The 54,971-nt window shown below is 52.6% G+C and carries 56 protein-coding genes and 9 tRNA genes (1 of these 65 only partly in view); 2 read left to right on the plus strand and 63 right to left on the minus strand.

Features of this window, described 5'->3' with window-relative positions:
- The 25 genes from N2315_01610 to N2315_01730 form a co-directional block, all read right to left on the minus strand.
- Positions 1–2,160: the 5' portion of a heavy metal translocating P-type ATPase gene (locus tag N2315_01610; protein MCX7827890.1), read on the minus strand. 438 nt of this gene lie to the left of the window's left edge; 2,160 of the gene's 2,598 nt are visible here — the first part of the coding sequence; its start codon is at positions 2,158–2,160; its stop codon lies off the left edge, out of view.
- A 13-nt stretch (positions 2,161–2,173) separates the two neighbouring features.
- Positions 2,174–2,548: a metalloregulator ArsR/SmtB family transcription factor gene (locus tag N2315_01615; GenBank protein ID MCX7827891.1), complete on the minus strand. Its 375-nt coding sequence runs from the start codon at positions 2,546–2,548 to the stop codon at positions 2,174–2,176.
- A 616-nt stretch (positions 2,549–3,164) separates the two neighbouring features.
- A complete protein-coding gene (locus tag N2315_01620; protein MCX7827892.1) occupies positions 3,165–3,650 on the minus strand; it encodes a DNA recombinase in 486 nt (161 codons plus the stop codon).
- Between the two features lie 67 nt (positions 3,651–3,717).
- Complete coding sequence (rlmD, locus tag N2315_01625; GenBank protein MCX7827893.1) at positions 3,718–4,740, minus strand: 23S rRNA (uracil(1939)-C(5))-methyltransferase RlmD; 1,023 nt, start codon at positions 4,738–4,740, stop codon at positions 3,718–3,720.
- Between the two features lie 213 nt (positions 4,741–4,953).
- Positions 4,954–5,511 carry a 2-oxoacid:acceptor oxidoreductase family protein gene (locus N2315_01630; GenBank protein ID MCX7827894.1) on the minus strand — a complete coding sequence of 186 codons (558 nt, stop codon included), beginning with the start codon at positions 5,509–5,511 and terminating at the stop codon, positions 4,954–4,956.
- 6 nt (positions 5,512–5,517) lie between these two features.
- Entirely contained in the window at positions 5,518–6,333 is an 816-nt protein-coding gene (locus tag N2315_01635; GenBank protein MCX7827895.1) for a 2-oxoacid:ferredoxin oxidoreductase subunit beta, read from the minus strand.
- A gap of 1 nt (position 6,334) precedes the next feature.
- Positions 6,335–7,459, minus strand: a complete 1,125-nt coding sequence (locus N2315_01640) for a 2-oxoacid:acceptor oxidoreductase subunit alpha (protein ID MCX7827896.1) — start codon at positions 7,457–7,459, stop codon at positions 6,335–6,337.
- Positions 7,452–7,739 (minus strand): 4Fe-4S binding protein, encoded by a 288-nt coding sequence (locus tag N2315_01645; protein MCX7827897.1) that lies wholly within the window; start codon positions 7,737–7,739, stop codon positions 7,452–7,454. Before N2315_01645 ends, N2315_01640 begins: the two co-directional genes overlap by 8 nt.
- A 134-nt stretch (positions 7,740–7,873) precedes the next feature.
- Positions 7,874–9,022: an FAD-binding oxidoreductase gene (locus N2315_01650; protein MCX7827898.1), complete on the minus strand. Its 1,149-nt coding sequence runs from the start codon at positions 9,020–9,022 to the stop codon at positions 7,874–7,876.
- Positions 9,022–9,348, minus strand: a complete 327-nt coding sequence (locus tag N2315_01655) for a (2Fe-2S)-binding protein (GenBank protein ID MCX7827899.1) — start codon at positions 9,346–9,348, stop codon at positions 9,022–9,024. The genes N2315_01650 and N2315_01655 overlap by 1 nt, the downstream gene beginning before the upstream one ends.
- A gap of 1 nt (position 9,349) precedes the next feature.
- On the minus strand, positions 9,350–9,859 hold the full coding sequence (locus tag N2315_01660) for a 4Fe-4S dicluster domain-containing protein (protein ID MCX7827900.1): 510 nt from the start codon (positions 9,857–9,859) through the stop codon (positions 9,350–9,352).
- 3 nt (positions 9,860–9,862) lie between these two features.
- Positions 9,863–10,954, minus strand: a complete 1,092-nt coding sequence (locus tag N2315_01665) for an NAD(P)/FAD-dependent oxidoreductase (GenBank protein MCX7827901.1) — start codon at positions 10,952–10,954, stop codon at positions 9,863–9,865.
- A gap of 15 nt (positions 10,955–10,969) precedes the next feature.
- Positions 10,970–11,281, minus strand: a complete 312-nt coding sequence (locus N2315_01670) for a (2Fe-2S)-binding protein (protein MCX7827902.1) — start codon at positions 11,279–11,281, stop codon at positions 10,970–10,972.
- Between the two features lie 133 nt (positions 11,282–11,414).
- A complete protein-coding gene (gene tsaB, locus N2315_01675) occupies positions 11,415–12,095 on the minus strand; it encodes a tRNA (adenosine(37)-N6)-threonylcarbamoyltransferase complex dimerization subunit type 1 TsaB (protein ID MCX7827903.1) in 681 nt (226 codons plus the stop codon).
- A 7-nt stretch (positions 12,096–12,102) separates the two neighbouring features.
- Positions 12,103–12,615, minus strand: coding sequence for a tRNA (adenosine(37)-N6)-threonylcarbamoyltransferase complex ATPase subunit type 1 TsaE (tsaE, locus tag N2315_01680; protein MCX7827904.1), 513 nt, complete (start codon positions 12,613–12,615; stop codon positions 12,103–12,105).
- 23 nt (positions 12,616–12,638) lie between these two features.
- Complete coding sequence (locus N2315_01685; protein MCX7827905.1) at positions 12,639–12,875, minus strand: hypothetical protein; 237 nt, start codon at positions 12,873–12,875, stop codon at positions 12,639–12,641.
- Positions 12,872–14,419, minus strand: a complete 1,548-nt coding sequence (locus tag N2315_01690) for an NAD(P)H-hydrate dehydratase (protein ID MCX7827906.1) — start codon at positions 14,417–14,419, stop codon at positions 12,872–12,874. The genes N2315_01685 and N2315_01690 overlap by 4 nt, the downstream gene beginning before the upstream one ends.
- Before the next feature lies 1 nt (position 14,420).
- The gene (acpS, locus tag N2315_01695; protein ID MCX7827907.1) at positions 14,421–14,792 is read right to left on the minus strand and encodes a holo-ACP synthase; all 372 of its coding nucleotides are present in this window, start codon (positions 14,790–14,792) and stop codon (positions 14,421–14,423) included.
- A gap of 123 nt (positions 14,793–14,915) precedes the next feature.
- A tRNA-Lys gene (locus N2315_01700) sits at positions 14,916–14,991 on the minus strand.
- Between the two features lie 17 nt (positions 14,992–15,008).
- Positions 15,009–15,084, minus strand: a tRNA-Arg gene (locus tag N2315_01705).
- Positions 15,085–15,100: 16 nt separating this feature from the next.
- Positions 15,101–15,177 (minus strand) — tRNA-His (locus tag N2315_01710).
- Between the two features lie 14 nt (positions 15,178–15,191).
- Positions 15,192–15,268 (minus strand) — tRNA-Arg (locus N2315_01715).
- A 21-nt stretch (positions 15,269–15,289) separates the two neighbouring features.
- A tRNA-Gly gene (locus N2315_01720) sits at positions 15,290–15,366 on the minus strand.
- 13 nt (positions 15,367–15,379) lie between these two features.
- Positions 15,380–15,457, minus strand: a tRNA-Pro gene (locus tag N2315_01725).
- A gap of 9 nt (positions 15,458–15,466) precedes the next feature.
- Positions 15,467–15,541 (minus strand) — tRNA-Ala (locus N2315_01730).
- A gap of 90 nt (positions 15,542–15,631) precedes the next feature.
- Between N2315_01730 and N2315_01735 the strand changes: the two genes are divergently transcribed.
- Entirely contained in the window at positions 15,632–17,230 is a 1,599-nt protein-coding gene (locus N2315_01735; protein MCX7827908.1) for an NFACT family protein, read from the plus strand.
- Here the strand turns inward: N2315_01735 and N2315_01740 are convergent.
- The 29 genes from N2315_01740 to N2315_01880 all read right to left on the minus strand — a co-directional run bounded on the left by N2315_01740 (position 17,202) and on the right by N2315_01880 (position 45,799).
- On the minus strand, positions 17,202–18,203 hold the full coding sequence (locus tag N2315_01740; protein MCX7827909.1) for an RluA family pseudouridine synthase: 1,002 nt from the start codon (positions 18,201–18,203) through the stop codon (positions 17,202–17,204). The two genes, N2315_01735 and N2315_01740, sit on opposite strands and share 29 nt — an antisense overlap.
- Positions 18,196–20,979, minus strand: a complete 2,784-nt coding sequence (gene ileS / locus N2315_01745; protein ID MCX7827910.1) for an isoleucine--tRNA ligase — start codon at positions 20,977–20,979, stop codon at positions 18,196–18,198. Before ileS ends, N2315_01740 begins: the two co-directional genes overlap by 8 nt.
- 120 nt (positions 20,980–21,099) lie before the next feature.
- Positions 21,100–23,061 carry a TRAP transporter permease gene (locus N2315_01750; protein MCX7827911.1) on the minus strand — a complete coding sequence of 654 codons (1,962 nt, stop codon included), beginning with the start codon at positions 23,059–23,061 and terminating at the stop codon, positions 21,100–21,102.
- A gap of 98 nt (positions 23,062–23,159) precedes the next feature.
- Entirely contained in the window at positions 23,160–23,552 is a 393-nt protein-coding gene (locus tag N2315_01755; GenBank protein MCX7827912.1) for a DUF1850 domain-containing protein, read from the minus strand.
- 172 nt (positions 23,553–23,724) lie between these two features.
- Positions 23,725–23,801 (minus strand) — tRNA-Arg (locus tag N2315_01760).
- A 58-nt stretch (positions 23,802–23,859) separates the two neighbouring features.
- Complete coding sequence (gene ribF, locus N2315_01765; protein MCX7827913.1) at positions 23,860–24,816, minus strand: riboflavin biosynthesis protein RibF; 957 nt, start codon at positions 24,814–24,816, stop codon at positions 23,860–23,862.
- A 22-nt stretch (positions 24,817–24,838) separates the two neighbouring features.
- Positions 24,839–25,750, minus strand: coding sequence for a tRNA pseudouridine(55) synthase TruB (gene truB, locus N2315_01770; GenBank protein MCX7827914.1), 912 nt, complete (start codon positions 25,748–25,750; stop codon positions 24,839–24,841).
- Positions 25,719–26,690 carry a bifunctional oligoribonuclease/PAP phosphatase NrnA gene (locus N2315_01775; protein ID MCX7827915.1) on the minus strand — a complete coding sequence of 324 codons (972 nt, stop codon included), beginning with the start codon at positions 26,688–26,690 and terminating at the stop codon, positions 25,719–25,721. The genes truB and N2315_01775 overlap by 32 nt, the downstream gene beginning before the upstream one ends.
- A gap of 23 nt (positions 26,691–26,713) precedes the next feature.
- Positions 26,714–27,133, minus strand: a complete 420-nt coding sequence (rbfA, locus tag N2315_01780; protein ID MCX7827916.1) for a 30S ribosome-binding factor RbfA — start codon at positions 27,131–27,133, stop codon at positions 26,714–26,716.
- Entirely contained in the window at positions 27,114–27,440 is a 327-nt protein-coding gene (locus N2315_01785) for a DUF503 domain-containing protein (protein ID MCX7827917.1), read from the minus strand. The genes rbfA and N2315_01785 overlap by 20 nt, the downstream gene beginning before the upstream one ends.
- Before the next feature lie 21 nt (positions 27,441–27,461).
- Entirely contained in the window at positions 27,462–29,474 is a 2,013-nt protein-coding gene (gene infB, locus N2315_01790; protein ID MCX7827918.1) for a translation initiation factor IF-2, read from the minus strand.
- Positions 29,452–29,793 (minus strand): hypothetical protein, encoded by a 342-nt coding sequence (locus N2315_01795; GenBank protein MCX7827919.1) that lies wholly within the window; start codon positions 29,791–29,793, stop codon positions 29,452–29,454. Before N2315_01795 ends, infB begins: the two co-directional genes overlap by 23 nt.
- On the minus strand, positions 29,786–30,076 hold the full coding sequence (locus tag N2315_01800) for a YlxR family protein (GenBank protein MCX7827920.1): 291 nt from the start codon (positions 30,074–30,076) through the stop codon (positions 29,786–29,788). Before N2315_01800 ends, N2315_01795 begins: the two co-directional genes overlap by 8 nt.
- A 2-nt stretch (positions 30,077–30,078) precedes the next feature.
- Positions 30,079–31,188 carry a transcription termination factor NusA gene (gene nusA / locus N2315_01805; protein ID MCX7827921.1) on the minus strand — a complete coding sequence of 370 codons (1,110 nt, stop codon included), beginning with the start codon at positions 31,186–31,188 and terminating at the stop codon, positions 30,079–30,081.
- Positions 31,189–31,234: 46 nt separating this feature from the next.
- The gene (locus N2315_01810; GenBank protein ID MCX7827922.1) at positions 31,235–31,642 is read right to left on the minus strand and encodes a hypothetical protein; all 408 of its coding nucleotides are present in this window, start codon (positions 31,640–31,642) and stop codon (positions 31,235–31,237) included.
- 200 nt (positions 31,643–31,842) lie between these two features.
- Entirely contained in the window at positions 31,843–32,022 is a 180-nt protein-coding gene (locus N2315_01815; GenBank protein MCX7827923.1) for a hypothetical protein, read from the minus strand.
- A gap of 15 nt (positions 32,023–32,037) precedes the next feature.
- Complete coding sequence (gene guaB, locus N2315_01820; protein MCX7827924.1) at positions 32,038–33,513, minus strand: IMP dehydrogenase; 1,476 nt, start codon at positions 33,511–33,513, stop codon at positions 32,038–32,040.
- 37 nt (positions 33,514–33,550) lie between these two features.
- The gene (locus N2315_01825; protein MCX7827925.1) at positions 33,551–34,318 is read right to left on the minus strand and encodes a septal ring lytic transglycosylase RlpA family protein; all 768 of its coding nucleotides are present in this window, start codon (positions 34,316–34,318) and stop codon (positions 33,551–33,553) included.
- Complete coding sequence (ispF, locus tag N2315_01830; GenBank protein MCX7827926.1) at positions 34,279–35,448, minus strand: 2-C-methyl-D-erythritol 2,4-cyclodiphosphate synthase; 1,170 nt, start codon at positions 35,446–35,448, stop codon at positions 34,279–34,281. Before ispF ends, N2315_01825 begins: the two co-directional genes overlap by 40 nt.
- Entirely contained in the window at positions 35,448–36,584 is a 1,137-nt protein-coding gene (locus tag N2315_01835) for a PIN domain nuclease (protein MCX7827927.1), read from the minus strand. The genes ispF and N2315_01835 overlap by 1 nt, the downstream gene beginning before the upstream one ends.
- A gap of 42 nt (positions 36,585–36,626) precedes the next feature.
- Positions 36,627–37,229, minus strand: coding sequence for a recombination mediator RecR (gene recR, locus N2315_01840; protein ID MCX7827928.1), 603 nt, complete (start codon positions 37,227–37,229; stop codon positions 36,627–36,629).
- Positions 37,230–37,535, minus strand: a complete 306-nt coding sequence (locus N2315_01845) for a YbaB/EbfC family nucleoid-associated protein (protein ID MCX7827929.1) — start codon at positions 37,533–37,535, stop codon at positions 37,230–37,232.
- 104 nt (positions 37,536–37,639) lie between these two features.
- Positions 37,640–39,346 (minus strand): WecB/TagA/CpsF family glycosyltransferase, encoded by a 1,707-nt coding sequence (locus N2315_01850; GenBank protein MCX7827930.1) that lies wholly within the window; start codon positions 39,344–39,346, stop codon positions 37,640–37,642.
- A gap of 53 nt (positions 39,347–39,399) precedes the next feature.
- Positions 39,400–40,686 (minus strand): serine--tRNA ligase, encoded by a 1,287-nt coding sequence (gene serS, locus N2315_01855; protein MCX7827931.1) that lies wholly within the window; start codon positions 40,684–40,686, stop codon positions 39,400–39,402.
- Between the two features lie 6 nt (positions 40,687–40,692).
- On the minus strand, positions 40,693–41,181 hold the full coding sequence (ribE, locus tag N2315_01860) for a 6,7-dimethyl-8-ribityllumazine synthase (GenBank protein ID MCX7827932.1): 489 nt from the start codon (positions 41,179–41,181) through the stop codon (positions 40,693–40,695).
- 111 nt (positions 41,182–41,292) lie between these two features.
- Positions 41,293–42,507 carry a bifunctional 3,4-dihydroxy-2-butanone-4-phosphate synthase/GTP cyclohydrolase II gene (locus N2315_01865; protein ID MCX7827933.1) on the minus strand — a complete coding sequence of 405 codons (1,215 nt, stop codon included), beginning with the start codon at positions 42,505–42,507 and terminating at the stop codon, positions 41,293–41,295.
- Between the two features lie 18 nt (positions 42,508–42,525).
- Complete coding sequence (locus N2315_01870) at positions 42,526–43,227, minus strand: riboflavin synthase (GenBank protein ID MCX7827934.1); 702 nt, start codon at positions 43,225–43,227, stop codon at positions 42,526–42,528.
- Positions 43,209–44,342: a bifunctional diaminohydroxyphosphoribosylaminopyrimidine deaminase/5-amino-6-(5-phosphoribosylamino)uracil reductase RibD gene (gene ribD, locus N2315_01875; protein MCX7827935.1), complete on the minus strand. Its 1,134-nt coding sequence runs from the start codon at positions 44,340–44,342 to the stop codon at positions 43,209–43,211. The genes N2315_01870 and ribD overlap by 19 nt, the downstream gene beginning before the upstream one ends.
- A complete protein-coding gene (locus tag N2315_01880; GenBank protein MCX7827936.1) occupies positions 44,339–45,799 on the minus strand; it encodes an excinuclease ABC subunit UvrC in 1,461 nt (486 codons plus the stop codon). Before N2315_01880 ends, ribD begins: the two co-directional genes overlap by 4 nt.
- 101 nt (positions 45,800–45,900) lie before the next feature.
- Here N2315_01880 and cysS point away from each other — a divergent pair, with 101 nt between their 5' ends.
- The gene (gene cysS / locus N2315_01885) at positions 45,901–47,301 is read left to right on the plus strand and encodes a cysteine--tRNA ligase (protein MCX7827937.1); all 1,401 of its coding nucleotides are present in this window, start codon (positions 45,901–45,903) and stop codon (positions 47,299–47,301) included.
- A 152-nt stretch (positions 47,302–47,453) separates the two neighbouring features.
- On the opposite strand, the gene glpX is transcribed toward cysS, so the two are convergent.
- From glpX to N2315_01930, 9 genes are all read right to left on the minus strand, one after another.
- Positions 47,454–48,446 (minus strand): class II fructose-bisphosphatase, encoded by a 993-nt coding sequence (gene glpX, locus N2315_01890; GenBank protein MCX7827938.1) that lies wholly within the window; start codon positions 48,444–48,446, stop codon positions 47,454–47,456.
- Positions 48,447–48,527: 81 nt separating this feature from the next.
- A complete protein-coding gene (purB, locus tag N2315_01895) occupies positions 48,528–49,826 on the minus strand; it encodes an adenylosuccinate lyase (GenBank protein ID MCX7827939.1) in 1,299 nt (432 codons plus the stop codon).
- 73 nt (positions 49,827–49,899) lie between these two features.
- Positions 49,900–50,652 (minus strand): hypothetical protein, encoded by a 753-nt coding sequence (locus N2315_01900; protein MCX7827940.1) that lies wholly within the window; start codon positions 50,650–50,652, stop codon positions 49,900–49,902.
- The gene (ftsY, locus tag N2315_01905; protein MCX7827941.1) at positions 50,649–51,578 is read right to left on the minus strand and encodes a signal recognition particle-docking protein FtsY; all 930 of its coding nucleotides are present in this window, start codon (positions 51,576–51,578) and stop codon (positions 50,649–50,651) included. Before ftsY ends, N2315_01900 begins: the two co-directional genes overlap by 4 nt.
- Positions 51,575–52,849 (minus strand): hypothetical protein, encoded by a 1,275-nt coding sequence (locus N2315_01910; protein MCX7827942.1) that lies wholly within the window; start codon positions 52,847–52,849, stop codon positions 51,575–51,577. The genes ftsY and N2315_01910 overlap by 4 nt, the downstream gene beginning before the upstream one ends.
- Positions 52,842–53,501, minus strand: coding sequence for a hypothetical protein (locus N2315_01915; GenBank protein ID MCX7827943.1), 660 nt, complete (start codon positions 53,499–53,501; stop codon positions 52,842–52,844). The genes N2315_01910 and N2315_01915 overlap by 8 nt, the downstream gene beginning before the upstream one ends.
- 32 nt (positions 53,502–53,533) lie before the next feature.
- On the minus strand, positions 53,534–53,971 hold the full coding sequence (locus N2315_01920) for a DUF327 family protein (protein MCX7827944.1): 438 nt from the start codon (positions 53,969–53,971) through the stop codon (positions 53,534–53,536).
- Positions 53,968–54,585 (minus strand): dTMP kinase, encoded by a 618-nt coding sequence (gene tmk / locus N2315_01925; GenBank protein MCX7827945.1) that lies wholly within the window; start codon positions 54,583–54,585, stop codon positions 53,968–53,970. Before tmk ends, N2315_01920 begins: the two co-directional genes overlap by 4 nt.
- Positions 54,586–54,671: 86 nt before the next feature.
- Positions 54,672–54,767 (minus strand) — tRNA-Sec (locus N2315_01930).
- Positions 54,768–54,971 lie beyond the last annotated feature (204 nt).

A 54,971-nucleotide genomic window follows, 5' to 3' on the forward strand; every position in this document is an offset into this window, starting at 1 on the left:
GGTTGCTATTTTTTCCCCAACTGCCTTCGAATCACCAGTAAGCATAACAATATTTCTAACACCTAATGCCTTCAATCCTTTAATCGCATCAGCTGAATCTTCCTTCACTGCGTCAGAGATTACAATATTGCCTGCATATTTCTTGTCTACTGCAACATGTACTATTGTACCCAGAGTCTCAACTTCCTGATATTTAATGTTTTCTTTATTCATCAGTTTGCTATTTCCGACAAGAATCTCTTTACCACCAACTTTAGCTAAAATCCCATGACCTGCAATTTCCTCATAGTCTTCAATTTTAGTGGTATCGACATCTTTGTTATAGACTTTCAAAATGGATAGTGCAATTGGATGACTTGAGTGACTTTCAGCAAATGCTGCATATTCAATCAATTCCTCATCAGTAAAATCGGCTTGGGGGTTAACATCCACAACCTCAAATATACCTTTAGTTAAAGTACCTGTCTTATCGAAAACAACTGTTTCCACATTGTTCAACGCGTCAAGATAGTTACTGCCTTTTACTAATATACCTCTCTTCGATGCTCCACCAATCCCTCCGAAGAAGCCCAATGGTATTGAAATTACTAACGCACATGGACAAGATATAACTAAGAACACTAAGGCTCGATATATCCATGTAGAGAAAGTTGCACCGGGGATCACCAATGGAGGTATGATTGCTAAGGCTAATGCTCCAAAGACTACAATCGGAGTATAGAAACGGGCAAATTTTGTTATAAATTTTTCTGTAGGAGCCTTCTTACTGCTGGCATTCTGAACCAGATCCAAAATTTTAGATACAGTTGAATCACCAAAATCCTTTGTTACCTCTATTGTCAAAACGCCATTTTTATTAATGAATCCGCTCAATGCATCGTCTCCTGGCCCGAGTTCACGAGGAACAGATTCCCCTGTTAACGCTGCAGTGTCAACCATTGAGTTTCCTTCTATAACCTTGCCATCGAGGGGAACTTTTTCTCCTGGTTTAACAATAATGATGTCACCTATGTTTACCTCTTCAGGAGATACTTTCCTGATCTCATCGCCAACTTTAAGATTTGCATAGTCAGGACGAATATCCATCAAAGCACGTATTGATTTTCTGGAGTGACCTACAGCTATATCCTGAAACAATTCACCTACCAGATAGAACAGCATAACTGCTACACCTTCTGGATACTCTCCAATGAAGAAAGCACCAATGGTAGCAATACTCATCAAAAAATGCTCACTGAATACCTGACCGCGGGCAATACCTTTTATTGCTCTTAAGACAACCTCTCCACCAACTATGATATAACTAATAATAAACAAGGTAAGCTCAAGCCAATTTTGGAAATTAAAGATGATTCCCACGGCAAATATTGCTCCACCGACCACAAGTCTTATGATTTCTTTTTTGTTGACACCTTCTTCTTCCTTTTCGTTATTTTCGTTTATTTTGGTCTTGGAGTTATTCTCCTCAAAAATGACCTTTACATCTGGCTCTATTTTCTTTACTATGCCTTCAATCTTCTCATTTAACTCAGAGCGGTTGACTTTCGGACTTATTTCCAGTGTTAGTTTCTTCGAAACAAAATCTACTGCAGCAAATTCAACTCCTTCTAGACCGCTTATTTCTTTTTCCATTTTAGCTGCACAATTCGCGCAGCCAAGTCCTTCAAGCATTACTATGCTTTTGTTCACCTTTTTCTTCTCTGCATCAACTATTTTAACATCCGGCTCAAGTTTATTTACAATGGATGTTACTTCTCCAAGAATTTTACCAAATTCCTTTTTATCGACCGCTTCAATTGTCAGCTTCTTAGATACAAAATCAACGGTCGCACTATTTACTCCTTCAAGGCTTTGTGTTTGAGCTTCAATCTTTGCAGCACAATTCGCACAGTCAAGTCCTTCAAGTATTAATACTTTTTTATTGCTCTTGTTAACGGATTTTTCTTTCACTACCACATCCGGTTCGTGCTTGTGCACTATGGTTTTAACTTGCTGTAATATATTCTTATACTCTTGCTCTGATTCAATTTCTAAAGTCAATGTCTTGTTCATGAAGTTCATATAGGCTTTGACTCCATTTAATTTATTAACCTCATCTTCAATTTTAGCTGCACAATTTGCGCAATCTAAACCTTCTAAAATTACTTCCTTCTTTAACATTACTGACCCTCCTTTACTTACTTTCTTCTGAAATATGAATTAATCCCTGGTCAAATATTTGCTTTACATGTTCATCTTCAAGAGAGTAGAATACAATCTTTCCTTCTCTTCTGCTCTTTACTAGTCCAGCCTGCTTTAAGACTCTTAGCTGATGTGAAATTGCTGATTGGGTCATATTTAATAAGAATGCAATATCGCAAACGCACATCTCTGATTCATCTAATGCCCAGAGTATCTTAATTCTTGTTGAATCTCCAAAAACTTTAAATAGTTCTGCTAGATCATATAGAGTTTCTTCTTGAGGCATTTTTTCTCGCACTTTATTTACAATTTCCTCATGTATTACATCAGAGTCGCATCTTTCAATTGGTTGAATTTTTTTTGCCATATTTATATCACCTCCTTATCATTCAATTGAACACTTGAATAAGCTTTCATATGTATTATAAACCTCAATTCTCCGTTTGTCAATAAAAACATATGAGTAATTGTTCAAGTGTGTTTATCTTTTAGCTTTACGGTCAAGACCGCCACCTCTAAGCGCAGCGTAGGTGGGTTTTAATCAGGTGGAGTAGACTCTCCATCTGATTCCCCGATGTTTCAGCTTGCTGAAACGAGTTCACTTATTAGATTATCCCTAAGTATAAATAGAAAAGAACCGCCCATCAAGAAGTATTTCTCCTCAATCGGCGGTCAAGTTCATTTTAAATTAATACATCAATCTCTACTCCAAACTTAAACTCAACGGTCAGCTTATTATCAAATACCGTAACTTTTTCAATAAGCCGCCTTACCAGTTGCTCATCATATTCCTCCAGCTCATAGGACTGTTCATTCAAGAAGTCTGTCATTTCAGCTATTCGCTGCTTCTTCCTTCACGCTCTGCATTTTTAACCAGCGCATTTTGCTTCTGCTCCCGCAATCGGTAATCCAATTATGTCTCCTGTAGTTATTTATAATAGTATAAGTACTCTTCCCCTACTGGCGGCTATCTTAATACGAGCTTATAGGTTTACTTCTATTTCTAACCCCGACTTAAACTCTACCACTAACCTGTCATCATATACAATTGCTTTTTCAACTAGTTTTCTAACCAGTTTATCATCAAATTCCGTAATACCACCGGTTTGCATATTAAGAAAGTCCGTCATCTCAGCGATCCGATCCCGCTTATCTTGACGGAGAGCGTTTCTTGAAAGGGTTTCTTGCCTTAAGTCCCGTAAGCGGTAAATCTCATTGACAATATTATCATATGCTTCCTTTGAATTTGCCAATTGGATCAACTCGGCTTGAAGCTCTTCCAGCCTTTTATCAATATCTGCCGTACTCTCGTCCAAATCCTCGTTTAATACGGTTTCAATATTCTTTTTCAGTATGGCCAGGAAAGAGTTTTTCCCGCTGACGGCTATATTGATAGCTTCTACAATCTTCTCTTTGAGAGTATCTTCAAGTATAGTGGAAGCGGTACAAAACAAACCGGTGTTTTCCAATCTGCTGACGCATCTCCAAACGATGGATTTTTTCCCTCGGTTATTCCAATGAACCCTGCGGAATATCTCATGACACAGTTACCCGGTGCCCACTTTGGGCTAACAGACATGTAAGAGATCCAACCCCACAATACAGCTCCAACACATGATCCGCACCAATTGAAGCCACTAAATCCCTTACGTAGTGGAACATGGCTTCCGCCTGAGATGTGTTAACCTGGAAAAAGGATGTGACATCATATTGAAGGGTCAAATCTCCCAAAACATCCCTGACCTTGCTCTGGCCCTGCCCCCACACAAAAGAACCGTCCCATACAAAGTTTACATCCGATCGATTCCTGAAGACCGATAGACCGGCCACACCTATACCCTTCATTAAACCCCACAAGCGCTCCACTTCAGCCCTAGCAGATCCACGGGGTTTATCCCGCATCACCAAGCTCAAAAGCACATCCTCGGTCCTCTCCCCGGACCTAATTACCAACTCCCTAAGAAGCCCAGAAGGATTCATCCCTTCCCCGTAAGGGGGCAATATACCTTTGGAAATGCGAGGCATCAAAAAATCCATAGCTCCCCTTAAAACGGTGTTCACCGTATCGGACATTACCGGGCAATCCATCTTGAGGGGAACCACCCTATGGGAAAGGGGTTCATAAAAACCTATTACGCCACCGGCACCCTGACGTCTAACCGGGACAATGGCCTTGTTGCGATAGCCAAACTGCTTAGGGCTTCCCTGGCAATCCATCAGCATTTCGCTTGAAAGGCCACCTATGCGCCTTAACGCATCACTTACGATCCCAGTCTTTACCTCAAGCTGCGCCTTATATGAGACGTGTTGAAGCTGGCAACCTCCGCAACGGCCAAAAATGGGGCACAATGGTTCCACTCTTGAACCAGAAGGGGTCAATACCTCCAACAGCCTAGCCCTTGCATAGGTCTTTTTTACGACGCTTATCGCCACCTTCACCGTCTCGCCGGGCAAGCTTCGAGGCACGAAAACAACAAAATCACCCAGCCTCGCCACCCCGTCTCCGGCGCTGCTAACAGAAGAAACCGATAAATCCAAAACATCACCAGGTTTTACCAACACACCATCTCCCGCCACAAAAATAAATATCGTGCTCCATTACAACAAAACACCATATCACAGCTTGGATAACTTGAGAGCACATCAAAAAATCCGGGAATCCACACAAATAGGATCCCCGGACAAAGACGCCACAGATTGCACAAGCGAAGCAAACCCAGAGGCGTTAACAGAGGAACGATAGATTCCCCCTCCCCCTAGGGATATGCCAAGCTACTTTTTGATCTTCATCATCTCATATCCCGCATCAAAGGCCTTGGCGTTTAGCTCCTCCGTACCCTTAGGAACCCTGTTTAGTATGGCCTTCTTTATGGACTCCGGGTTCATGATACCCTTCAACTCTAAGGCCCTAGCCAAAGCCCCAAGGGCCACCATGTTAGTGACAATCTCCCTTCCCAGCTCTTCCCTGGCGGTCCTGACTATTGGAAGTGGGTATATCTCCGCATCCAGATTGGGGAGATCAGTAACGAAGAAGTCATCAACTATTACCAACCCACCGGGTTTCGTATCCCCGCTGTACTCGTCACAGGCCTTCTGAGTAAGGATAACCTGAAGATCCGGCACACTGGCCTTGGGGTAGTCTATCTCGCTCCTAGATATTACCACCTCTGACTTGGAGGCCCCGCCTCTGGCCTCGGGCCCATAGGACTGGGTCTGAACCGAGTAAAGCCCCTCCTCCATAAGGGCAGCAGCCTCACCCACTATCACCGCCGCCAAGATAATCCCCTGGCCGCCGGACCCAGCCAAGCGAATCTCAAAACGATCGCTCATATCCGACTACCCCCTTACCCGCTCTATGAGCTTCTGGTACTTCTTGGTGTACTCCTCCCCTTCGGCGCTGAAGAGCTCGCCTATAACTATCTTGCCCTCCAACTCCTCCGGAGACATGGAATCTGCTTTTGCCTTCATAACGCTGTGATCCTTGAAGAAATTGAAGTTGTCGATGGGGCGGCTCCTCTTATTCTTGCGGCCGAACTGGGTATGGCAGTGGGTGACCACCTCAACCACGGAAAAGCCGTCGTTCTGTATGGCCTTCTTTATGAGGGTCTCGCAAAGTTGCGGCTGGGCTATGGTAGCCCTGGCTACAAACGTGGCGCCAGCCCCTATGGCCAACTTGCAAAGATCAAAGGAAGGATCCACTGCCCCATAAGGGGTGGTGGATGCAAAGGCACCTTCCGGAGTGGTTGGGGAAGCCTGACCTCCAGTCATTCCGTAAATGTTATTGTTCATGACAATGGCAGTTATGCCTATATTCCTGCGGCAGGCGTGGATAAAGTGATTTCCCCCTATGGCCGAACAGTCGCCATCCCCCATCACGTTAACCACCGTCAACTCCGGGTTAGCCAGCTTGACACCGGTGGCAAAGCTCAAAGAGCGCCCATGGGTGGTATGAAGGGTACAGGCGTTGACATAGCCGGGAAGCCGGCTGGAACAACCTATACCAGAAGAAATAACCGTCTTAGTTGGATCCTTGTCCAAATCAGAAAGGGCCCGCAACAGGGCATGCATAACTATCCCGTGGCCACAGCCGGGGCACCAGATGTGGGGCATGAATTGACTGCGGATCCACTTCATAACATCTTCCCGCGGCATACTACGCCACCTCCTCAACGGCGGCCATTATCTGGGCCGGCTTAAAGAGCTCACCATTTATGAGGGTCTTTGATATTACCTCCGCATACCTACCCATTACCCTCTCGACCTCAAGGACCATCTGTCCTGCGTTAAGCTCAGGAACGATAACCTTCTTCACATGGGAAGCAAGTTCCCTCAGCTCCTTATCGGGAAAGGGCCATATGGTTATGGGCCTAAAATGTCCAACCTTTATCCCCCTGGACCTAAGTTCCCTTACGGCCCTCAATGCCGAGCGACTGACGCAGCCGTAAGAAAGGACCAAGACCTCGGCATCATCAAGCCCCTCATGGGAGTAAGAAACTATCTGGTCCCTAAAACGATCAACCTTACGGATTATCCTGGTGGCCTTCCTGTCTATATCACTCGCGTTATTAGTGGGAAACCCCCAATCGTTGCTGGTAAGGCCAGTAACGTGCCAGCGATAACCATCTCCAAAGGCCGCCATGGGAGGCACGTCGTCATCGTCGGGCCTGTAGGGGACGAACTGGTCGGGAGATACGCTAGGGCGCTTCCTTTCGATGGTATCAACCTTATCAGGGACCACTATCTTCTCCCTCATGTGCCCCACAACCTCATCGGTCATTATAAGAACCGGCTGACGGAACCGCTCCGCCATGTTAAAAGCGGTCACGGTAAGGTCAAAGCTCTCCTGAACAGAAGATGGTGCATAGGCTATGGTACCGTGATCCCCATGGGTCCCCCAGCGGGCCTGCATCACGTCCGCCTGGGACACCTTGGTAGGAAGGCCGGTGGAGGGACCTCCGCGCATAACATCAACCACCACAAGCGGAACCTCCGCCATATAGGCATAACCCAAGTTCTCCTGTTTAAGCGAGAAACCAGGGCCAGATGTGGCCGTCATGGCCTTAACACCGGTCAGAGCAGCTCCTATGGAAGCCGCTATCCCGGCTATCTCGTCCTCCATCTGGATGAACTTGCCACCCCTCAAGGGCAACTCCTCCGCCATCACCTCCGCTATTTCCGTGGAGGGGGTTATGGGATATCCACCAAAGAAGCGGCACCCTGCGGCTATACCGCCCATGGCTATAGCCTTGTTACCCTGCCAAAACTCGACCCTAGGCATTCTCCTCACGCTCCTTCACGGTGATGGCGAAGTCCGGGCAGACGTTATCACACTGACGACACCCTATGCAGTCATCTTGACGGGCCGCCTCGCACTTAACCCTGCTGTCCAGCTCAAGGACCTTTTTGGGGCATATGGCGATGCAAAGCCCACACCCCTTGCACCACTTCTTATTTACCAGGACGGAGAACTTCTTGGCCAAACGCTCCACCTTCCTTCCCTTGACATGTAAACCCTCGCTGACGCTGCCCATGACTTCGTTAATTATGCCAGCCGCCACGACGGGTTGCAACAAAAAAAAGGTGTTTATATGTTGAATCTACTGATCCAAAATAGACAATTCAAAAATTTTACCCCACATCAAAAGAGGGGGGATTGCTCCCCCCTAGCCATCAACTAAATTAAATGGGAAAGCTATACCACCGCAGGCTCCAGTATCAGCTCACCCTTTTCAAATCGCTTGTAATTAAGCATGGATATGTCTATTGACGTGGTTCCCTTGGTGTACAACTCTGCTATGAGCTGACCCGATATGGGGGCAAACATGAAACCATGCCCAGAGTACCCCGTTGAGAGGTAAAAGCCCTTGACATCGGTTTCACCAAGCTCAGGCTGCTTATCAGGAGTCATGTTGTACATCCCAGACCACTGACGAACCACCCTTATCCCCCTAGTCTTAGGAAGAACCTTGACGAAGGTCTTAGACATATGCTGCAGGAAGTCCGCAGATGCCTTATTCTCATAATCCTCCGGGTGCCCCTCAGGGCTACAGCCTCCTATTATAGAACCATGGGGACGCTGCTGAATGTAGTAGTTACCGGAGAAGCTCATAAGCATGGGAGGACACACGCCAAACTCCACGGGTTCGGTGATCAATATCTCATGCCGCTCCGAGTAGTTCGGTATCTTTATGCCCGCCATGGCGGCTATAAACTGAGCATAGGGCCCCGCACAGTTCACCACCGCCCTGGTGGATATGAATCCTCGACTGGTCTCCACACCAGCGATCCTACCGGATTCAACTCGGATCCCTGTAACCTCTGTGAACTTAAAGACCTTAACCCCAAGGCGCTTGGCCGCCTCTTGATATGCAAAAGTGGTCAAGAAGGGATCCGCATGGCCATCCCTCTCGTGGAAGGTGAAGCCCACCGCATCATCGGCGGAAAGACACGGGCATATTTCCAACGCCTCATCCCTGGAAACAACCCGGGTCTTTATCCCCAAGCTGTTCTGAAGGGCCATGCTCTTCTTGAGGGTCTCAAACTCACTTTCCTTGTATGCCACCATCAGGTAGCCACACTGGTTAAGCCCCACATCCATGCCCAACTCTTCGTGAAGCTGTTCGAACAAGTTAAGGGAAGCTAACCCAAGGCGGCAGTTCATCTCGGTTCCCCACTGGGCCCTTATCCCCGCCCCGCAACGACCGGTGGAACCAGAACAGATACTGTTCTTCTCCAGTACCACCACGTCCTTAACCCCAAACTTGGCGAGGTTATAGGCCACAGACATGCCCTGAACCCCACCGCCGATGACCACCACCTCAGCGGTATCCTTCCACTCCATCACTCTCCACCCCCAGAGGCTAGGATGCCAAGTTTAACGGGCTTAACCGGCGGCCGGATCGTACCGGCCGGTATCTCCGCAACGGGCTTACCGGTCATCCGAGAGATCTCCCGGAGTATCATCTCCCGGCAACCACGACCTTGACAGGGGCCCATACCCACCCGCAGAACCCTCTTAAGTTCATCAAAAGTGTCATAACCTCGAGCTATCCAATCCCTTATCTCCCCTAGGGTTACCTCCTCGCAGCGGCAAATGACTATCTCCCGCTCCCGGCTCTCCACTTCCTCGTTGTTGCAAACCTCTCCGGCTTTGATTATCTCGCTCATCTCACTTCACCACCCTAACAGCCCTAACCTGGTCCACAAGATCCACAGGGACTCCCACGTGAACCACCAAGGTCTTGTCCTTCCAGGGCTCAGTGACCGCCTCTACCACGCTCTTGCAAACAACCTCGCCTATCCTGTTAAGACACTCCACCGGATCTCCCTTTTCCGGACGAGGCAACATCTCGTAGGGAAGCTTCATCAGCGCCATACCCTCGCCACCCCAAGTAAGGTCCACTACAAAACAAGCCAATCCCGGGCACTTGGCAACGCACATGGCACAGCCAGTACACTTTGAATAATCTATCCGCGGCGTATCATTTATGTCTTCGAAGGGGAGAACCGCCCCGGTTGGACAGCTGGTATTACACGGGTTGCATGGTATGCGCTGAGGGCATTCAATTATGACAAGCCCATTTTTCTTCCCCTCCCAAAGCTCCTTAGGGGGGAGCTCCGCACCCTGACGATGCTCCACCAAAACTCCGCTGTTAAACAAGAGCTCCTTCTCGGTCATGGCCTATTCCTCCCAACCATCCACCATAACCTGACTAACGCCAGCCCGAATCTTCTCTCCCACCTCACCGGCCCTCAGGTGTCCAAGACGCGCCCAATACTCGTCCATCTTCTCAACCTTGCATGGAAGCCCCAGGCTAATGGCGGCAGCCAACCCAGCAATGCGGCCCTCCACCATGGCAGCACTGGCTTCCTCTATGCCAGAGGCATCCCCGGCAACCCATATGTCCCGGTGGCTGGTCCTCATGGTCCTATCCCTAAGGGGGACGTAACCACACAAATGGGGGACGTATTTCATCTTGCACCCCGCTTGCCAGCAAAGCTCAACGGTTGGGGACAATCCAACGGCCATGCATATTATGTCGCAATCTATCCTCTTCTCATTCCCTATGCCTGAACAACGATCATCCACCTCTTGAATGATCGCGCCTTCAACCACTTCCTTACCCAGCGCCTCTTTTATGCTGTGCTTTAAATATATAGGAACGCCAAGACGGCGTATCTTCGCAGCGTGAACCCAATAGCCACCCACCTTCGGCATGGCTTCCACCACCGCCGCAACCTCTACCCCTGCCTGCATTAGCTGGTAGCTGACTATTAGACCTATGTTCCCGGCTCCAACCATGAGGACCCTCTTGCCGGGAACCACTCCATAGACGTTCATAAGGGTCTGAACCGCTCCAGCCCCATATACCCCGGGAAGGTCGTTGTTGGGAAAGGGTATCAACCTCTCTTGGGCACCGGTAGCGATTACCACTTTTCTGGCGGAGACCCGGAAATACTCTTCCTCCCCCCGCATAGCGGTTATGGTCCCATCCTCAGGGTAGTACCCCGTAACAGTCACGTTAGTCTCCACTTGAACCCGGTCTCCAGCGGATCGAATCTCCTCAAGGAGGATGTCGGCTATCTTATAGCCCCTGGTACCAGCATACTCATCCTTGCTCCCAAAGAACTTGTGGGTCTGCTTGATCAGCTGCCCCCCAAGCTGCAAGTCGCTTTCCAAAACAAGGATTTTAGCCCCATAGGATGCGGCTTCGGCAGCGGCGGACAAACCAGCCGCTCCTCCACCAACCACCAAAATGTCCGTGCTCATCATGTCCATCCCGCCCCCTTATATGGACACCTTGCCCTTGCCAACCTGAGTCCTGACGTCCATTCCCTCCTCTAGGGGAGTAACGCAGGTCCTGACATTTGGCACTCCGTTAACCACCATAAAACAACTGCTGCACTTCCCTATGGCACAGAAAAAGCCTCGGGGGCGTTTCATCTCTGGGGTTATACGGTATACACGAACTCCATTGGCATGAAGGGCCACCGCGATGGGCTCCCCCTCATAACCCTCCATCTCCCGGCCATCGAAGGTGAACTTAACCTTCCTGCCATGGCGATAGTCCAAAATGGGGTGCTGGTCAATAAGGTGCATGCCTAATATCCCTCCTTGAACTTTGAACGGATATTGCCTAACACCAACCACCGCCAGAAACCTTGGTTCAATCACCTCCCCTGTCGGGATAATTCAAATACAAAATGCTGTATAGAAGATATAATACTCTCGCCTAGTGATGCTTGCAAGGCGTAGGTCCCAAATCTGGCTCCCTTAAATACATCAACCGCACATCAGCGGGGCATACCGCGGTTGTTGAACAGCGCTCTGCAAAATCTAACATACCCCTGACAGAGGGGGACGGTACGTCCACGACTATAAAACCAGCCTGATGCATCAGGTCGATCTCCTCGCAATAAGGGCCCTTGGCCAAACCTATACCCCTAGCCTCGGCCTCCTTAAGCACCCAAGAAGGCTCCCCAATTAAAGGCCCCCAGCAAGGGCCGCAAGACAGGTCCTCGCCATATGCCGCCACATACAACAACCCCATCTTCGCCCTAAGAAACGACATACATGGTCCCTGATAACAGGCTCTCTCCGCTGCAATGGCATCCAAGGTGGACACAGGCAAAATCCCAACACCTATGGCCTCCGCCAATCCCTGGGCATAACACACCCCCACCCGAAGCCCCGTGTAGTAGCCAGGCCCAACCACTACTCCAATGGAATCCAACGATTGCATCGAAACCCCAAGGCTTCGCAAAAGCCCCTCCACCACACCGGGAAGGTGCGTTGACTGAGAACGGCCAAGATCAAGCCCTACCTCCCCTACAACCCTGCGGCCTTCGCTAAGGCCTACCGTGGTATAGCCACATGATGTATCTATCCAAAGAACCCTTCCCAAACCAGCCATTGTCCTATTATCCCCTTCCCTTATCCTCTTCCTCTAGAAATACAGGCCCCCGGAGCTTGGATACAGCAAAAGCCAGCGCATCCAAGGACCTTTCGGAGGAAGCCGAAGCCCTAACCTCCCTTGAAAACTGCGAATCACCCACTGTTATGTAAATCTCCCAACGATCCTTAACCCTCTCCACGTTCATTCGAGAAGCCCATTCGACCAAAAGAACGTTCCCTTCGTCCAAATATTCCCAAAGCGCCAAGTCCTCAACCTGCTCCCCAGACAGCCTGTAAAGGTCCACGTGGACTAACGGCGGTTCCGAATCATATTCCCTCACCAGGACAAAGCTGGGGCTTTGCATGCGCCGTATCCCCAAGGCCATCCCCACATACTGCGCCAATGTGGTCTTACCAGCTCCCAACTCACCATCCAAACAAATCAAAAGGCCGGGATAGAGGCTACCCCCCAAAGCCCGGCCAAGCTCCTCCATTCCCTCCAGCCCATTCACCTGGATCTTAAATACCCTATCAAGCATTTTTAACTATTCACCTCAGTCACTTAACCATCCCGCCTTGAAGCAATGGCTATCATCAACAGCGTACCAAGCACCAATGCGCCAAGAACCATCATTGGGGACTTAATGGAGATATTTGGATACCTCACCTTTGCTCCCACCATAACGACAAGAGCGGACAGAAAACCCAAAAGGGTATAACGAAGCCCCCTGACCCTAGCCCTTCTAGCTTCCTCCTGCCGCTTATAAAAATCCGCTGCAGAACGCCTAGGACGCCTCATCTATTACACATCCCACCAAGCAAAACAGCCGCTTCCTCCGCCAAGTGCCTGGCCCAAATGCCGTCTCCCCTACCCTTTAATGCCAAGTTCTGCCCCGCCATACCATGGAGGCCAACCGCAAACGTCGCAGAGTCCATGCCATAACCAGCCCTGGCAAACATGGCTCCTAAAATGCCCGATAGAACATCACCAGAACCCGGTATCGACATGTTCGGATCTCCAACGCAGCAAACCCTAATTCTCTTATCAAACACCAATACGGAGTTCCTACCCTTTAACAACGCTCCGCCGAATAAATTTCCCAATCCCTCCGCCGCATCCCGCCTGTTATCCCTAACCCAGCCAGATGGCTTGCCAAGAAGCCTCGCAGCCTCGCCCTCATGAGGGGTCACCCATATTTTCGATCTTATAGCGCCAGGTTTTATGTCGAGATCTAAAAAAGCATTAAGCCCATCGGCATCCAAAACCAAAGGCCCATCCCAAGACGATAGAACTCTGCCCACAAGGGATCTAACTCCTTCGCTTCTCCCAAGGCCCGGTCCTATAACGATGGCCTTAACCCTTCCTCCATAACGGGCCATCATGTACTCATAAGACTCCGGGAGTATCGCTCCTCCTTGATCAACGGGAAGAGATTCGACCATGGCCTCCGGGATCATCGAGGCATAACAGGCTGACCACTTTTCCGGCACACCACACACAACCCAACCGGCACCAGCACTCATGGCACCCAGGGCGGAAAGGAAGGGCGCCCCGCCGAAGGAATCTGATCCACCTATGACCAGGACCATTCCCCTGTCAGCTTTGCTGAAGCCGCCATGAAGCCTGGGCTTTAACGGGGCGAGATCTTGGGGGAAAAAGGCCGTGACCGCCGGTTCACCAGGAAGGACCAAACAAGCTGGCACGCCGATGGGCACAACCTCAAGGTTACCCATAAAATCAAAGGCGGGGGTAAAAAAAAGACCGCTTTTAGGGACCAGAAATGATATCGTTATTGAAGCATTAACGCCTAGCCCAGGCTCACCCAAGAAAGAGCCGGTCCTCCCATCAAATCCCGTAGGAATGTCAAGGGAAGCCACTGGGACGTCGAGGTCTCCAAGAAACCTGATTAATCTAAGAACCTCCCCCCTGGGGGATCCGCCGGAACCGGTGCCCAAAAGGCCGTCCACCAAGAGGTCAGAGGATTCCATAAGGTCTAAAAGGTCCCGATCGGAGCATTCACAAGAGACAACCATCTTTCCCCCCGCCCCAAGGTACATGGCTTCTGCTACCAGGGAATCGCCGGTCCTGTTGGGTGCGGTAGTTATAACCCTAGCATCTACGCCGGAAGCCAATAAATGCCTTGCCACCACCATTCCATCCCCGCCGTTGTTCCCTGGGCCACATAGCACAACCGCTTTCTTAATATCTCTAAACCTTTCCAGGATAACCCTTGCGGCACCGGCTCCAGCGTTTTCCATAAGTATTTGGCCGGGGATTCCCTTCTGAACGGCCCTTTGATCCGCCCGCCTTACATCCTGGGGATCATAAGCGAACAAGGGCAAGCTAACTACCTCCCTCCAAAACCACGAATGCTACCGCCACTTCCCTTTCGTGGGATATGGATAAGAAGATCCTACCAACCCCCATAGATCTAACGTACTCAGAGATTCTATCATCAAGGCAAAGAACGGGTCCCCTTTCGGTACGCCTCACCCACGCACCCTTAAGGCCAAGCTTTGAAAGCCCTATACCAAGGGCCTTCGCAAGGGCCTCCTTGGCAGCAAAAGATCCTGCCAAGCTCTCCTCCGGCCTGGTAGAGCCCCTTACATATTCTATCTCCTCTGCGTGAAAAACCCTCTCAACAAACCCATCAATGCTAATGCTTCGCCTCATCCTGGGCACAGAACATATATCCACCCCTATGCCGATTATCAAGTCAATCCCTCCTGACCCGGCACACTAGAAGCATCAAGGCTGAAGAAAAGATCCGTACGGTCAACCCCACAAGGGAGGTCAAATACAAAAAAGGGCAAGGCCTAAAGCCCTGCCCTGAAAGCCTGGTGGACCGTACAGGAATCGAACCTGTAACCCCCTGATTAAGAGTCAGGTGCTCTGCCAGTTGAGCTAACGGTCCATCAAAGCTACACTCCGTGGCGCGCCCGGCAGGATTTGAACCCGCGACCAACAGATCCGAAGTCTGCCGCTCTATCCACTGAGCTACGGGCGCAAGCCCAAAGAAAAACTGGGGTGAGCGAGGGGACTTGAACCCCCAACCCCTGGAGCCACAGTCCAGTGCTCTGACCGGTTGAGCTACGCTCACCACTCCACCCTGTTTGGCGCGCCTGAGAGGACTCGAACCTCCAACCCACGGATTAGAAGTCCGTTGCTCTGTCCAGTTGAGCTACAGGCGCAAAACCTAAACAAAAAACACCTGGAGCGGGAAACGGGATTCGAACCCGCGACCTACGGCTTGGAAGGCCGTCGCTCTAGCCAACTGAGCTATTCCCGCCTCCGATCTACCCTGGTCGGGGCGAAAGGATTCGAACCTTCGACCCCCTGCTCCCAAAGCAGGTGCGCTAGCCAGACTGCGCTACGCCCCGATATCTTGCTGGTGGAGCTGGGGGGACTCGAACCCCCGACCTTTTCCGTGCGAAGGAAACGCGCTCCCTCTGCGCTACAGCCCCGAAATCACGAGGAGCATTCTATACATCATTTGCAAGCTTGTCAAGCCCGATCCATTCGTGATACCCTCCCATTCCTTGGAGGTGATGAGAATGGCTTTCGGACCGGAGATTATAAGACTCCAGGAAGCTTGGATAAACAAGAACCTGAGCCATGCATTGGTGGACCGCGGAGACTCATGCTCTGAGGGGATCCTCCTGGATCTTAGGTGTCAGCGAAAAGAGGTAACCCTATTCGTCTCGTGGTCCCCCAAGCTGCCAGGGATATTCAAGATAAACCGTTATCAAAGAAGAGATCTCACCAGTTTATTCCCAAGAAAGTCTCCAATGGGAGAGCTCTTAAACGGACATCTGCCTGGAGCATGCCTGCTTCAAGCAAGACAGATCCAACAAGATCGGGTCATGGCCTTAGAATTCGCCAAGTTCGTGAGCTCTTCCGTTAGCCATCGAATCACCTTGATAATTGAACTCATGGAGCGGTCGCCCAACATATGCCTTCTCCAGGACGACATCATACTTGATTGCCACAGACGGCTATATCCCGATAGCTCTGACAGAATCATCCTGCCAGGAAACCCCTACTCCCCCCCATCCCCCATGGGGCATCAGCTTTGTTCAGGTCTAAGCAGAGGGATGATCAAGGTGCTGCAGAAATACCCTAACTACCCAAGCACAGCAGAAGAGGTGGAGCACCTTCTATACGCCAGGGATCCCCTGGAAACCGAATGGCAGATCATGCAAAAGGGTAAGGATCTTTTCCCCATCCCAAAGAGCATTGACCAAGATCAACTCCCTAGCCTAAAAGATCCTCTCAGTGCTACATCCATAATCATGGAAGAATATCTAATAGGTGAAGCCCTGGCTGCCAAAAGGAAAAAACTGCTATCCATAATAGACAAAAAGTTGACGGCTCTACGGCCACAACTTCCGGATCCGGAACTGCTTAAAAGGGCCAACAGGTTGAAGTCAATTGGGGAGTTCCTAATGAGCCTTCCGCAGGAAAGGGGGGGTGGTAAAATAACCATCACCGACTGGCCGGGACTGGAAGAAGCCATTGAGGTTGAAATCCCCAACGGCGTAACCCCCGTCGAAGAAGCCCAGAGGCTTTTCAATGAGTACCGCCGCCTGCTTAGAAGACATAAAGCGTCGGAGGAAAGGGCCCCCATGGTAAGGGGCGAAATAGCCACCCTTGAGGAGCAAAGGGCACTCCTTATGGGACCCATCAGCGGTCAGGACATGGCTACGCTGGAATCAGAAATAGACACCAAGGGCAACAACGGAAGCGTCAAAAGGTCAAGGGCAAAAAAGGGACAGGAGCCCCCAGGGGTGAAAAGGCTCAACCCATGCTTTGGCACCATATATGTTGGGCTAAGCGCCATGGGAAACCGGGAGATAACGTTTAGAATAGCAAAACCGGAAGACATATGGTTCCATGTAAAGGATCTGCCAGGTTCTCATGTGCTGCTAAGGTTGAAAGACCCCAAAGCACCTCTTATGGAAGACGCGCTGGAACTCGCGGCGTCCTTGGCCGCCTGGTTCAGCCCTGCCAGAGGCGAAGATAAGGTTTGGATAGATTACACCCAAAGGAAGAACTTACGCCCGCTCCCAGAAAAGGGCGTGGCGGGCGTAAGGTATAGGGTGTTTAAAAGCCTGTTGGTACAGCCTAAGAGCCCCGACGAACTTGGACTATGAAATCAACCAACTCGTCCGGCAGGGGACACACAAAGCTCATCGTCTCTCCTGTCCTGGGATGCTGGAAGCTGAGCCGCCAGGAATGCAAAAACACCCTATCCAGCAACCAATTCCTAGGGCACGAGCCCCCATAAAGCTGATCCCCTACCAAGGGATGCCCAATGGCCTTCATGTGAACCCTTATCTGGTGGGTCCTGCCAGTCTTTATTTGACATAGCACCAGGCTGTACCCACCGTGGCTCCAAAGGGTCCTATATATGGTATGGGCATCCCGCCCCCACTCCACCGGAGCCATCCGCTTTCTATTTACCGGGTCCCTGCCTATCGGAAGCCGGATCTCCCCTTCCGCAGGGTAGGGAGATCCCGAAACCGCAGCGATGTAAACCTTATCAACCCATCTCCCCTTAAAGGATCTTATAAGGCCCTCCATCGCCAAGCCGTTTCTGGCCACCACCATCAGGCCAGAGGTGGTGCTATCCAATCGATGAACGATGCCTGGGCGCCTGACTCCATTAAGCTCCATCATCTCCGGGTATCGGTAAAGAAGCCCATGAACCAACGTTCCCCTCCAGTGTCCAGGAGCAGGATGAACCACCAGTCCCGCAGGCTTGTTGATCACCACTATATCCTGATCCTCGTACACCACCTGGAAGGGGACGTCTTCGGGCTGAAGCTCCAAATCCTCCGGAGGCGGCAAGTCCACCCAAACAGTACCGTCCAAGGGAACCTTGAGGGCCGGTTTAACCCTGTTGGCCCACGAAACCACAACTCTCCCCAGGCGGATCAGTCTGGTAGCATAGGATCTGCTAAGGCCAAGCTCCTGGGATATGAAAAAATCCAACCTATGCCCCTCCATACTCAGGGGAACCCGGATCTGAACCGGGTCCGCCTTTGGGGCATCCTCCGCTTCCACAAAGGCATGCCCCAAAGGTGGATAATCGTCCGAGGAGAGGGCGTCAATTTCCCTATCCAAGCTTGGAAAGCACCTCACTGCACCGCCCGCAAACGCCTAGTTTTTCAACCTCGCTCTTCCACTTCCAGCACCTAGGACATTTCTGGTACGGACTGTGAGAAACCGCCACTTTAACCCCCGTCTCCTCATCGACGCGCGCATCGGAGGAGGGGGAGATAGATACCGCAAGGCCAGAAACCATTAAAAGATCCTCCAAAAACTCCGGCGAGAAGTAGTTCAACAGATCGCCGTATTTCCCAAGGTCCATCTCCACTTGGGCCTCCAGGGAATTACCTATCATGCCGTTCAAACGGGCTTGCTCAAGGGCCCTTAAAACCGCCCCCCTCACATCAAACAACCTTTCCCAAGCCCTCATGTCCACCTCATCAAGGCCGGTCCTGTCCACAGAGGGCCAAGCGCTCAAGAAGACGCTTTCCTCCAGTGTGGGATCTATCTGGCGGGCAAACTGCCATATTTCCTCACATGTAAAGCTTAGGATCGGTGACAAAATCTTGGTAAGGGATACCAGTATCTCCCACATGGCACTTTGGGAGCTCCGCCTTGCCAGGCCATCGAAATGGTCGGCATACAACCTATCCTTGCATACATCCAGGTACAAGGAACTCATGTCGTTATCGCAGAATTGGTGAACCGCAAAATAAGGAACGTGGAACTCGTACTCCTCATATCCCCTTGTAACCTTCTCCACCAGATCCTGAAGCCTGCTCAAAGCCCATTTGTCAAAGGGCATGAGGTCCTTACGACTCACCATGTGCTTAGACGGATCGAAGTCTGACAGGTTTCCTAGGATGAACCGGGCAGTGTTCCTTATCCTCCTGTAAGACTCCACTAGGTTCTTAAGTATCCTGTCTGATATCCTTACATCACCGCGATAATCAGTGGAAGCCACCCAAAGCCTAAGTATATCCGCTCCGTACTTGTCTATTACCTCCTGCGGGCTGGTTACGTTACCAAGGGACTTGGACATCTTGCGGCCCTGCCCATCAACGATGAAACCATGGGTAAGGACCTGACGAAAAGGCGCCTTGCCCCTGGTAGCCACACCGGTGAGGAGAGATGTCTGGAACCATCCCCTATGCTGATCGCTTCCCTCCAAGTACATATCCGCAGGCCACCGAAGCTCCTGCCGGGTCTCAAGGACCGCCAAGTGACTCACGCCAGAGTCAAACCAGACGTCCATTATGTCGCTTTCCTTACGCAGCCGGCTGGACCCGCAGTGGGGACAGCGGCACAGATCACCCAGCATCTCTTCCGGTGATTTAACCCACCATGAATCACTCCCCTCCCGGCGAACCACTTGGGCTACCTTCCTCACCATGGGAGGCTCCACAACAACCTTTTTGCAGTCCTCGCAGTAAAACGCCGGTATTGGCACACCCCAAACTCGCTGACGGCTTATACACCAGTCAGACCTGTCACGAACCATGTTACCTATCCTGTCCCTACCCCAGGAGGGCACCCATTGAACTGAATCTATGGCCCCCATGGCCTCATCCCGGAAGGCCTGAACAGATACAAACCATTGATCGGTGGACCTGAAGATCACGGGTCTTTTGCATCGCCAACAATGTGGATATGAATGCTTTATCTTGCCGCTGAACAAAAGGCGCCCAGATTCAGCCAACGTGGTCATAACCAGCTTGGCTCCATCGGATATGGGCATGCCCCCCACCAGCGGAGTATCCTTAACGAAAACCCCTTTGTTGTCGACGGGATTAAGGATCTCAAGCCCATAGCGGACTCCGGTTTCAAAGTCCTCCACCCCATGTCCTGGGGCGGTGTGGACACAGCCGGTACCGGAGTCAAGCACCACATAATCCGCCAACACCAAAGGAATGTCCCGATCGGAGTAGAAGGGATGCTCCGCGATCGCCCCCTCCAAATTCGCTCCGGAGAAAACTTTTATCGCCTCACCAAGGGACATCCCTGACTCCGCTTCAAAGGCCTCCTTACGATCCACCGCCATGATTAAACGTCTTCCATCGGAGGCACGGAAAACACCATATCCATACTGAGGATGCACCGCCACAGCCATGCTGGCAGGGAGAGTCCAAGGGGTAGTGGTCCATATGACCACGTAGAGGTCATCCAGCGGCATATCCCCCATGGAGACACTAAGCTTTCTCATAGGATAAGCCACGTAGATAGAGGGAGAGGCCTCGTCCTCATACTCTATCTCCGCAGCGGCAAGGGCGGTCTGGCAATCGGTACACCAGAACACGGGCTTCTGGCCCTTGTAAACCAGCCCCTTTTCAACCATGTCCGCAAAGGCCTCTATCTGAGCTGCCTCATACTCGGGCCTAAGGGTAAGATACGGATTGTCCCAATCCCCTAAAACCCCAAGGCGCTTAAACTCCTCCCTTTGTATATCCACAAAACCCAACGCATATTTAGCACACTTAGCTCTCAGCTCCACCGGGGATAGCTGATCCTTATCCACCCCTTCCTCCTTAAGAACCTTAAGCTCTATGGGCAATCCATGGGTATCCCAACCGGGGATATAGGGCGCCCTGTACCCCTTCATGGACTTGTACTTAGGGATAAAGTCCTTCAGAATCTTGTTGAAAGCGGTACCTATGTGAATGTGACCGTTGGCGTAGGGAGGTCCGTCATGCAAGACAAAAACGGGAGCCCCATTCGGTTTATCCTGCATCTTCCCATATATGTCCCTTTCAGCCCAGAAGGCCAAAAACTCCTTCTCCCTCTGAGCCAAATTGGCCTTCATCGGGAAGTCCGTCTTGGGCAATCGAAGCGTGTCTTTGTAGTCCGTGGTCACCAAAATACCCCCTTCATGCTATAAGGAGCGCCCCTTGCTAAGCGCAAGGGGCGCTCTCGTGTGATTATACACCAACCATATGACTTTAAAAGTTATCGATCACACACCCACCAAATCCACCTAGGATTTTACCTTTTTAGCCTTCATGGTCTGCCAGAAGTGAACAACCACAAGGATGGAAAGACCCAAGAGGTCGGTCTTGGTACCTGGTATCAGCAAACCAAGGGCTCCCACCATGGCCAGTATCCTAAAGGGCCAGGACATATCAGCCTTATAAAAACCTATGGTGGACATACCCAAGAGGAAGATCCCCATCACTGCCGTTAGCACCGCCTGAGCAAAGGGCAACGGCTCATATCCTATAAGCAGGATCATGGGATTATAGACGTATATATAGGGCACCAGGAAGCCGGCCAAGGCCAGCTTGAAAGCGGTAAAGCCCGTCTTCATGGGGTCAGAACCCGCAATACCAGCCCCAGCGTAGGCCGCCAACGCCACGGGAGGGCTAAGGTCCGCCGCAATCCCAAAGTAGAAGACGAACATATAGGCCGCCATGGCTGGAACCCCAAGCTGAAGAAGCGATGGAGCCACCATCATGCTGGTTATTATGAAGTTCGCCGTGGTAGGGAGCCCAGTGCCAAGCAATATGCTGGAAACCATGGCAAGCACCAAGGTGTTCAGCAACTTGCCACCAGAGAGGGCGATGATGGTACCAGCCACCCTAAGGGCAAGGCCCGTCAACGTGGCCATTCCCACCACTATACCCACGGTGGCGCAGGCACAGGCTACACCGATAGCCCCTCTGGCACCAGCCTCAAAGGCCTCGATAAGCCTCTTGGGGGTAAGTCTGGTTTCTTTGTTGAGGAATGACAGGATGTAGCTGGCGATTATGCCGTTGAAGGCCGCCTTCAACGGGGTGTAACCGGCCAAGAGGAAGTAAACTATGACCACCAATGGTATCAAAAGGAACCCCTGGGACTTCAGAAGGGGCCATAAAGGCGGCAGCTGATCTCTGGGTATGCCCTTAAGCCCCAATCTGGTTGCCTCCAAGTGAACCTGTACAAGCACACCACCATAGTAAAGCAGAGCCGGAACTATTGCAGCGATGGCAACCTCTATGTACGGCACGCCTAATATCTGGGCCAGGATGAACGCACCGGCCCCCATAACGGGGGGCATTATCTGTCCTCCAGTGGAAGCCACCGCCTCAACAGCCCCCGCAAAATGGGGCCTGTAGCCCACACTCTTCATCAGGGGTATGGTGAACATTCCGGTGGTGCATACGTTGGCCACAGAAGAACCGGATATGGTCCCCATAAGCCCCGAGCTCAGCACCGCCACCTTAGCGGGGCCACCGGTGGACCAACCGGCCAAGGCAAGGGAGAGGTCTATTATGAACCGTCCCATGCCGGTTTTCTCAAGCACCGCCCCAAACAGGATGAACATGAACACAAAAGTAGAAGACACGCCGAGAGGGACTCCGAATATGCCTTCCGTACCCAGATACATGTGGTTAACTATCCTGGGTATCGAAAAACCACGGTGAGCTAAGATGGACGGCATACTCCTACCGAAGTAACAGTAAAGCAACGAAAGAAGCGCCAATATCGGCAGCACCGGGTTTGATATCCTCCGAGTAGCCTCCATAAGCAGGGCCATGGTCATGAAGCCCATGGCCAGATCCATGGTTGTGGGAAGGCCAGCCCTGGCGCTCAAGGCGTCAAAGTTTATCACCAGATAAAGGGAACCGTATGCAGCCCCCAGGGCCAGAAGCACATCGTACCAAGGGATCTTATCCTTTGGGGACTTATTTGATATCGGGTAAAGCAGGAAGACCAACGACAGGGTAAAAGCCAGGTGCACTGCCCCTTGCTTAACCGCATCCAAAAGGCCAAAGCCGGCGGTATAGAAATGGAACACCGACATGGCAACCGCTATGGCGGTCACCAATCCCCCTTGCCATCCCTTAAGGTTCCTGAACCTTGCCTCCGTATCGTACTTCCTAACTATCTCATCAATGTCGATGGTACCACCCGGACTTTCGGTGGCCACATTACCAATTTCAAACTCCTTCTCGCTCAAATCCATCTCCCCCCATTCTGTTGCAGCAATTGACACTTTGAACCCGACGAAAACAGGCTAAAGCCCCTGGCCCCACCTCCTTTATTAAATATCCAAAATCACCTGGTTTCCAGACAGAAGTTCAAGACCTCATTTGGGAAAATCTTAAATAGATCCACCCGTTCACCGCATAGGAACATATGGTTCTTGCCGAACACGGCGTTGCCAACCCGGTATCTGAAGGGATGGGGAAGTTGGCGCCTTCCACCTAAGAACACGTCCCACTCCCCCCTTTTCACAAAAGCTCCCCCCGAAGGAACCTCTGTGGGGATCCCGGCGTTATAAGTCCTAACCGCGGTACTCCATATCCAGAGATTACCGTCGCAAAGCACCACTTGATCCTCCATCCGTGATCTCTCCAACGAATGCTCGGACCGCAGTACAAGCCTTGAGCCAAGATAAAAAGGCCTGCTTAAGACCTGCCTCCCTTGGTCATCCCTTACCACAAGCATAAATTCGGGAGGAACCATCGGCAAGAACAAGGATAACAGGACTGCCAGGGCAAGAAGCCATCTGGTCATGTTTAGATTCCCCATCGCAAAAAACAAAAAATAAAAATTAATCAGCCATTTAAGCCCAAACTAAAAGCCCTGACATGGCTACCACGTCAGGGCTATCGCATCATGGCGGGCCCAGCCAGAGTCGAACTGGCGACCTACGGCTTAGGAGGCCGTCGCTCTATCCTGCTGAGCTATGGGCCCGCACATCACGGCGTACATGATACCCAGCCACATCCGCCGTGTCAAGGATCTGGCCAATTTACGGAATTTTTCTTGCCTCCGCTGCTACTGTGATGGAGTCGACCAACACCTTCCCCATACGATCCATGAACTCATGGGGCACTTCTACGAAAATCCTGCGACACTCCTCCACATCTCTCTCCATCTGTTTTATCAGTTCACAGGAGGAACCGAATCTTCGTTCATCCCTTATCATCTTCAATGGGAATACCGCCATCTCAGAGCCATATATGTCCCCATCGAATCCCACAAGGTGAGCTTCCACCCGGATGGAGCGGACTCCCTGAAAGGTTGGGTTGAAGCCTATGTTCAAAGCAGCACTCCGCCAACCACCTCTAACCCAAGCGGCGGCAGCATATACCCCCCTGCCAGGTATGAGCTTAGAAGGGGGAAGGGATATGTTAGCGGTGGGGAACCCCAAACCGCGCCCTCTGCCATCTCCATGGACAACCCTTCCCAGCATCATGAAGGGGTAGCCTAGAAGTCTATTGGCATCGTATATGGCGCCGGATTCCACACAACCCCTTATCCTGGTGCTGCTCACCATATCTCCATCCACCTCAAGGCACCTGAGGGTTTTGAAGAACCATCCCCTTTTTAGGCAAAACTCCCTTAAAACAGCTACGTCACCGGCCCTACCGCGGCCAAAGCGAAAGTTGTCACCCACCACAACTCCTGATGGGGCAAACTTCCTCTCAACCAAGTAAAGGAAGTCAATGGGTGACATCTCCGCTACGGATCTGTCAAAGGGCATCTCCTCCATCACAGGCACCTCAAGGTAGCCAGCCAGGAACCTCCTCTCCCGTCTGCTGAAAAGAAGTCCCATCGGCTTATCTAAAAGGACCTCCTTGGGATGAGCCGCAAAGGAAAGCACTCCCCATTTTCTTCCCCTTTCCTTGGCGGCCCTATTGGCCTCCTTCAAGAGAAGCTGGTGACCCAGGTGAAATCCGTCGAAATATCCCATCACCCATATCATGAGGCAAAACCCCCGATATTAACTAAAGGACCATGTTCACCACACAATCCAGCCGCCCCCCATCGGCAAGCCGATATATTCCGCCGCCAGCTGAATGTCTAACAAAGACCGCCCCACCGGCCATAAGCCCAGGGGAAATGCGAAAGCCAACGAGATCCTTCGCATGGATGGACGCCCCGTTGACACACTGCTTATCCAAACGTTCCGGCACGTCACCACAGGGCAAAAGAGAAAGGACCCTAGACGCTGGGACAACACGAGAGAGCAGATCCTCCCTGGGAAGCTCAAGGGCCACCGAAAACGGAACTGCATCCTTGACAGCGAAAGGACCCACGGACATCCTTCTAAGCCTTAAAACCGAGGCAACGGTTCCAAGGGCCGTTCCAAGATCCCGGACCACGGATCTAACATAGGTTCCCTTGCCGCATAAAACACCCAGGGAGAACACCCCTTCACGGTCCGGATATCGGAGTATATCTATACTACGGATCATCACTTCCCTAGGGGCTATGTCCGGCATTTCCCCTGATCTGCTGATCTCATGGGCCCTCCTGCCTCCTACGTGGACCGCAGATATGACAGGTGGGCGCTGAAACCTGCAACCTAACATTGACGCCACAGCACGATCAACCTGCTCCGATGAAACCCTTGGGGGGTCCTCCCGATGTAGGATCTTGCCAGTCATATCATCGGTGTCGGTCGAAACCCCCAACATGCCGTCAACCATATACTCCTTGGGGAAGGACATCACCAGCTCAGCCAGGCGGGTAGAGCGCCCTATAAGCAACACCAAAAGCCCGCTAGCTCCCGAGTCTAGGGTCCCGGCGTGTCCCACTTTAAGGGATCTGCCAAGCCTAGATCGTATCTGCTCTACACAGGCGGTGCTTCGAAGCCCCTCCTCCTTATCTATCAGAAGAAATCCGCTGAAGCACATGAGACACCAGCTCTCTCAAAAGCATCCTGGCCCCCTCCGCAGGGGACGTCTTGAGCCTAAACCCAGCAGCCCTTTCATGGCCTCCACCGCCAAACAAGGTCGCGATCTCTCGGGCACTCACAGGCCGCCGGGTCCTAAGGCTCACCCTTGATATATCCCCGCCATCCCTACTTATCAAGGCCCCCGCCATGGCCCTTGGGGTTGAGAATATCAGGTTGACCAATCCCTCCGTGGAAGCAGAACCGCAACCACATTGTCTAAAATCATCCTCGTCTAACCACGATACCACCACTAAACCATCATCCGATGCGGAAACCCTGCACAGTGCCTTCCCCCACAGGCGAAGTATCCCCTCATCCATCGACCTGTTCAAAACATCATCCACAAAGGCCAAGTCAACCCCTTGTGACAGGAGGAATGCCGCAGCGTCAAAGGTAGCGGGGGTCACCGAGCTGAACCTAAAGGACCCCGTGTCGGTGGCAATAGCAACGTAAAGATCCGTTGCGATCGGCGCCGATAGGGATATATGGAGATCACGAAACATTCTGGCCACCATCTCACCAACCGCTGCAGCGGATGGATCAACCCAGTTGTAATCCCCAAAGAACGAGTTATCGCCATGGTGGTCCACGTTTACAACCACATCTTCGTCCACCCGAGGTATCCTCTCCATGGCCCTGGTAAAGTCGCTATGATCCAAAAAGAACCACCCAACAGGCTCATCCCCAAGGGATAATCTCACATCACGTGGATCAAGAAAACGAATATACTCCCCAGCGGAACTAAAAAAGCTGTATATCCGAGGCATCTCACTGGGACCACACCAAACGACCTTCTTACCCATGGACCTTAGGATAGACGAGACCGCACTTCCACACCCCAAGGTGTCGCCATCCGGTTTTTCGTGAGATACAACTATCCATCGTTGAAATCTCTCCACGAGGTCAAAGAATGGGATAGGCGTCACTCGGAATCCTCCTCATCCTCCCACTCATACGACGTGTCGTCCTCCCCAGCCTCTTCAACGTTACCTGGAGCGGCGGCATAAGACGATAAACGGTTTAACAGGGCCTCCACCCGTCCAGCCCGGTCCTCGGTATCGTCATAAACAAACCTAAACTCCGGTATCTTCCTAAGCCTCATCTCCTTGCCCAAGAGGCCTCTAATGAGGCCCCCAACCTCCTCAAGGCCTGACTTGACTTCATCCACGGTGGATCTGTCCAGAACAGTGAAGTAAACCTTGGCCACGCTAAGGTCTTTAGAACAGGCCACCGCGGTCAATATGGCCATCCTCGCCTTCTCATTCTTAATCCTGCCCTGGAGCAGGATCGATATCTCCCTTAAGAATTCCTTGTTAAGTCTTTCAATCCGAAAGGTCGTCATCGCAAAAAACCTCTTCCAAAAAATCCAGGATCTCAAGGCCGTTATCCTCCGCCATGCGGGCAACAAATGATTTAACGGCTTCGATCCTTCCTATCAGCTCGGAATTACAAGAACTCGCCAGAGCAAACCCCAATGCCACCGCCCCATAATCCCCATCGGGGCTGAGGTCCGCCAGGGAAACATTGAACTTGCCTCTAGCCTGATCCTGAACGGAGCGGATCCAACTCCTCCTATCCTTCAGGCACGAGAACATGGGACCTGTAAGCTCTACCCTCAAGTACCCCACCCATCCTCTAAGCCCTCCCATGGCGGACCCCCGTAATTTCTGCTAATCCAGGTGACGCTTTTCCTTCACCAGCTCGTAGGCCTCCACCACGTCTCCCTCTCTGAAGTCCTGGAAGTTTTGGAAGCTCAAACCGCACTCATAGCCGGCGGAGACCTCCCTTACATCATCCTTAAACCGCTTAAGGGTGGCCAGGGCTCCTTCCCATATGACCACTCCCTCCCTGATGAGTCGGACCTTGGCGTTACGCCTTATAAGTCCTTCCTGGACATAACAACCAGCGATCTTACCCACCTTAGGAACCTTGAAGACCGCTCGAATCTCCACCTGGCCAAGTATGTTCTCCCTTATGGTCGGGGACAGCATGCCTTCCAACGCCGCTTTTACGTCGTCCAAAACGTCGTATATAACCCTGTAAAGCCTTATCTGAACCCCTTCGTTCTCCGCTATCTTCTTCGCATTGGCGTCGGGCCTCACGTTAAAACCTATTATTATGGCGTTCGAGGCCGAAGCCAGCATAACATCGCTCTCCGAGATCCTCCCGACCCCTTCGTGAACGATGTTTATGCCCACCTCATCGGTGCTCATCTTCAAGAGCGAAGACCTAAAGGCCTCCACGGAGCCCTGGACATCACACTTTAGAACAAGGTTGAGCTGGGGAGCCTCACCGCCCTCCTGCATCCTCTCATATAGTTCCTCCAGCGTAAGACGGGACTCCTTCTTAACCTCCGCATTCCTCTTCTCTTGAAGGTGCATCTGGTAAAGTTCTCTGGCTTCCTTTTCATCCGCAACCCTCTCAAAGGTTTCACCCGGCTGCGGCACCGACTCAAAGCCCAGTATCTCCACCGGAGTGCTTGGACCCGCCGCGTCAACGAAATTACCCCGGTGGTCCAGCATGGCCCTTATCTTGCCCCACGTGGAGTTGGTCCTTATCACATGGCCTCTTCGGAGAGTTCCTTCCTGGACTATCACGGTTGCCACCGGCCCCTTGCCCTTATCCAGGTTGGCTTCCACCACGGTCCCCCTGGGCTCTGCATTGGGATCCGCCTTAAGCTCCTCCATCTCCGCCACCAGAAGGACCATCTCCAGCAACTGGTCCACACCCAATCCGGACTTGGCTGCCACTTCCACCATTACGGTGTCGCCGCCCCACTCCTCGGGCACCAGGCCATGATCCGAAAGCTGCTGGCGCACCCGATCAGGTCTGGCCTCGGGCTTATCCACCTTGTTTATCGCCACGATTATCGGCACTCCCGCAGCTTTTGCATGGTTGAGGGCCTCAAGAGTCTGGGGCATGACCCCGTCATCCGCCGCCACCACAAGGATAGCTATGTCCGTAACCTTGGCTCCCCTGGCCCGCATGGCAGTAAACGCCTCGTGACCCGGCGTGTCCAAAAAAACTATCCTCTTCCCACCATAGTCAACCACCGAGGCTCCTATGTGCTGAGTTATACCCCCAGCCTCCTTGTCCGCCACCTTGGTCTTCCTTATGAAGTCCAACAAGGTGGTCTTCCCGTGATCAACATGCCCCATTACGGTCACTATGGGGGGTCTTGGCTGCACTTGACCAGAGGATGCAGGGACCTCCTTCTTGGATTTGGACTTACCCTTGCCGGCCGCGGACTTATCCTTCTTCGACTTAACATTAACATCCTCTGGACCAGGGGTCACATCAAGATTCCCCTGGGAGGGCTCAAAGACAACCCCAAAGTGCTTGGACAGGACCGCCAAAACCTTCTCATCCGCCACGGCAGAGGCGGGAGCCATCATGCCGGCCTCAACCAACACCTTTACCACTCCGCCAGGGGTCTGGCCTAAGGCCTTAGCGATATCACCAACGCTGCAGCCAGGCCTATATTGCACCTTTGGAGTATCTTTAGACTCATTCTCTTCTCTACCGCCGCCAAGAACCGTATCCTCCACCAGCTGGGCCACATCGGCATCTATGGAGCTCATGTGGGTCTTAACGTCCACGCCTAAGTCCTTCAATATATCCATCAGCTCTCCGTTGGTCTTCCCCAACATCTTAGCCAGTTCATAAACCCTTATCTTGCTCAACAGTATCACTCTCCCCTTCTAAAAGAGACGCCAGCGACCGCCCCATCGGATCCGACAAGGGGATCGCCACCACGTTAACCGCCCTGGTACCCAGCGAACAACCAACTTCAGCGGAGTCAACACCATTTAACCTATACACCGCACAACCGGTGCGACAAAATTTAAGCAGCAACTTGTCAGGACAGTCGCCCGATGCCAAGACCACCCAGGCGCTTGGCCTATCACAAACAGCCCTCATCGCCCTATCTTGACCATAGGCTATGACCCCACGACGCCTCATTAACCCTATAAGCCCCAAAAGTCTCCTAGGGTCAACCATCAGATGTTTCCGCCTCCAGGGCTCTAAGCAGATCCTCCAAGTCCCTTATAACCTCGGGCCCCACGTCCACCCGAAGGGACCTCTGGAGGGCTTTTTTCTTCACCGCCAAAGCCAGGCACGATAAGTTAGGGCACAAATAGGCGCCTCGGCCAGGAGCCCGCCCGGACCTGTCAAGATGCACCTTCCCCTCCGGAGATCTAACCACCCTGACAAGGCCTCGCTTTGGAGCCTCGGTACCACATGCCACACAACGTCTTGGACGGCGCCGCTTCTCCTGTACCAATCCTAATCCTTCTCCCCGCCTGCATCGGCCATTATGTCTTCAAAAAGATCCTTCAGGGTAGGAAGCCTTTCGGGCTCCAAGACCTTTATGTCTATCTTCCAGCCCGTAAGCCGAGCGGCAAGCCTCACGTTCTGACCGGCCTTGCCTATCGCCAAAGACAGCTGATCCGGCCTTACGTACACCCTGAGGGCCTTCTCCTGATCAAGCATAGGCTCCACCTTAACCGCCTTGGCTGGCGAAAGGGCGTTCCTCACGTATACCATGGGGTCGCTGCTCCAGGGTATGACGTCAACCCGCTCACCGCCCAATTCGTCCATAACCGATTTTATCCTCGTTCCCTTAGGACCAACACAGGCACCCACCGGGTCAACGTTGGCGTCAAGGGATTGGACCGCCACCTTTGACCTACCACCAGCCTCCCGCACGATGTTCTTTATCTCTATGATGCCGTCCCTTATCTCCGGAACCTCCAGCTCGAACAACTTTCTTAAAAGCCCGGGATGGGTCCTCGACACCACTATGCGGGGCCCCTTGGTGGTCTGCCTTACGTCCAGAAGGAAGAACTTAAATCGATCCGAAACCCTGTAAGTCTCCCCTAAGATCCTCTCCTCCCTGGGGAGTATGGCCTCGGTCCTGTCATTTAAGCGAACCAGAATCTGGTCTCCCTCTATCTTAAATATTACCCCCTGCACCAGATCCCCGGTCTTGTCTGCAAACTCCTCAAAGATAATCTGCCTTTCCGCGTCCTTCAGACGTTGAATTATGACCTGCCTTGCGGTCTGGGCTGCTATACGACCAAAGTTCTCAGGGAATACTTCTATCCTTATTACATCCCCAATCTCCACGTCCGAAAAACCCATCTTCCTGGCATCTTCCAAGGATATCTCCGTATCCGGATTATCCACACAAGACACCACCTGTTTGACCTCTGAGAGGAATATCTCCCCGTTCTCAAAGTCTATGAATACCTCTACGTTCTGGTTTCCCCCCTTAAACTTCCTGTAAGCGGACACCAAAGCAGCCTCCAGGCTGGACGATATGATGTCAAGAGACAACCCCTTCTCCGCCTCAAGCTGCTTAAGGGCCCTGGTAAAATCCCTTCCCAAGATCATGAAAAAACTCCCCCGTTTCCGTTAATCTGCTTCTGCTGATGATCCCTTAGTCACAAAGCCTGGGATTCCTAAGCTCATCCCAAGGGCAGATCATTTCCTCCCCCTCTTGGATGAGCCTTACCCTGCCATCAGGCATAACCTGATCTATAAAAAATGTCCTCTTCTTCCCCTTACCCATTGATATCTTGATCTTCCGTCCCATGAAACGCCTGAAGTCATCCAGACAGAGCAAAGGCCTCTGAGGCCCTGGAGATGAAACCTCCAGATAATACCTGTCCTTTATGCCGCCATCTTCATGACTATCCAATAGCTCATTAATGCGTCTAGAAACTGCCTCGCAATCCGAAAGACCAACCGGGTAATCCAGAGAATCTATGGTTACCCTTAAAACCTGGGCTCCCATCTCCCTTGCTACCTTAACCTCCAAACATATGTAACCCATTTCCCCAACCATACGCTTTATGTCATCACGCAAGCGAAATCCTGCTACCGCCAATGCAGCCACCTCCATGGCAAGGGGGACGGAACAAAAAACGAAGAGTGGGATATAACCCACTCTCCAAACGCTAAACCCACCGGCTGTAGAAATCGCACAAGGCACAAAGGCTACTCTTTTCTCATTATATTACACCGTTACCGCTAAGGGAAGGACCATCACAGGTTCATATCGGCGGTAAACTCTGCCCACCAATCGTCCATACCCATCAGGAAGTCCTCCTCCGGCATGCTCTCCAGGGAGTCATCGCTGAACACGTCAAGCTCTAGATCGGGAAGCATCATGATCCCATCCTTATAGATATCACCAAAATCCTCGGGAACGTGAAACACCCTCATCGTGCATCACCCCCGTCATTCAACCCAATAATTAGGAGCCTCCTTGGTTATTGTAACATCATGGGGGTGGTTTTCCTTCACCGAAGCAGAGGTTATCTTGATAAACCGGCTCTTGGTTTGAAGCTCCTGAATGTCCCTGGCCCCGACATATCCCATGCCAGCCCTGATGCCACCCGCCATCTGGTAGACCACGGAGGCCAAAGGCCCCTTATATGGCACAAGCCCTTCTATCCCCTCGGGCACCAGCTTATCCTCCACCGTACCCTCTTGAAAGTAACGATCCTTGCTGCATCCCTCTTTCATGGCGCCAAGGGACCCCATGCCACGGTAACTTTTGAACGATCTACCTCTGGATATTACCACCTCGCCGGGGCTCTCCTCTGTACCCGCCAGAAGGGATCCTATCATCACCACGTCCGCCCCAGCCGCTATGGCTTTAACTATGTCGCCCGAGTAACGGATACCTCCATCCGCTATGACCGTTCCACCCATGGAATGGGCAACCTTTGCCACGTTCATTATGGCCGCCACCTGAGGAACCCCTATCCCCGCAACCACCCGGGTGGTACATATAGATCCCGGCCCGATGCCAACCTTGACAGCATCGGCCCCGGCTTCAATCAATGCCTTGGCAGCCTCACCGGTGGCTATGTTGCCCCCTATTATCTGGAGCCTTGGGTGCCTCTTCCTAAGCTCCCTGACGGTATTCAAAACCGCCACTGAATGCCCATGAGCCGTATCCACCACTATCACGTCAACTCCTGCCCTAACCAGCGCCTCGGCCCTTGCCAGGGAGTCCGCTCCAACCCCTATAGCAGCCCCAACTCGGAGCCGGCCGTGCTCGTCCTTCGCAGCGTTAGGGAACTCCTTAGCCTTTTGAATGTCCTTTATGGTTATAAGCCCCTTAAGCTTTCCCTCCCCGTCCACTATGGGAAGTTTCTCTATCTTGTGCCTCATCAATATGTCCTTGGCATCATCAAGGGTTGTGCCGATAGGGGCAGTTACAAGGCCTTCCTTGGTCATCACCTCGCATATGGGCTGCCCGTAATCGGTCACAAACCGGAGATCCCGGTTAGTTATTATACCCACCAAGCGCATCTTATCGTCCACTATGGGAACCCCGGATATGTGATAGTGCGACATTAAATCCACCGCATCCTGGATCTTGTCCTGAGGATAAAGGTAGAAGGGATCCACTATGACTCCAGACTCCGACCTTTTAACCTTATCAACCTCCGCCGCCTGCCGCTCTATGGGCATGTTCCTGTGAACTATACCTATGCCCCCCTCCCGGGCCATGGCTATGGCCAGACGGCTCTCTGTAACAGTGTCCATGGCAGCGCTGGATATGGGCAGGTTAAGCCCAATCAGAGGGGTGAGGTTACTCCTAAGATCCACCTGGGATGGCAAGACCTCGCTGTAGGCGGGCTCAAGAAGCACGTCATCAAACGTAAACCCCTCATACGGAACAAAACGCTCAACCACGCTCATACAAACACCTCCATAAGGTTATAAAAAAAGCTGGGCCCTATCTACCGCCCACCCTTTTGACGTGACCTATTACCTCCACCAACACCTTAGCAACTCCTTGGCTTTTGAACCCCAGAAGCTCCGCCGCAGCCCTTGAAACATCCAGTATCCGCCCTCGGTGCTCCCTAAAACGGTCCACCACCCTAACCACCACCGTCTTACCCGAAGCCAGGTTCTTTATCCTCAGCAACGTTCCAAAGGGCAGGTCCTTAGCCGCCGCCACCAGCTCATTGCCGGAATAGACTTCTCCGTTGGCAAACTTTCTGCCAACCATGGACTCCCCACCATACCAGGATATGGTCCCCTCCGCCATCCTCCCGCCTCGGAGGTTAAACCGCTCATCCTCTCCCACAGGAGCTCCCCTTCCAAGTACATCGTAAATCCGCGAAAGAATCAGAAGAGCTGTAAACTTGGGAGGAAGCCTTAAAAGTCCCGAATGATCCGCCTTAACTTCCATAAGGTCATCTTGTCCAACCCTAAGAAACCACCGATCCCCTTGTTTTGTAACCCTAAGGGCAGATATGTTAAAACCCCTGGATAAAGCGCTGTTTAAAGCATCGGAGGCGGACCTAGCATCCACCTCCGATGAAATGGGAAACCTCCAGATCTCCTCCCCGTAGAGAGACCATACCGCCACCTCCTCAGCGGTTGAAACCTCGGAGGCAACGCTTCCCAGAAGTAAATCAGCAAAACCAAGCAGAAACGAAACGCATAGGAGAACCGGCGCTAAAACCCATACCTTCTCAAAGTGGCCACGGAATGACAAATCATGCACTCCCCTCTGCCCACCGCCCCCACATTTTCCCCGGATTTTACCTTAACATTGACCAAATTTAAACCCCCAAACACCGACGAAATTTTCGACTTAATCGGAGATATCCAAGAGGAAAGTTTGGGAACCTGGGCCGTTATGGTAACATCTACCCACTCCAACGTGAATCCAAGTTCAACCACCCGCAGGTAAACCTGTCTTAATAACTCAAGGCTGTAGGCGCCGCGATACGCTGCATCGGAAGCTGGGAAAAGAGTACCTATGTCAGGCTCACCGGCGGCACCAAGGAGGGCGTCCGCAATCGCATGGCACACCACGTCACCATCGGAATGCCCTAAAAGCCCCATCGGAGCCCCATCAATGGTTACACCCCCAAGCACCAAAGGTCTTCCGGGTACCAGAGGGTGAACATCGTAACCATGACCACATCGAAATCCCAATCCCTCCGTCATAGCCACCGCCACCTTCCAATCCCACTCTTCGGTTATCTTGAAGAGTTTTCTGTCCCCCTCAACCCAGCCAACATCCCATCCGGCTTCAAGCCAAGCTTCCGCCTCATCCTTAAACCCCTCACCCCTTAAAAGGGCGGCCATCAATCTCTCCCGTTCAAAGGCCTGCGGTGTCTGGGTCAGCCGCAGGGATGACCTGTCCAGGGTACCACATATCATCCCTGCTTGGATTGATCGCACCGAGTCGTTGCACTGGACCACCGGTATTGCAGCCCCCCTCTTCTCCGCCACCTCCATCAATCTAAGGCAAAGATCCTCACTAAGGAAAGGTCTTGCTGCATCGTGGACCATCACCATGTCACCGGAGGCTGCCCTAACTCCAGCTATAACCGAAAGATACCGCTCGCTGCCACCGGACACCGTGACCAACGGCATTGGAGAAAAAAGATCCTCAAAGGTACGCCGAACCGGCCAATGATCTTCCATATCCGAAGGAAGGACGAGGACCACTTCTCCAACAAGCCCCCGTTCCCAAAGCCTCCTTGGAGCCTCGCAACTCCAAGCCCAAAGAGGACGCCCATTAAGGCGTCTAAACTGCTTTGGCTCCCCTCCAAGCCTCACCCCGCCTCCAGCAGCCACGCATATAAAGGACCAGCAGGATCTTCTATCGTTCATCATCGTCTTATCCTAGCGAATATCATCCTTCCCGCCGATGTCTGCAGCATAGATGTAACCACCACATCCACGCGGCTTCCGATGTACCTATGGCCATCCTCCACCACTATCATGGTACCGTCCTCAAGGTAGCCAACGCCCTGGTTGGGCTCCTTACCCTCCCGGATGACGTCAACCCTGATGTTTTCCCCCGGCAAAAGCATGGGCTTAAGGGCGTTTGAAAGGTCGTTAACGTTGAGAACCCTGACCCCGTCTATCTGGGCTATCTTGTTCAGGTTATAGTCCGTGGTCAGCACGCAACCGTCCATCCTCTTAGCCAAGGCAACGATGGCCTCGTCCACGACTTCCCTGTCCAGATCTTTCATGGGAACATCCATTATTCTGAGGTCGTCGCCAAGATGCTGCTGCATTCGGTTAACCACATCAAGCCCACGCCTTCCACGGGCTCTCTTTATTGGGTCCGCGCTGTCCGCCACCCCCTGAAGTTCCGATAGGACAAAGCGGGGAAGTATCAGGGGACCTTCAATGAAACCCGTGGATACTATGTCGGATATCCTCCCATCTATCAAAATGCTGGTATCCAAAACCTTGGGCTTCCTTGGGCCGTAGCTCTCACAGGGCTCAACCGCCGACGTCTTGGGGGCCTGATCGGTTTTTTTGCGGAAGTTTATCTTCCCCTTTATCGAACCGGCGGAAGAGAAAAAAGCCCAGATGTCATCCCTGCGCCTTAAGGACAACCTAACACCCAAGTACCCTAATACCACGTTGATCAGAACGGCAACGTAGACCCCTACCACAGGTATCCTGGACAGTGGAAGGGCTATCAGGTTGGCTAAAACCAACCCCAAGGTAAGACCCATCAGTGATATTAATATTTCATGAAGACCGAAGCCCTGCAGGTTTGCCTCAAAAAGCTGTCCCAGTTTACCAAGGCCCATCCAAAAAACCGGGGTAAGCATGAACCCCACAAGGGCAAAGGAAAATACGAAGAAAATCATCCATCCAACCGGGTGAGAGCCAATAAAGGCCCCCATCTCCCCGCCCTCTGCCAAGATAAAAGCAGAAACTTGATAACCCACAACACCACCTAATATGGCCAGCAGGAGCCTTATGACCCCCTTCATTATTCTAAACATTCCACAAAACCTCCGAAAAAATGATATATAAAGCCAAGGGGCCTAAAGGCCCCTGCGCCCCTCCATCGCAAGTTTCAAGGTGGCGCTGTCCACAAAACCTATGCTTCCTCCCACGGGAATACCGAAGGCCAGTCGAGTAACTCTTACAGGTAGGTCCCCTATGGCATCCCTCACCGCCATGGCAGTGAGTTCGCCCTCCACGCTTGGATTAAGCGCCAGTATGACCTCCGCAATCCCTTCTTGGGCAACCCTTCGGCGCAGCTGATCTAACCTCTCCCTAGGGATCTCCTCTCCGTCCATAGGAGAGAAACGCCCCCCAAGCACGTGGTATCTACCATCGAACACGCCATGCCTTTCAATAACCAGGCTATCCTCAACGGTCTCCACCACGCATATGACCCCATTAGACCTATTGGGATCCAAACATACGGGGCAAAGGTCCTTCTCCGCGAGCCCTCCGCAAACCCTACACTGACGGATTGAGCTCCTGGCCTCCAACAAATCCCTGGCGAACTCTTCAACCCAACCGGGGGATTGTTGGAGGACGAAGAAAGCAAAACGCCTGGCCCCCTTTTCGCCAACACCCGGAAGCCTTTTAAACTTCTCTATAAGCCTATCTACCAGCAAAACACCGGTTGAGCTCAATCAGAAACCCCCAAACCCAAGACCACCGGTCAGCCTGTTCATCTGCTCCGAAGCGAAATCCCTGCTCTTCCTGAGGGCATCGTTAACCGCCGAGACCACAAGATCCTCAAGCATCTCAGGATCCGATGGATCGATAACCTCCTTGGATATCTTCACCGAGAGCAGATCCCCCTGGCCGTTAACTCGAGCGGTAACCATGCCGCCGCCGGAAGACCCCTGGTGTTCCGTCTTTGCCAGCTCCTCCTGCAACGTGGCCATCTGGGCTTGAACCTTCTGGGCCTGCTTAAGAAGCTTGTCTATCTTCAAAACCACCATCTCCCCCTTTTAAATATTTGGAAACGAGAAACAACACCCAAAACACCACGCCGCCCCAAGCACCAAACACACATAGAGGCATACAAAATGATATGCTACTCTATTTTATCATCCCCTGGTCCCAGCAGCTTTTCCAACAGGACAAGCAAGAGAAACTTAGGCAGCCTCGCTATCCGTCGTATCCTCCAGGGTTCCTGAATGGTCCTATAAAGCCACTCCAGCCCAAGGCGCTGCCACGACAACGGAGCGCGCTTGAGCCTCCCCGATATTACGTCAAAGCTGCCGCCAATTCCCACCCCAACCACGCCGGCAAGACAGCCATCCGTCTTCAACACCTTAAACAGCCACTTCTCCTGGCGGGGAACCCCAAGGCCAACGAACAGTACCTTAGCTCCGCTGGAGGCTATGGATTTCACCACCTCAGCTTCCTTAGAATCCGGGAAGTAGCCGTCCATGCATCCAGCCACCACAAGTCCTGGATGCCGCTCCACCAGCCTCTGGGCCGCCAACTCCGCCACACCCGGCTTGCCACCCAGGAGAAAAACCTTCCACCCCTCCGACGCAGCCAAACGGCAAAGGTGATCCACAAACTCTACCCCTGGAATCCGCTCCGACAGCGGATTTCCAAGGATCCTGAAGGCCTCAAGCAAGCCCTTGCCGTCTGGAAGCACCAGGTCCGATCGATTTAGAACTTCCCTATACTCCGAATCATCCCTGGACCGCAGGGCCCCTAGGGCATCCAGTGTACATATAAGGCATGATTCCCCCCGAGAGACCATTGCCCTTACCCTGCCTAAAACGTAGTTAAGAGTAACGTTGTCCACGTGAACACCGAATATACGTGGACGTCTGCTGTGGGCCAAAACCGAACCACCTCGCCTCAAAAAGGTATAAAGTCCCCCTCCCAGCAGCACAATTCCGAGAAGCACCAAAAGAGACAACTGCCAGGTACCGGACCGCTGGGCGGAGAAGCCCAGCATCCCAAGGCAGAGGCACGTGAAGGATACCATGTATACCGCCATCGGGTGGTCCACCCCTCGGTTCATTAGAGCCCTGTAAAGGGTAACGCTACCAAGTTGACGCCTCACCAGAGAGGTTCCAACAATTTTAAGGGAGGTTTCCACGATTGGCACCAGGAAAAGTCCCAGGGGCATCAAAAACAACGCAGAGAAGGCCAACCCCTTGGAAGCCCCAAGCACCGTTATGCCCCCCATGATCATCCCCCACATGGAAGTCATCTGCTCCCCAAGCCTACCGTAAACATGGAGGTAACGACTCCAAAAGGCCCCCATCAGCACCAATCCAGCCAAACAGGCGTATATCACCTCGTTCCAGCCCGGGGAAGAAATCAGCACTCCAAGGGACATCAACAGCCATCCAACGAAAAGCAAGCTGCCGCCAAGACCCGGTATCTGATCCACTTCTTGAAGCACCAAGGGGAAAAGGGAGTACCAAAGGGCACTTAAAACCACCGCCACACCCTGGGGCAGGTAAAGGAAAACCCCCCCGGGCATCCCTATGAAGTTTATCCTTGGCCCAAAGAGCGCAAGCAAAAGCCCCAAGAAGAGGAATAGAGGCCTAAGCTCAAAGGACCGCTGCATCTTCTGACAAAACCCCAAGAACAAACCACCCATGCCGGCTATGATGACCCACTTGAGGAGGCCGCTTCCAGACCAAATCCCCACCATGGCCCAAGATGCCAGCATGGTTATGTCCTTAACGTAGTAATACTGATCCCGGTCCAGATGGGGCTTAAAGAACCGCTGAACCAACAATCCCCCAAGCCCCAGGACCAGGATCAATGAAAGTTGAGAGCAAACCCCCAAATTCACCGAACCACTTGCTCCAACCGAACCTAAGATCTGGAAGAAGACGGAACTATCCGCTTAATCCCCCCCATGTATGGGACCAATGGGTCGGGGATATCAACAGATCCGTCCTGCCGCTGGAAATTCTCAACTATGGCCAGCAAGCACCGCCCAACCGCTATCCCCGATCCGTTTAGGGTGTGAACAAATCGCGGCTTGCCTCCTCCCTTCGGCCTATAGCGGGTGTTCATACGCCTAGCCTGAAAGTCCTCGCAGTTGCTGCAAGAGCTTATCTCCCGATAACATCCCTGAGAGGGCAGCCACACCTCCAGGTCATAGGTCTTGCTGGCTCCAAAACCCATATCACCAGTACAAAGACACACAACCCGATATGGAAGCCCAAGCCCCCTCAACACGGACTCTGCAGAGGCGGTGAGCTTCTCAAGCTCATCATAGCTGTCCTCGGGCTTGCATATCTTAACAAGCTCCACCTTGGAGAACTGATGAACCCTAAGCATGCCCTTTACATCCCGGCCGTAACTCCCCGCCTCACGCCTAAAACATGGCGTATAGGCAGTGTAATAAAGAGGGAGCTGATCCTCCTCGAGGATCTCACCCCTGTGAAGGTTTGTAAGGGGGACCTCCGCGGTAGGTATCAACCATAGGTCATCGTTGGCACAGCGATACAGATCCTCCGCAAACTTGGGCAGCTGCCCCGTGCCGGTCATGGTATCGCTGTTAACCAGAAACGGGGGGGCCACCTCCGTGTAGCCGTTCTGACAGTGAAGGTCCAGCATATACTGAATCAATGCCCTTTCCAACCGGGCCCCAAGCCCCTTGAGAACCACAAACCGGCTCTCCGCCAAGCGGACCGCCCTTTCAAACTCCATTATCCCCAGGGCCTCTCCCACTTCCCAATGAGGTCTTGGGGTAAAATCAAACCGCCTAGGCTCTCCCCAGGTCCTTACAACCGGGTTGCAGGACTCGTCCACACCCACCGGCACTGATTCATGAGGCCTGTTTGGCATTCTCAACAAAAGATCGTCGAGCTCCTCCTCAACTGAGGACAGCTCCCCCTCCAGCGAGGAGACCTGGTCTCCTATGGCGCGCATCTGCTCCATGAGTTCCTTCGGATCTTCCCCACGGCGCTTCATATCCCCGACCTTTCGGGAACCCTCGTTACGCCTGGCCTTAAGCTCCTCAACCTCCGCCAGAATCTGACGACGCCTTCCATCAAGAGATATAAGCCGATCCAGCGGGAAGTCGGAGTTCCGAGCCGTTAAATAAGATCTAGCTTCCTCCAGATTCTCCCTCACCCATCGCAGATCCATCATCTGAACTTAGTCCTCCTTCTGCCCCTGATCCTTTCGTATCTGATCCAAAAGCCTGGCCATCTCAAGGGCGGTCAAAGCCGCTTCGGCCCCCTTATTACCAGATTTGCTGCCAGCCCTCAACAAGGCCTGCTCCAGGTTATCGCAGGTAAGGACCCCAAAGGCCACCGGAACCCTCTGATCCAAACCAACCGCCGCCAAGCCCTTGCTAGCCTCCGCAGCCACGTAATCAAAGTGCGGAGTGTCTCCTCTTATTATGGCTCCCAATGCCACTATACCGTCATAGCGTCCGGTGAGGGCCAACTCCTTAACCACCAGAGGAATCTCCCAAGCCCCAGGAACCCAAAAAACGTCCACGTCCTGATGCCTCACGTCATGCCTGAAAAGGGCATCCTTGGCCCCCTCCAGAAGCTTTGATGATATCAGCTCGTTAAATCTAGACACCACAACCGCAAACCTCAACCCAGTTCCTATCAGTTTCCCGGAATAAACCCTCACGTCATGACCCCCTCAACAGCCAATTAATTTAAAATTTAAAACATCAAAACCCAAAGCCCCAAAAGAGCAACCCCAACAGCCCTTAACCTTGTGCCTAACCCCAAAACTTTATCAAAGGTGTAGATGGTGGCCCAGCTTACACGACTTGGTCTTTAAATACCTCTCATTGTATGGGTTGGAAGGTATCTCTATGGGCACCCTCTCTACTATCTTAAGACCATACCCCTCCAAACCAACTATCTTTCTGGGGTTATTGGTCAACAGCCTTATCTCCTTCAACCCAAGATCAGCCAATATCTGGGCTCCCACACCATAATCCCTGAGATCTGCGTCAAAACCCAAGGCCTCGTTTGCCTCAACGGTGTCCATCCCCCGCTCCTGAAGCTCGTAAGCCTTGAGCTTGGCAAGCAATCCTATCCCCCGCCCCTCTTGCCTCATGTACAGCAGGACCCCAGCTCCCTCTTCCTCTATCATCTCCATGGCCCTATGAAGCTGAGGGCCGCAGTCACAACGGAGGGATCCCAATATGTCCCCAGTAAAGCACTCCGAATGAACCCGCACCAGAACCCCGGATTTACCCTCCACATCCCCCTTAACCAAGGCCATGTGAACCTTATCGGGGTCCTCATCCAATACAAACCTGTAACCGATGGCTCTAAAGTCGCCATAGGCGGTGGGCAGGTGTATCTCCGCCTCCCGCCTTACCAACTTCTCCCTGCGGCTTCTGTACCTTATGAGATCCTCGATGGAGATTATCATCAGCCCATGCTCCCTGGCAAAATTAACCAGCTGAGGGAGCCTTGCCATGGTACCATCTTCGTTCATGATCTCACATATCACACCCGCCGGAAAAAGCCCTGCGTACCTGGCAAGATCAACCGCCGCCTCCGTGTGGCCAGCCCTCTTCAAAACCCCTCCCCTTCTGGCTATGAGGGGGAAAAGGTGTCCAGGCCGCCGGAAATCCTCGGGTCTTGACTTGGGATCCGCCAACAACCTAGCAGTTAAAGCCCTCTCCTGGGCGGATATACCGGTGGTGGTACCCTCTTTGGCATCAACGCTGACGGTGAAAGCGGTCTCATGAAGGTCCGTGTTTCTCTCCACCATGGGGGCAAGCTCCAATCTCCTGGCTATCTCCTCGTCTACCGGAGCACATATCAACCCCCTGCCATACCGAGCCATGAAGTTTATGTCCTCCCCACGACAGAACTGGGCGGCCATAAGAAGGTCCCCCTCATTCTCCCGTTGGGCATCGTCAACAACTATCACCATTCCACCTTCGGATATCACCCTGAGAGCGTCTTCCACGCTCCCTAAGACATCCCTCATAGCATCCTCTGCCAACCTCTAACGCCCCCCAACGTCCCATCCGTAAAGGGCCAGCTTATCGTAGCTGATCCCATCATCCGCAACTCCCCCATGGACACCTTCCTTGGCAACCACCGGTGATCCCCCGAAGATGCCAAGCCAACGCATTACATATTTGCCTATTATATCCCCCTCCACATTAACCTTGTCCCCAACCTTAAGATCCACAAGGCAGGTCCTCTTCAACGTCTCGGGGATAAGACCCACAGAAAAGGCCTCATCAAGGGCGTCTATGACTGTTAGACTGACCCCATCCAGCGCCACAGAACCCTTAGGAACCACGTAGGGGGCAAACCATCGGGGCATGGAAACCCACAGCTTTCTCCAACTTCCCTGGTCCTCCCACCTCTCAACCGTGCCAAGACAGTCCACATGGCCCTGAACCATGTGCCCATCCAGCCTCCCATCCAATCGCATGGGAAGCTCCAAGTTCACCCGGTGACCTGCTTTCAAATGGCCCAGCTTCGTTCGCTCCACCGTCTCCTTCATCATCTGCGCCACCATCCTGGTGCCTTTAATGGCAGTCACGGTGAGGCAAACTCCATCCACCGCCACCGAATCCCCCACCGATGCCCCACCTAAAATATCACCCATGGGATCAACCTGTATCTCCCAAACGTCACCGCCCACCGGCTTTACCGAAACCACCTTCCCTACAGCCCCTACAAGGCCGGTGAACACCTTAATACCCCCTCCAACCAAAGATCACGCCCCGACTGCCGGACCACGTGATTCGTTATCTCCACCCTGTCGCCAAGGCCTTGAAGCACGAAGGATTCAAAGATATGAAGTCCCCTGCCCAATATGGATGGGGCTATGAACAGGGAGACCATGTCGCCAAGACCGCTCTCCACAAAAGCCCCAAGGACTCTTGCGCCCCCCTCCACGAGCAGGTTATTAACCCCAAGCCTTCCCAGCTCTGCCAAAACCCGATTAAGATCCAGCCTTCCATCAACACGGGGAACTTGAATCACCGTAACACCCATGTTGCTAAGACAGGCCAGTTTGTCCGCCGGCGCATCTTGGGAGGTAAATATTATCCTCTCCCCTCCCTTAAGGACCTTTGCCTCCATGGGGATTCTCAAATCCCCGTCAAGTATCACCTTCTTAGGGTTTTCGCCATCCAACGCCCTAACCGTCAGCTCCGGGTCGTCATTTATAACGGTGTTGATGCCCACAAGAACTGCGTCGTTTTCCGCCCTCAACAGGTGAGCCTTCTGCCGCGCCATGGGACCGGTTATCCACTTGCTCTCCCCGCTCTCAAGACATGCGGTCCCATCAACGGACAAGGCCCCCTTCAAAGTGACCCAAGGCCTGCCCATGGTAACACGCCTTAAAAAACCTCGATTAATCCACTTGCAGTCATCTTCCAGCACAGGCCCTACCACTTCTACGCCGCCTGATTCTAAGATCCTAAGGCCCTCTCCGTTCACCTTCGGGTTTGGATCTTTGAGCCCGTAAACCACCCTGGCTACGCCGGCATTCACAAGGCGTGGGGCACAAGGGGGGGTTTTCCCATGGTGGGAGCATGGTTCAAGGGTAACGTATGCGGTGCTTCCCGCCGCCTCATCTCCCGCCATGGCCAAGGCCTCCGCCTCCGCATGGGGGCCTCCGTATCGACGGTGGTACCCAAAGCCCACCACCTTACCCTCCCTAACAAGCACACAGCCAACCTTGGGGTTTGGACTTACCGAAACTCCGCCCCTCGCAGCAAGGCTTAAGGCCATGCGCATAAAATATATATGCCTTTTGGATTCCTCCAGGGATTCCCTACTAAAATCCTTAAGAACCTTCAATCTTTATCCTCCTTTAGATGCTCCAATATGATCCTGGCAAGTTTCCTCCCTATACCGGGCATGGCCATAAGTTCCTCTTCTGATAGTTTTGCTATGTTCTTTACGCTTCCAAACCGGCTCAACAGCTGGGAAGCCCTGCCCCGTCCAACTCCCGGTATGTCCTCCAGCTTAGTTCGCCTCATACGCAGCCCCCTGCTTGCCCTATGGGAGGAAACGGCAAAGCGATGGGCCTCGTCTCTCACCATCTGAAGCATTCTAAGGGCCAAGTTGCCATCTTCCAACCGTAAGGGCATTTCTTTGCCCGGAAGGTATACCTCCTCCTCTCCCTTTGCCAGGGAAACCACCGGAACCGATATCCCCATGTCATTGAGCACCCTCAAAGAGAACTCCAGCTGCACGGGACCACCATCTATAAGGATCAGATTGGGAAAAACATCGTCCTCCGGTGCGCTTGAAAACCTCCGTTTTAAGACCTCCCCCAAAGCCCTAAAGTCATCGCCACCAAAGTCCACGAGGTTATACCTCCTATACAAAGACTTGTTAGGTCGCCCCTGTTCAAAAACCACCTTTGAGGCCACCGTGTCAGTGCCCCCAAGGTGCGATATGTCATAACCCTCTATCCGCCAGGGAAGCAGCTTAAGCCCTAACGTCTCCTGAAGCGAACACAACAGCGAAAAATTGTCCTCATCTCCAAGCTGGACAGAAGGGGATTGCCTGCCAACCCTCCATATGGCCCTTATCATATCCCTTATCTGGGCGGCCTCTTCAAAAGCAAGCCTATTATACGCCGCATCCTCCATCCTGCACCTCAGCCGTTCCACCAGATCAGCCCCGCGCCCCTGGAGGAGCATGACAGCATCAGAAACCAACTGACGGTACTCCACCTGGGAACAAAGTCCAGCGCAGGGGGCAAGGCATTTACCTATCGAGTGGTATATGCACGGTCGTTTATCATAGGGGGGTTCTATGGGGATGGAACACTTGCGGAGGGGGAAAAACCTATCCAAGAGGCGCAAAAGTTCCCGAAGCTCCCTTACCCTTACATAGGGGCCGATGAAAAGGCCTCCTCCAGACTTCACCCTGGTAACCGTTATCCTCGGGAACCTCTCATCGGTCACCCTTATGTAGGGATACCGCTCGGACATCTTAAGTTCCACATTGAAAAAGGGCTGAAGCTGCCTTATCAACCTAGCCTCAAGTATCAACGCCTCAGCCTCGGTGGCGGTTCTAACCACCGATATGTCCCTCACGGTCTCAACAAGCTTCCTCAACCTTGGAGACGCAAAACCTCCATGCCTAAAATAAGACATGACCCTTCTTCTTAAGGCTTTGGCCTTGCCCACGTATATGACGCGACCCTCCTGGTCTCTCATTATGTAGACTCCGGGCCGCTCGGGAAGGGACTTAACATAATTTATTAACCGCTCTTCCGCCATCGGCTCATCCCTTTGCGCCATGAAGCTGTTCTGTCTTTAGTGCAAGCCCCTCAGGGCTTTGATTCTTTCCCAATCCTGATATAGGATAACATAATAGGCGAACAGGCGAGGGAGGTATAACCGTGGCTTTTAGCATCTTCAATGATCTCACCAACAAAAAGGAACCCTTTGTGCCGGTGGAGGAGGGCAAGGTTAGGTTTTACGTGTGTGGACCTACGGTTTACGATTACTTCCACATCGGCAACGCAAGACCATTCATAGTCTTCGACGTCATGCGCAGATACCTGGAGTACCTAGGGTATGAGGTCAAGTACGTACAAAACTTCACAGACATAGATGACAAGATGATAAACCGTGCCAACGAGATGGGAATCACCGTTGAGGAGTTGGCCGATAGGTTCATAGAGGCCTATTACCAGGACGCAGACGCCCTTGGGATAAAGCGTGCCACCGTAAACCCCAAGGCCACCGACGAAATACCGCACATCATAGAGCTCATAGAGACCCTGATACGCAAGGGACACGCGTACCAGGCGGATGGGGACGTGTACTTTGACGTTAAAAGCTATCCCGTCTATGGCAAGCTGATCCGCCAGGACCTGGAGGAGCTTCAAGCCGGAGCCCGCATTGAGGTGGATCCACGGAAGCGGCACCCTCTGGATTTCGCCCTTTGGAAGGCCCAGAAGCCGGGGGAACCAGCGTGGGAAAGCCCCTGGGGGTTAGGGCGGCCGGGATGGCATATCGAATGCAGTGCCATGTGCAGGCATCACCTGGGGGAAACCGTGGACATCCACGGTGGGGGCTGCGACCTGGTGTTCCCACACCATGAGAACGAGATAGCCCAGTCAGAGGCCGCCACCGGGAAACCCTTTGTCCGGTACTGGGTTCACAATGGGTACCTGATGATAGACAAGGAAAAGATGTCAAAATCCCTTGGGAATTTCATGACCGCAAGGGACCTTATGAAGAAGTTCCATCCCCTGGTTATAAGGTTATTCATGCTGTCCGCCCATTATAGATCTCCCATAAACTTCTCCGAGGACAACCTGCGCCAGGCTCAAAGCGCCCTGGAGCGTCTACGGAATGGCTGGGCGGAGATATCCTTCGCATTGACCCGGCAAGATGCAGGGGGGGTATCGGAGGAACTTAGATCCACCATAAGGGAGAGCCGGGAACAGTTCATAAACGCCATGGACGATGACCTAAACACCGCTGAAGCCATGGGGGCGGTTTTCGCGTTGGTAAGATCCGCCAACTCCCACATAGGCTCCCAATCCCCGCTGGATATGGAAGCATTGGAGGAAGCGGCCCGTTTCCTAGAAGAAGTGGATCAGATAATGGGCATCATCGGCATAGAAAAGGCCCAATCACTGGACCAGGAGGTAGAACAGCTGATAGATCAGAGAAACCGGGCCAGAAAGGAACGAAACTTTAAAGAGGCAGACGCCATAAGGGATAAACTCCTCAGCATGGGTATAGTGCTTGAGGACACGCCCCAGGGTACTAGATGGAAGAAGGCATGAGGGCAAACGTTTCTATCTTTTACGATTACAACAACCAAACGTAAATTAGGGGGGGTAAGGAATCCCCCCTAATTTGCGTTATAGTTCCTATGATCACGATTCCTTACAAGTCAACAACCCCAGTGACCCGCCTCTGGCATAACGCACAAGCCCTAAACGGACGGACCGTACTCTATGCCGCTTATCTTCTCCAGCTTGTCCAGTTGATGTATGGCTTCAACATACCGGATGGTACCGCTCTTTGACCTCATGACCATCGACGTGGTCTTTATCCTGTCCCCCTGGTACTTAACCCCCTTCAGGAATTCCCCATCCGTTATTCCCGTAGCGGCAAAGAACACGTTGTCGCTGCTTACAAGATCGTTGAGGGTAAGCACCCTGTCAAGATCCATGCCTAACTCCCTGCAACGGGAGGCTTCCTCTTCATTTCTGGGCCAAAGCTTGCACTGCATGTTACCCCCTACGCACTTTATGGCGCAGGCGCTTATCACCGCCTCTGGAGATCCGCCTATCCCAAGGAGCAGATCTATGCCGCTGTCATCCTTGCACGTCATAAGAGCTCCCGCCACATCTCCGTCCCTTATAAGCCTTATCCTGGCCCTCATGGCCCTTATGCGCTTTATCAAATCCTCGTGCCTTGGACGGTCAAGCACCACAACCGTAACGTCCTCCACGGACTTCTTCAATGCCGCCGCCACCCTGCGCAGGTTCTCCTCAACCGGGGCTTCGATATCTATAGCATGGGCCGCACCAGGCCCAGTGGCGATCTTATCCATGTAGAAAATGTGCTTGGGATCATACAAGGACCCCTTCTCCGCCACCGCCACCACGCTAACCGCGTTTGGCTGCCCCTCCGCACACAACCTGGTGCCGTCAATGGGATCCACCGCGATGTCAACCTCAGGAGGCTCGCCGGTACCAAGCCTCTCTCCGTTAAAAAGCATAGGGGCCTCGTCCTTCTCTCCCTCCCCTATGACCACCACACCATCCATGTGGATCGTGTTAAGCATATACCTCATGGCATCAACCGCAGCCTTATCGGCGCCGTTCTTGTCCCCTCGCCCCATCCACCTACCCGCCGCCATAGCCGCAGATTCGGTGGCCCTCACCAACTCCAACGCCATGTTCCTCTCCGGAGCATACAACCGAAGCACCCCCTGACATTTTTAATATTTAATAATAACCAAACCCTTAGGTCCTAAAACCTAAACCGCAGATGAATCCATTCAGTTGAGCTCCGGGAACCTGGAGAAAACTTCTTCCACGTGCCTGGTAAAAAAGCCCACGTCAAAAAGGGATTCCAGCTCCTCCTTGGGTACGGCCTTAAGTCTGCCGTCCGCAGCGAGTAGGTCCAACAGCCTCTCTCCGGTATTCCAACACCTCATGGCGTTATCCTGAACCACAGAGTAGGCTTCCTCTCTGGACATTCCAAGGCGCTCCACGAGGAAGAGCAGAACCCTCCCGCTGAATAGGAGCCCTCCAGTCATATCCATGTTTTGCCTCATCCTATCCTGGTCAACGGTAAGACCTGAAAGGACCTTCTTCGCGGAACGTATCATGAAATGGGACACGTGGAAAGCGTCGGGCCATATGACCCTCTCCGTTGAAGAATGGCTTATGTCTCGCTCGTGCCAAAGGGCTATGTTCTCCATGGATGTCAAGGCATAGGATCGAAGCAACCTGGCCATACCGCATATCCGCTCACACAATATGGGGTTTTTCTTATGCGGCATGGCGCTTGATCCCTTCTGCCCCTTCCCAAAGGGTTCCAAAGCCTCCAGCACCTCGGTCCTCTGAAGGTGCCGGATCTCCAGGGCAAGCCTCTCCAGGGATCCACCCATTATGGCTAAAGAGCAAAGCAGCGAACAGTGCCTGTCCCTTTGTATTATCTGGTTCGATACTTCGTCCCGCCTAAGTCCAAGGGACTCACACACCTTCGCCTCTATGTGGGGAGGACAGTTAGCATAGGTCCCAACCGCTCCGGATATCTTCCCAACCCGGATCTCCTCCGAAGCGGACTTTATTCTAGAAAAGTCCCTTTTAATCTGAGCGTAGTGGTTTAAAAGTTTAAGCCCAAAGGTCATGGGCTCCGCATGAACTCCATGGGTTCTGCCGGCGCAGGGGGTGAACTTATGTGAAACCGCCAGATCCCCCAAGATCTTCAGTAATTCCTCCATCTCCTGCAGTATCACCTTGGAAGACCTATAAAGCAAAAGCGACGAGGCGGTATCAACCACATCGCTACTGGTAAGTCCAAGATGTATATAGCGTCCGCTCTCCCCAACCCGTTCCGCCACCGCGCTCACAAAGGCTATGACATCGTGCTGGGTGACCTCCTCTATCTGCCTTATCCTATCGACGTCAAACCCTGCCCTGGACTCTATGGCCTCCATGTGCTCCCCAGGGATAACGCCTTCTTCCGCCCAAGCCCTACAGGCAGCGATCTCCACCTCAAGCCATGCATTGAACCGATTCTCATCGGACCATATGCCGCGCATCTCCTCCGTCTCATACCGATGTATCAAAAAAATCCCCCCAATGCTCGCCGGATAATAAAAAACATCTTCCCAAAGGCATGGATTGAACAACCCAGCCAAACTAGGCTTCCACAGCCCCCTTGGAGCGCTTTGCCTTGGAGCTGCGGGGAGATCTTGGTTTACCGACCCCTTCCTCATTGGGCATGGGGATAAAAAGATACCCCATCAGATCCTTTTCCCACATGCAAGGCACCACCTCTCCACCTTGAGGCACCACATCCTGAGGATCAAAAACCCTTACGTCCAAGCCGTTATCCCTAAAACGGTCCACAATAGACCGTCCCACCGCAGCCCATTTGCATATCTCTCTGGCGGAAGCGCTGTCCGATGAAATGTCTTCCAGCCTATAAATACCCTCACCTAGGGGGTGGATCATGAAAACCCTTTCAGAACCATCATGCCAAAGGGACACCACGTCCTCCCCCGAAGATACCGCCCCATCTATGGCCTCCACAAGGCCTTCTAAAGAACCATACTCACTAACCCCCGCAGGATTCAACCTTCCCAACCGAGTCGAAAAAAGAGGTACCGGCACATCCCACCAATGGGGCACCCCAGTTGCCTCGGCAACCATGTGATAAGTTGCGGCTTCTTCCTCTAGAAAAAAGATCTTACCATCAAGGGATGAATCAACCGATGGAGACCTGCGGTATTCAAACTTTACCATCACCGTTTCTACTTCAACGGAATCGTCTGCCTCAACGAATGGTATGAGCTCGTCCTTGTGTATTAAAACAACACCACCGGGGCTGCGGTGACCCAGATAATCGGCCCCGGATCTAAATATCTCCCGCAAGGCCTCCCGCAGCGTCATGCCTCTGCACCGCCCCCAAGCAAGTCCTCAACGAAAGAGTCACAGGAGAAGGGCTCCAGATCCTCCATTCCCTCTCCAACCCCCACGTACAAAACCGGCACCTTAAGCTCCGACGTCATGGCCAAAACGGTTCCGCCCTTTGCGGTGTGATCAAACTTGGTAAGTATCAACCCCTTAAGGGGCATGGCCCCGTTAAAAGCCTTGGCTTGGGCTAAGGCATTCTGACCCGTTATTGCATCCACCACCAAAAGCGGGTATATATCGTCGGCGGACAGGTCCTTAAGAGCCACCCTGTATATCTTAGCAAGCTCCTCCATCAGGTTATGCTTAGTGTGGAGCCTTCCAGCGGTGTCGGCTATCACCACTCCGCCTGCAGTTTTAACCGACTGTATGGCATCATACACCACTGCCGCGGAGTCCCCACCGGGCTCTTGGGCGATTACCCTTACTCCCGCACGCTTACCCCACACCTTAAGCTGATCTATGGCGGCAGCCCTAAAGGTATCCGCCGCTGCCAATACCACGTTACGTCCTTCGCTCTTGAGCAACCGTGCCAGCTTTGCAGCGGTGGTGGTCTTTCCACTTCCGTTGACCCCTATAAGCAAAACAAGTCCCACAGGCCCCTTGAAACCAAGGGCGAAACCGCTTCCTTGTGCCTGGCTTAACATGTCCTTAAGCATCTTTGCGAAATGGGCCTTAAGGTCAGAAGCCCTTGATATCCTGGAGGAAAGCGCAAACTCCTTAAGGTCTTTCACCAGGGCCTCGGAAAGCCCAACCCCCACGTCCCCAGCTATGAGATGTTCCTCAAGGCGCTCAAAAAAATGGTCGGTTACCGGTTCATCGGAGAAGATGTTCCAAAGCCCATACTCCCAACGGGCCTTTACGTCCTTTACTTTATCAAATACCTTCTTGAGAAAACCTATCAATTGGATTCCCCCTCCTTCTCCCTCTCTGGCCTGTTCTTACTCCTCCTGCCCTTCCACTTTCTGCGTTTGGAAGCGGTTTTGCTCCTGTCAAGGGTCTCCGCGGAAGGCAAGGCAACCCCATCGGGAGCCAAGCTAGGTGATCCAGCATCAGCAGTAGATGGCCTACCCTCGGCAGCAGCCCTATCCTTATCCTTGCCATTCTTCGGCTTCCTACGCCTGCGCCGCCGCTTAGGAACCACTTCTTCCTTCTCCGCCAGCCCATCGGACTCAGCAATGGCATCTAAACTCTCAACGGCATCCACCGAAAGCTCAAGTTCTGGCGTCTCAAAATGACCCGCATTGGATTTCATACAGGCATCGCAATGTGATTCCTCCGGCAAATCCGGGGCTTCCCAAGCCTCCCCCTTGGTAACCGCATCCTTAAACTGCTCGAAAAACCGCACCGGAACCATTATCTCCCCGCCACCGGGGACAGAACATCGGACGGACGAACTTCCAAGATCCACCCCCAACACCACGTAATTACCCGCAGGGGTTTTTATCTTAGAACCCGGGTTCGGCAGCTCCTCCCACAGCTCCCTGTAGGTCTTGTGCTCGTAGCTCATGCAACACATGAGCCTACCACATAGACCAGATATTTTAGTGGGGTTAAGCGCCAGGTTCTGCTCCTTAACCATCTTTATACATATAGGAGCAAACTGATGAAGCCAGTAACTACAGCAGCATGGCCTGCCACAGGGAGCAAGGCCCCTTATTATCTTGGCCTCGTCCCTAACTCCCACTTGGCGAAGCTCTATCCGGGTCCTAAACTCCTTCGCCAGGTCTTTCACCAATGCCCGGAAGTCCACCCGCTGCTCGGATGTAAAGTAAAAGAAGAGCTTTTTCCTGTTAGGCAGATACTCCGCATCGATGATCTTCATCGGAAGCTGATGGGATTCCAGAATGGCCCTGGCGGACTTAAGAGCCCCATCGTTTTCCATGGACAACCGATCTATCTCATTAAGTTCCTCTTCCCCCAAAGGGGAAACAAACTCAAGGTCCATAACCAGTGGCTCCGATCTAACCCCATCCCCCATATCCTGGTTAGATCTCATGGACCTGAGCTCCTCTTCCTTCTCCTCCGATATCGTACCGAGCACCACCGCGGTTTCTTCCCCCCTGGGGGAGGAAACCATCACCCTGTCTCCCTTCGACAACGAAATCGCTGGGTCATCCAATGAAAATATTCCAAGGTACCTGGGCTTACCAAGCACCACAAGATATTTAGGCAAAGTCCAATCCCTCCTCAAGGGTTAAGAACGCCATATCCGCCCCCATAGAGGTGGACATGGGATGATTCGAAAGGATCTCAACCAAGCGAGAAGCCCGGTCAGCATTTTCTAGCATACCATCCACGACCATTTGTGTTACCCACCCCTGGATCTCATTCCTAAGCCTTGGCAAATCCCACTGGGTCTTGCCGCCGCTCCCGCAGGCCCTCATGATCCTCGCCCATGCCTCAGAATCGGATGGATACGATGACGGCTCGTGCATCTCCGGGGGGAGCAGGTTGAACATGCTAACCCGGCTCCTCAAGGTTGGTAAAAGGTTATCCCTCTCCAAAAGGAAAACCACCTTGGATCCTCCAGGTGGTTCCTCCGTAACCTTCAAAAGACTGTTAGCCGCCGCAGCAGAGAGCTTGTCGGCGGAAAAGACCAACCCAATCCTAAAGGGCCTTCCAACGGGGGAAAGGGACAACTCCATTGCCAGTGGTTTACAAATCTCTATGCCAGGAGGAGTGCCGGGGGCCCCAAGGGCTATGAGATCATCCATGCCCATCCCATCTTCCCCCCAAAGAGCCCTCGCCACTTTGACGCCCAAGGCCTCCTGAAATGCCTCGGGAATCACAAAACACAGGCTCTGGCAGCGGCCAGAGCGGGCCATCCGAATAAAGTCATCCCATCGAGGGTTGGAAATCAGGAAAGAATCGATATCAAGCAACCTTTTATCTCCTCCACCAGATCCAAGACTCTTGAGCGATCCCCTTCTCCTGCTATCACCGCCTCCAGCTCGGAAAGGGCGTTTTCGGTCCTCTCTATAAGCACATAGAGGGTCCTCTCGGACCTCCTCCACTTATAATCACGTTTGAGGGCCATGGTGCTACGAACCATCGCTATGGCCAGGCCTATTAACTGCCTATACCGCTGAAGGGCCGAGGTGGATGGATGTTTTGAAAGGCTATCCCCCAAAGAACGAATCTCCTCTATCAACCTTGACCGCTCTACCTCTTCCATGGCATCCAAAAAGCTGGCCCCTTCAACCCTATCCCCAGCCTTGGACTGCCCAGTACCCCTACCCCCAAGGAAAACCCCCTGGTTGCCGGAACTCCTCTTTCCCCGGCCATCCACCTTCATGAACAAAGCATCCTCACCAACTCTTCTTTCAGCCGCTGAAAGACCTCTTCGGGGTCTCCGGAAGCAGGTATTCTAACGAATCTCTCCGGTTCCCTGACAGCTATGGCACGGTATCCTTCCCGCACCCTTCTGAAGAATTCCAATCCCCTCGCCTCTATCCTATCACCGCCTCCCCTGGAAGAAAGCCTGGCCATGGCATCCTCGGGAGATATGTCAAGCCAAAGAGTGCCAGTCGGAAGCGGAAGCTTCAGGGAAGAAAAAACATCCACCACCAAGCTCTCAGGAAGCCCCATCCCAAAGGACTGATAGGCAACGGTGGAGTCCTGGTAACGCTCACAAACCACCACAGCCCCATCCAAAATGGCCGGAGTGATCACCCTGGAACAGTGTTCACAACGATCCGCAAAGAAGAGGAGCATCTCAGTGTAAGGATTAGCCCAATTTCCACGAATCAACATGTCCCTTATGGCACCGTCTCCCCAACCACCCGGTTCTCTGGTCCAAACCACCGGCCTGCCAAGCTCCTGCCTAATCCAGGATACCACTTTGCCTGCCTGGGTGCTCTTTCCGGATCCATCTATGCCCTCTATCGTCAGAAAGAAGCCCAAGGACATCAAAAATCCCCCTGCCTCCCGTGATTTTAAGCGAAACATCCTAAAAAATAAGCCCCTCCTCGGAAGGGAAGGGGCTTTCCAGACTCTGGCGGAGGCGCGTGGGAATCGAACCCACCGGGACCGGTCCACCGACCCCCACCAGGTTTGAAGCCTGGGCGCAGCACCAGCTACGACTCACCTCCACTGAGAACCAGTAAATCCTACTAGTTTTTCGTCCCTCTTTCAAGGGCACGAATTGCCTCACGTAAAATCTAAACGAAAAGGGAACGTTGCCTCACCTAAGAATCCAAACGAAATATGATCCCCTATAGGGCGAAGCCCGAAGGGGAGAAACGAGGTGAGGTTGTCCATGAAAACGCGGATGGAGATCGTGAAGGCAGAAGCGG

It is taken from the genome of Thermanaerothrix sp. (assembly GCA_026417795.1).
Classification (GTDB): Bacteria; Synergistota; Synergistia; order Synergistales; family Synergistaceae; genus Thermanaerovibrio.

Bases quoted from the DNA above. Each gene is read 5' to 3' on its own strand.
- N2315_01615 (MCX7827891.1), bottom strand. From the start codon at position 2,548: ATGGCAAAAAAAATTCAACCAATTGAAAGATGCGACTCTGATGTAATA.
- N2315_01630 (MCX7827894.1), bottom strand. From the start codon at position 5,511: ATGAGCGATCGTTTTGAGATTCGCTTGGCTGGGTCCGGCGGCCAGGGG.
- N2315_01635 (MCX7827895.1), bottom strand. From the start codon at position 6,333: ATGCCGCGGGAAGATGTTATGAAGTGGATCCGCAGTCAATTCATGCCC.
- N2315_01640 (MCX7827896.1), bottom strand. From the start codon at position 7,459: ATGCCTAGGGTCGAGTTTTGGCAGGGTAACAAGGCTATAGCCATGGGC.
- N2315_01650 (MCX7827898.1), bottom strand. From the start codon at position 9,022: ATGGAGTGGAAGGATACCGCTGAGGTGGTGGTCATCGGCGGTGGGGTT.
- N2315_01655 (MCX7827899.1), bottom strand. From the start codon at position 9,348: ATGAGCGAGATAATCAAAGCCGGAGAGGTTTGCAACAACGAGGAAGTG.
- N2315_01660 (MCX7827900.1), bottom strand. From the start codon at position 9,859: ATGACCGAGAAGGAGCTCTTGTTTAACAGCGGAGTTTTGGTGGAGCAT.
- N2315_01665 (MCX7827901.1), bottom strand. From the start codon at position 10,954: ATGATGAGCACGGACATTTTGGTGGTTGGTGGAGGAGCGGCTGGTTTG.
- N2315_01670 (MCX7827902.1), bottom strand. From the start codon at position 11,281: ATGCACCTTATTGACCAGCACCCCATTTTGGACTATCGCCATGGCAGG.
- tsaB (MCX7827903.1), bottom strand. From the start codon at position 12,095: ATGGCTGGTTTGGGAAGGGTTCTTTGGATAGATACATCATGTGGCTAT.
- tsaE (MCX7827904.1), bottom strand. From the start codon at position 12,615: ATGCTTGATAGGGTATTTAAGATCCAGGTGAATGGGCTGGAGGGAATG.
- N2315_01685 (MCX7827905.1), bottom strand. From the start codon at position 12,875: ATGAGGCGTCCTAGGCGTTCTGCAGCGGATTTTTATAAGCGGCAGGAG.
- N2315_01735 (MCX7827908.1), top strand. From the start codon at position 15,632: ATGGCTTTCGGACCGGAGATTATAAGACTCCAGGAAGCTTGGATAAAC.
- N2315_01755 (MCX7827912.1), bottom strand. From the start codon at position 23,552: ATGCTTGTGGTAAGGGATGACCAAGGGAGGCAGGTCTTAAGCAGGCCT.
- ribF (MCX7827913.1), bottom strand. From the start codon at position 24,816: ATGATATGGGTGATGGGATATTTCGACGGATTTCACCTGGGTCACCAG.
- truB (MCX7827914.1), bottom strand. From the start codon at position 25,750: ATGTGCTTCAGCGGATTTCTTCTGATAGATAAGGAGGAGGGGCTTCGA.
- rbfA (MCX7827916.1), bottom strand. From the start codon at position 27,133: ATGACGACCTTTCGGATTGAAAGACTTAACAAGGAATTCTTAAGGGAG.
- N2315_01785 (MCX7827917.1), bottom strand. From the start codon at position 27,440: ATGGGAGGGCTTAGAGGATGGGTGGGGTACTTGAGGGTAGAGCTTACA.
- N2315_01795 (MCX7827919.1), bottom strand. From the start codon at position 29,793: ATGGTTGACCCTAGGAGACTTTTGGGGCTTATAGGGTTAATGAGGCGT.
- nusA (MCX7827921.1), bottom strand. From the start codon at position 31,188: ATGATCTTGGGAAGGGATTTTACCAGGGCCCTTAAGCAGCTTGAGGCG.
- N2315_01810 (MCX7827922.1), bottom strand. From the start codon at position 31,642: ATGGTTGGGGAAATGGGTTACATATGTTTGGAGGTTAAGGTAGCAAGG.
- N2315_01815 (MCX7827923.1), bottom strand. From the start codon at position 32,022: ATGAGGGTGTTTCACGTTCCCGAGGATTTTGGTGATATCTATAAGGAT.
- guaB (MCX7827924.1), bottom strand. From the start codon at position 33,513: ATGAGCGTGGTTGAGCGTTTTGTTCCGTATGAGGGGTTTACGTTTGAT.
- ispF (MCX7827926.1), bottom strand. From the start codon at position 35,448: ATGAACGATAGAAGATCCTGCTGGTCCTTTATATGCGTGGCTGCTGGA.
- N2315_01835 (MCX7827927.1), bottom strand. From the start codon at position 36,584: ATGTTTAGAATAATGAAGGGGGTCATAAGGCTCCTGCTGGCCATATTA.
- serS (MCX7827931.1), bottom strand. From the start codon at position 40,686: ATGATGGATCTGCGATGGGTGAGGGAGAATCTGGAGGAAGCTAGATCT.
- N2315_01865 (MCX7827933.1), bottom strand. From the start codon at position 42,507: ATGAGGGATGTCTTAGGGAGCGTGGAAGACGCTCTCAGGGTGATATCC.
- N2315_01880 (MCX7827936.1), bottom strand. From the start codon at position 45,799: ATGGCGCAAAGGGATGAGCCGATGGCGGAAGAGCGGTTAATAAATTAT.
- N2315_01900 (MCX7827940.1), bottom strand. From the start codon at position 50,652: ATGACGCTGCGGGAGGCCTTGCGGGAGATATTTAGATCCGGGGCCGAT.
- N2315_01915 (MCX7827943.1), bottom strand. From the start codon at position 53,501: ATGGCCCGCTCTGGCCGCTGCCAGAGCCTGTGTTTTGTGATTCCCGAG.
- N2315_01920 (MCX7827944.1), bottom strand. From the start codon at position 53,971: ATGAAGGTGGATGGCCGGGGAAAGAGGAGTTCCGGCAACCAGGGGGTT.
- tmk (MCX7827945.1), bottom strand. From the start codon at position 54,585: ATGTCCTTGGGCTTCTTTCTGACGATAGAGGGCATAGATGGATCCGGA.